This window comes from Paenarthrobacter nicotinovorans (assembly GCF_007670255.1).
GTDB lineage: Bacteria > Actinomycetota > Actinomycetes > Actinomycetales > Micrococcaceae > Arthrobacter > Arthrobacter nicotinovorans_B.
Genome location: NZ_SZVS01000010.1, coordinates 56,944 through 112,442, shown reverse-complemented (window position 1 = coordinate 112,442; position 55,499 = coordinate 56,944). Strand labels below are relative to the sequence as shown.

General features: G+C 63.5%; 56 protein-coding genes and 1 riboswitch (2 of these 57 only partly in view). Of the genes, 22 read left to right on the top strand and 34 right to left on the bottom strand.

All coding sequences use genetic code 11. The features are described from left to right. From FDP28_RS20590 to FDP28_RS15360, 10 genes are all read right to left on the bottom strand, one after another. Nucleotides 1–375, bottom strand: the 5' portion of a protein-coding gene (locus tag FDP28_RS20590; RefSeq protein WP_186313652.1) for an ABC transporter ATP-binding protein. Its footprint begins 273 nt before the window's first position; 375 of the gene's 648 nt are visible here — the first part of the coding sequence; the start codon lies at nt 373–375; its stop codon lies off the left edge, out of view. Further along, nucleotides 327–1,676: a hypothetical protein gene (locus FDP28_RS20585; protein ID WP_186313651.1), complete on the bottom strand. Its 1,350-nt coding sequence runs from the start codon at nt 1,674–1,676 to the stop codon at nt 327–329. The genes FDP28_RS20590 and FDP28_RS20585 overlap by 49 nt, the downstream gene beginning before the upstream one ends. Before the next feature lie 114 nt (nt 1,677–1,790). Continuing rightward, nucleotides 1,791–2,198 (bottom strand): hypothetical protein, encoded by a 408-nt coding sequence (locus FDP28_RS15395; protein WP_144662418.1) that lies wholly within the window; start codon nt 2,196–2,198, stop codon nt 1,791–1,793. A gap of 30 nt (nt 2,199–2,228) precedes the next feature. Continuing rightward, entirely contained in the window at nt 2,229–2,837 is a 609-nt protein-coding gene (locus FDP28_RS15390) for a hypothetical protein (RefSeq protein ID WP_144662417.1), read from the bottom strand. Between the two features lie 7 nt (nt 2,838–2,844). Beyond that, entirely contained in the window at nt 2,845–3,402 is a 558-nt protein-coding gene (locus FDP28_RS15385) for a hypothetical protein (protein ID WP_144662416.1), read from the bottom strand. 3 nt (nt 3,403–3,405) lie between these two features. After that, nucleotides 3,406–3,684, bottom strand: a complete 279-nt coding sequence (locus tag FDP28_RS15380; RefSeq protein ID WP_186313650.1) for an uberolysin/carnocyclin family circular bacteriocin — start codon at nt 3,682–3,684, stop codon at nt 3,406–3,408. Nucleotides 3,685–3,869: 185 nt separating this feature from the next. Further along, entirely contained in the window at nt 3,870–4,283 is a 414-nt protein-coding gene (locus FDP28_RS15375; RefSeq protein ID WP_144662414.1) for a hypothetical protein, read from the bottom strand. 132 nt (nt 4,284–4,415) lie between these two features. After that, on the bottom strand, nt 4,416–5,798 hold the full coding sequence (locus FDP28_RS15370) for a UDP-glucose dehydrogenase family protein (protein WP_144662413.1): 1,383 nt from the start codon (nt 5,796–5,798) through the stop codon (nt 4,416–4,418). Then, a complete protein-coding gene (locus FDP28_RS15365; protein WP_144662412.1) occupies nt 5,795–6,964 on the bottom strand; it encodes a glycosyltransferase family 4 protein in 1,170 nt (389 codons plus the stop codon). Before FDP28_RS15365 ends, FDP28_RS15370 begins: the two co-directional genes overlap by 4 nt. A 204-nt stretch (nt 6,965–7,168) precedes the next feature. After that, nucleotides 7,169–8,089 carry a LysR family transcriptional regulator gene (locus FDP28_RS15360; protein WP_144662411.1) on the bottom strand — a complete coding sequence of 307 codons (921 nt, stop codon included), beginning with the start codon at nt 8,087–8,089 and terminating at the stop codon, nt 7,169–7,171. Between the two features lie 109 nt (nt 8,090–8,198). Between FDP28_RS15360 and FDP28_RS15355 the strand changes: the two genes are divergently transcribed. Further along, nucleotides 8,199–9,062: an oxidoreductase gene (locus tag FDP28_RS15355; RefSeq protein ID WP_144662410.1), complete on the top strand. Its 864-nt coding sequence runs from the start codon at nt 8,199–8,201 to the stop codon at nt 9,060–9,062. Next, the gene (locus FDP28_RS15350; protein ID WP_144662409.1) at nt 9,059–9,658 is read left to right on the top strand and encodes a TMEM175 family protein; all 600 of its coding nucleotides are present in this window, start codon (nt 9,059–9,061) and stop codon (nt 9,656–9,658) included. The genes FDP28_RS15355 and FDP28_RS15350 overlap by 4 nt, the downstream gene beginning before the upstream one ends. Nucleotides 9,659–9,808: 150 nt before the next feature. Here FDP28_RS15350 and FDP28_RS15345 read toward each other — a convergent pair whose 3' ends face one another. Continuing rightward, nucleotides 9,809–10,231 (bottom strand): MerR family transcriptional regulator, encoded by a 423-nt coding sequence (locus FDP28_RS15345; RefSeq protein WP_222120646.1) that lies wholly within the window; start codon nt 10,229–10,231, stop codon nt 9,809–9,811. 143 nt (nt 10,232–10,374) lie between these two features. On the opposite strand from FDP28_RS15345, the gene FDP28_RS15340 reads away from it, so the two are divergent. From FDP28_RS15340 to FDP28_RS15325, 4 genes are all read left to right on the top strand, one after another. Continuing rightward, nucleotides 10,375–10,797 (top strand): Hsp20/alpha crystallin family protein, encoded by a 423-nt coding sequence (locus FDP28_RS15340; protein ID WP_144662408.1) that lies wholly within the window; start codon nt 10,375–10,377, stop codon nt 10,795–10,797. Nucleotides 10,798–11,023: 226 nt separating this feature from the next. Beyond that, nucleotides 11,024–11,419 carry a J domain-containing protein gene (locus tag FDP28_RS15335; RefSeq protein WP_144662407.1) on the top strand — a complete coding sequence of 132 codons (396 nt, stop codon included), beginning with the start codon at nt 11,024–11,026 and terminating at the stop codon, nt 11,417–11,419. Beyond that, nucleotides 11,416–11,793: a hypothetical protein gene (locus tag FDP28_RS15330; protein WP_144662406.1), complete on the top strand. Its 378-nt coding sequence runs from the start codon at nt 11,416–11,418 to the stop codon at nt 11,791–11,793. The genes FDP28_RS15335 and FDP28_RS15330 overlap by 4 nt, the downstream gene beginning before the upstream one ends. 299 nt (nt 11,794–12,092) lie before the next feature. Further along, a complete protein-coding gene (locus FDP28_RS15325) occupies nt 12,093–13,424 on the top strand; it encodes a cell division protein PerM (RefSeq protein WP_144662489.1) in 1,332 nt (443 codons plus the stop codon). A gap of 24 nt (nt 13,425–13,448) precedes the next feature. Here the strand turns inward: FDP28_RS15325 and FDP28_RS15320 are convergent, their stop codons facing one another. Then, entirely contained in the window at nt 13,449–13,898 is a 450-nt protein-coding gene (locus tag FDP28_RS15320) for a hypothetical protein (protein WP_144662405.1), read from the bottom strand. Between the two features lie 11 nt (nt 13,899–13,909). On the opposite strand from FDP28_RS15320, the gene purN reads away from it, so the two are divergent. After that, nucleotides 13,910–14,482 carry a phosphoribosylglycinamide formyltransferase gene (gene purN, locus FDP28_RS15315; protein ID WP_144662404.1) on the top strand — a complete coding sequence of 191 codons (573 nt, stop codon included), beginning with the start codon at nt 13,910–13,912 and terminating at the stop codon, nt 14,480–14,482. A 57-nt stretch (nt 14,483–14,539) separates the two neighbouring features. Here purN and FDP28_RS15310 read toward each other — a convergent pair whose 3' ends face one another. From FDP28_RS15310 to FDP28_RS15300, 3 genes are read right to left on the bottom strand one after another with little or no spacing between them, the layout of a single operon-like run. After that, entirely contained in the window at nt 14,540–15,892 is a 1,353-nt protein-coding gene (locus FDP28_RS15310) for an MFS transporter (RefSeq protein WP_144662403.1), read from the bottom strand. Nucleotides 15,893–15,932: 40 nt separating this feature from the next. Then, nucleotides 15,933–16,883, bottom strand: a complete 951-nt coding sequence (gene murQ, locus FDP28_RS15305; RefSeq protein WP_144662402.1) for an N-acetylmuramic acid 6-phosphate etherase — start codon at nt 16,881–16,883, stop codon at nt 15,933–15,935. Further along, nucleotides 16,858–17,805 (bottom strand): N-acetylglucosamine kinase, encoded by a 948-nt coding sequence (locus tag FDP28_RS15300; RefSeq protein WP_144662401.1) that lies wholly within the window; start codon nt 17,803–17,805, stop codon nt 16,858–16,860. Before FDP28_RS15300 ends, murQ begins: the two co-directional genes overlap by 26 nt. 236 nt (nt 17,806–18,041) lie before the next feature. On the opposite strand from FDP28_RS15300, the gene FDP28_RS15295 reads away from it, so the two are divergent. Both FDP28_RS15295 and purH read left to right on the top strand, forming a co-directional pair. After that, the gene (locus FDP28_RS15295; RefSeq protein WP_186313649.1) at nt 18,042–18,971 is read left to right on the top strand and encodes an endonuclease domain-containing protein; all 930 of its coding nucleotides are present in this window, start codon (nt 18,042–18,044) and stop codon (nt 18,969–18,971) included. Nucleotides 18,972–19,263: 292 nt separating this feature from the next. Then, nucleotides 19,264–20,934 (top strand): bifunctional phosphoribosylaminoimidazolecarboxamide formyltransferase/IMP cyclohydrolase, encoded by a 1,671-nt coding sequence (purH, locus tag FDP28_RS15290; protein ID WP_144662399.1) that lies wholly within the window; start codon nt 19,264–19,266, stop codon nt 20,932–20,934. Between the two features lie 100 nt (nt 20,935–21,034). Here the strand turns inward: purH and FDP28_RS15285 are convergent, their stop codons facing one another. Continuing rightward, nucleotides 21,035–22,036, bottom strand: a complete 1,002-nt coding sequence (locus FDP28_RS15285; protein ID WP_144662398.1) for a trypsin-like serine peptidase — start codon at nt 22,034–22,036, stop codon at nt 21,035–21,037. Nucleotides 22,037–22,355: 319 nt separating this feature from the next. On the opposite strand from FDP28_RS15285, the gene FDP28_RS15280 reads away from it, so the two are divergent. After that, nucleotides 22,356–24,575, top strand: coding sequence for an NADP-dependent isocitrate dehydrogenase (locus tag FDP28_RS15280; protein WP_144662397.1), 2,220 nt, complete (start codon nt 22,356–22,358; stop codon nt 24,573–24,575). A 70-nt stretch (nt 24,576–24,645) separates the two neighbouring features. On the opposite strand, the gene FDP28_RS15275 is transcribed toward FDP28_RS15280, so the two are convergent. From FDP28_RS15275 to FDP28_RS15255, 5 genes are all read right to left on the bottom strand, one after another. Next, nucleotides 24,646–25,755, bottom strand: a complete 1,110-nt coding sequence (locus FDP28_RS15275) for an FAD-dependent oxidoreductase (protein WP_144662488.1) — start codon at nt 25,753–25,755, stop codon at nt 24,646–24,648. Nucleotides 25,756–25,895: 140 nt separating this feature from the next. Continuing rightward, nucleotides 25,896–26,690: a phosphonate ABC transporter, permease protein PhnE gene (gene phnE / locus FDP28_RS15270; RefSeq protein ID WP_260842491.1), complete on the bottom strand. Its 795-nt coding sequence runs from the start codon at nt 26,688–26,690 to the stop codon at nt 25,896–25,898. A 55-nt stretch (nt 26,691–26,745) separates the two neighbouring features. Continuing rightward, the gene (locus tag FDP28_RS15265; protein WP_144662396.1) at nt 26,746–27,501 is read right to left on the bottom strand and encodes a phosphonate ABC transporter ATP-binding protein; all 756 of its coding nucleotides are present in this window, start codon (nt 27,499–27,501) and stop codon (nt 26,746–26,748) included. Then, nucleotides 27,501–28,418 (bottom strand): phosphate/phosphite/phosphonate ABC transporter substrate-binding protein, encoded by a 918-nt coding sequence (locus tag FDP28_RS15260; RefSeq protein WP_144662395.1) that lies wholly within the window; start codon nt 28,416–28,418, stop codon nt 27,501–27,503. The genes FDP28_RS15265 and FDP28_RS15260 overlap by 1 nt, the downstream gene beginning before the upstream one ends. 24 nt (nt 28,419–28,442) lie before the next feature. Continuing rightward, on the bottom strand, nt 28,443–29,648 hold the full coding sequence (locus tag FDP28_RS15255; RefSeq protein ID WP_144662394.1) for a TIGR03364 family FAD-dependent oxidoreductase: 1,206 nt from the start codon (nt 29,646–29,648) through the stop codon (nt 28,443–28,445). A 164-nt stretch (nt 29,649–29,812) separates the two neighbouring features. Here FDP28_RS15255 and FDP28_RS15250 point away from each other — a divergent pair, with 164 nt between their 5' ends. From FDP28_RS15250 to FDP28_RS15240, 3 genes are read left to right on the top strand one after another with little or no spacing between them, the layout of a single operon-like run. Continuing rightward, nucleotides 29,813–30,580: a GntR family transcriptional regulator gene (locus FDP28_RS15250; RefSeq protein WP_144662393.1), complete on the top strand. Its 768-nt coding sequence runs from the start codon at nt 29,813–29,815 to the stop codon at nt 30,578–30,580. Next, the gene (locus tag FDP28_RS15245) at nt 30,577–31,317 is read left to right on the top strand and encodes a phosphonatase-like hydrolase (protein WP_144662392.1); all 741 of its coding nucleotides are present in this window, start codon (nt 30,577–30,579) and stop codon (nt 31,315–31,317) included. Before FDP28_RS15250 ends, FDP28_RS15245 begins: the two co-directional genes overlap by 4 nt. A 48-nt stretch (nt 31,318–31,365) precedes the next feature. After that, complete coding sequence (locus FDP28_RS15240) at nt 31,366–31,800, top strand: DoxX family protein (protein ID WP_144662391.1); 435 nt, start codon at nt 31,366–31,368, stop codon at nt 31,798–31,800. A 21-nt stretch (nt 31,801–31,821) separates the two neighbouring features. On the opposite strand, the gene FDP28_RS15235 is transcribed toward FDP28_RS15240, so the two are convergent. Continuing rightward, complete coding sequence (locus FDP28_RS15235; protein ID WP_144662390.1) at nt 31,822–32,892, bottom strand: Gfo/Idh/MocA family protein; 1,071 nt, start codon at nt 32,890–32,892, stop codon at nt 31,822–31,824. On the opposite strand from FDP28_RS15235, the gene FDP28_RS20580 reads away from it, so the two are divergent. After that, nucleotides 32,891–33,043, top strand: coding sequence for a hypothetical protein (locus FDP28_RS20580; protein ID WP_186313648.1), 153 nt, complete (start codon nt 32,891–32,893; stop codon nt 33,041–33,043). The two genes, FDP28_RS15235 and FDP28_RS20580, sit on opposite strands and share 2 nt — an antisense overlap. A 155-nt stretch (nt 33,044–33,198) precedes the next feature. On the opposite strand, the gene FDP28_RS15230 is transcribed toward FDP28_RS20580, so the two are convergent. Further along, nucleotides 33,199–33,411: a hypothetical protein gene (locus FDP28_RS15230; protein ID WP_144662389.1), complete on the bottom strand. Its 213-nt coding sequence runs from the start codon at nt 33,409–33,411 to the stop codon at nt 33,199–33,201. A 412-nt stretch (nt 33,412–33,823) separates the two neighbouring features. On the opposite strand from FDP28_RS15230, the gene FDP28_RS20925 reads away from it, so the two are divergent. The 3 genes from FDP28_RS20925 to FDP28_RS15215 are packed head-to-tail and all read left to right on the top strand — an operon-like array spanning nt 33,824 to nt 36,881. Then, the gene (locus FDP28_RS20925) at nt 33,824–34,924 is read left to right on the top strand and encodes an efflux RND transporter periplasmic adaptor subunit (protein ID WP_144662388.1); all 1,101 of its coding nucleotides are present in this window, start codon (nt 33,824–33,826) and stop codon (nt 34,922–34,924) included. A gap of 2 nt (nt 34,925–34,926) precedes the next feature. Beyond that, entirely contained in the window at nt 34,927–35,703 is a 777-nt protein-coding gene (locus tag FDP28_RS15220) for an ABC transporter ATP-binding protein (protein ID WP_144662387.1), read from the top strand. Next, nucleotides 35,700–36,881 carry an ABC transporter permease gene (locus FDP28_RS15215; protein ID WP_144662386.1) on the top strand — a complete coding sequence of 394 codons (1,182 nt, stop codon included), beginning with the start codon at nt 35,700–35,702 and terminating at the stop codon, nt 36,879–36,881. The genes FDP28_RS15220 and FDP28_RS15215 overlap by 4 nt, the downstream gene beginning before the upstream one ends. Here the strand turns inward: FDP28_RS15215 and FDP28_RS15210 are convergent. From FDP28_RS15210 to FDP28_RS15185, 6 genes are all read right to left on the bottom strand, one after another. Next, nucleotides 36,859–37,551, bottom strand: coding sequence for an ABC transporter ATP-binding protein (locus tag FDP28_RS15210; RefSeq protein WP_144662385.1), 693 nt, complete (start codon nt 37,549–37,551; stop codon nt 36,859–36,861). The two genes, FDP28_RS15215 and FDP28_RS15210, sit on opposite strands and share 23 nt — an antisense overlap. A 2-nt stretch (nt 37,552–37,553) precedes the next feature. After that, a complete protein-coding gene (locus FDP28_RS15205; RefSeq protein WP_144662384.1) occupies nt 37,554–38,993 on the bottom strand; it encodes an ABC transporter permease in 1,440 nt (479 codons plus the stop codon). Nucleotides 38,994–39,174: 181 nt separating this feature from the next. Next, on the bottom strand, nt 39,175–40,275 hold the full coding sequence (locus tag FDP28_RS15200; RefSeq protein ID WP_144662383.1) for a substrate-binding domain-containing protein: 1,101 nt from the start codon (nt 40,273–40,275) through the stop codon (nt 39,175–39,177). A 70-nt stretch (nt 40,276–40,345) separates the two neighbouring features. Then, nucleotides 40,346–41,617 carry a multiple monosaccharide ABC transporter permease gene (gene mmsB, locus FDP28_RS15195; RefSeq protein WP_144662382.1) on the bottom strand — a complete coding sequence of 424 codons (1,272 nt, stop codon included), beginning with the start codon at nt 41,615–41,617 and terminating at the stop codon, nt 40,346–40,348. A 45-nt stretch (nt 41,618–41,662) separates the two neighbouring features. Further along, a complete protein-coding gene (gene mmsA / locus FDP28_RS15190; RefSeq protein WP_144662381.1) occupies nt 41,663–43,219 on the bottom strand; it encodes a multiple monosaccharide ABC transporter ATP-binding protein in 1,557 nt (518 codons plus the stop codon). A 130-nt stretch (nt 43,220–43,349) separates the two neighbouring features. After that, nucleotides 43,350–44,540 carry an ROK family transcriptional regulator gene (locus FDP28_RS15185; RefSeq protein ID WP_144662380.1) on the bottom strand — a complete coding sequence of 397 codons (1,191 nt, stop codon included), beginning with the start codon at nt 44,538–44,540 and terminating at the stop codon, nt 43,350–43,352. A 304-nt stretch (nt 44,541–44,844) separates the two neighbouring features. Between FDP28_RS15185 and FDP28_RS15180 the strand changes: the two genes are divergently transcribed. Further along, complete coding sequence (locus FDP28_RS15180; protein WP_144662379.1) at nt 44,845–45,690, top strand: carbon-nitrogen hydrolase family protein; 846 nt, start codon at nt 44,845–44,847, stop codon at nt 45,688–45,690. Here FDP28_RS15180 and FDP28_RS15175 read toward each other — a convergent pair. From FDP28_RS15175 to alr, 3 genes are all read right to left on the bottom strand, one after another. Continuing rightward, nucleotides 45,687–45,965, bottom strand: coding sequence for a hypothetical protein (locus FDP28_RS15175; RefSeq protein WP_144662378.1), 279 nt, complete (start codon nt 45,963–45,965; stop codon nt 45,687–45,689). The two genes, FDP28_RS15180 and FDP28_RS15175, sit on opposite strands and share 4 nt — an antisense overlap. A gap of 149 nt (nt 45,966–46,114) precedes the next feature. Then, the gene (locus FDP28_RS15170) at nt 46,115–47,722 is read right to left on the bottom strand and encodes a PucR family transcriptional regulator (RefSeq protein WP_144662377.1); all 1,608 of its coding nucleotides are present in this window, start codon (nt 47,720–47,722) and stop codon (nt 46,115–46,117) included. Then, nucleotides 47,712–48,944, bottom strand: a complete 1,233-nt coding sequence (gene alr / locus FDP28_RS15165; protein ID WP_144662376.1) for an alanine racemase — start codon at nt 48,942–48,944, stop codon at nt 47,712–47,714. The genes FDP28_RS15170 and alr overlap by 11 nt, the downstream gene beginning before the upstream one ends. A 110-nt stretch (nt 48,945–49,054) precedes the next feature. On the opposite strand from alr, the gene FDP28_RS15160 reads away from it, so the two are divergent. Then, nucleotides 49,055–50,569: an amino acid permease gene (locus FDP28_RS15160; protein ID WP_144662375.1), complete on the top strand. Its 1,515-nt coding sequence runs from the start codon at nt 49,055–49,057 to the stop codon at nt 50,567–50,569. After that, a complete protein-coding gene (locus FDP28_RS15155; protein ID WP_186313646.1) occupies nt 50,566–52,275 on the top strand; it encodes a flavin monoamine oxidase family protein in 1,710 nt (569 codons plus the stop codon). Before FDP28_RS15160 ends, FDP28_RS15155 begins: the two co-directional genes overlap by 4 nt. Before the next feature lie 77 nt (nt 52,276–52,352). Here FDP28_RS15155 and FDP28_RS15150 read toward each other — a convergent pair whose 3' ends face one another. Together FDP28_RS15150 and purU are read right to left on the bottom strand one after the other, a co-directional pair. Continuing rightward, nucleotides 52,353–52,874, bottom strand: coding sequence for a gamma carbonic anhydrase family protein (locus FDP28_RS15150; protein WP_144662374.1), 522 nt, complete (start codon nt 52,872–52,874; stop codon nt 52,353–52,355). A gap of 93 nt (nt 52,875–52,967) precedes the next feature. Then, nucleotides 52,968–53,819, bottom strand: coding sequence for a formyltetrahydrofolate deformylase (gene purU, locus FDP28_RS15145; protein WP_144662373.1), 852 nt, complete (start codon nt 53,817–53,819; stop codon nt 52,968–52,970). A gap of 35 nt (nt 53,820–53,854) precedes the next feature. Next, nucleotides 53,855–53,940, top strand: a riboswitch (ZMP/ZTP riboswitch). 116 nt (nt 53,941–54,056) lie between these two features. On the opposite strand from purU, the gene glyA reads away from it, so the two are divergent. Together glyA and FDP28_RS15135 are read left to right on the top strand one after the other, a co-directional pair. Then, entirely contained in the window at nt 54,057–55,352 is a 1,296-nt protein-coding gene (gene glyA / locus FDP28_RS15140; RefSeq protein WP_144662372.1) for a serine hydroxymethyltransferase, read from the top strand. A 134-nt stretch (nt 55,353–55,486) separates the two neighbouring features. Continuing rightward, nucleotides 55,487–55,499, top strand: partial view of a bifunctional methylenetetrahydrofolate dehydrogenase/methenyltetrahydrofolate cyclohydrolase gene (locus FDP28_RS15135; protein ID WP_144662371.1) — the 5' portion only. Its footprint extends 881 nt past the window's final position; only the first 13 of its 894 coding nucleotides appear in the window; it begins with the start codon at nt 55,487–55,489; its stop codon lies off the right edge, out of view.

Below are 55,499 nucleotides of genomic sequence, written 5' to 3'. Positions count from 1 at the left end.
CCCGTAGTCCATTGCCCGCTGAACAGCGGCGTCAGTGGCTAAGCCTCGCGCGCGGGCAGCGAATGACAAATGGTCCCGAACAGTCATTGAGGGGTAGACAGCCGGGGCAGTACGGCACACACTGCGGAGGTTCCTTGCGCTGAAGCTACTTGCATCCTTGCCGCAGAGATGAACGGAACCCGACCATGGTTCCAAGAAGCCACTAATCAGTTCAAGAAGGGTGGACTTGCCGCTGCCGTTGCCGCCTGCGACTTGGTACAGGCCAGGCTCCGTGATCTCAAGACTTAGTGCGTCCAGGACCGGCATGGCCTTTTGATAACCGGCTGTCACAGCGCGGAAGGACAACGAAACTTCAGCAGGCTGGTTCGCAAGCATAGGGCAACTCCTACAGTCAGGACGAGCGCGTATCCAAGCAACAACAAGGTGCTGTGCGAGGGCTCCAGGGCTAGAACGGTTGAGCAAGGGGAAACGAGGACCAGGGTGTAGAGGGCATCCATGATGTCTGCTGATTTTGTCCCATCCGTGCTGACAGCTGGCCTGGCGACAAACTCCGAGATGATCCCTGCTGCCATGACGATGATGCTGACCAATATGACGCCCGGGACGGGAGTTCGGAACAGCAGACCGGCAGCACAAAAGACAAAGCAGCCAACTGAAGCGGCCAAGACGTAGTAGAGAGTCATCAAACTTTTCAGGATCGTCCGAACCGATAGGCCGATTTCCCAAGCGAAACGCAGGGCGTCCATTCGTGTAGTGGGTCCGATGCTGTGAAGTACAGGTTCGGTGGTGCCGAGGCTCAGGATGATGGTGACACCTATCAGGGCACGATGCAGGTACACGATGGAACCAGCAGTAACAGGAAGAATCATCCATGCACCGATCAGGCACCCCGACACTGCAATCCATGACAGCGTGGTGACACCTACAAGTGAACCTTGTCTGCTGCTGAGGAGCTCCCTGAGGAGTACGGCCCACAGGCTGGGAAGCCGTTTTGAGGCCACCTGTGCCCGTTGAAGCCCAACGATCTGCCGGTAGGCCAGGCGCCGCCACAGGCGGATACTCCAACAGCCAAAGATGACCCCGAATAGCAGGAGGTTCGCGTTGATCCAGGGGAGTAGGCCCATCAAGACGGGAGTATGCAGCTTTGGTCCGGTGCTCAGGAACAGGGACGTTGCTGCACCCATCAACAATCCCGTGAAAAGTGCCGCCACACAGGAGGAAGCCCGTAGAACATGGCGTTGAGCAGGTGCCGAGGCCAGCTTGAGAACACAGTAAAGTGCCGCCGTCGAGGACAGGACCAGCAACGAACCAGCGGTGGACACGGCTGCCAGGTACAGCGGAGAACTTTCGAAAAAGACCACGAAGAAGACGGCCGCAGGGGACCAAAGCAGAGCCAACCGACCGGCCAACGGCAGAATGCCATAGCGCAAGACCACGCTCTGGAGTGTCAGCTCCAGGGCTCTGAATAAGTCAAGGTGTTGGCTTCCTGTCACAGCAAGTCGTCGGTTGGAGACCACCTCGCTGAGCACGAGCACTGTTGCGGAGTAGGAGATAAACAGAATCCCGAGCCAAAGGGTGCTCGCAGTCTCTGCCTCAGAGAGGCGACTGCGCACAGCTGTGAGTACACTTCCCAGGACCACCGTGCCCAGCAGCACTACCGCAACGGTCCCAACCACGGTCACCACTCTGAACGAATCCAGTGAGATGGACCACCGTAACGCGTTCAAAAGTTGAAAGGCGCGGAAGTCGCGGAGAGCGGAGTAACCGGATCGGGCGCTCGCAGGCACGACCTAGAACTTACTCTGCGGCTTTTGCTGCTGGACAGCGTCCATGTACACCAGCAGGCTAAGCACAGCCAGGGCGATGGCACACACTGTCGCGAACAGGCCCATTGTGTCTTGAAGGGGGACAGACAACAACGGACTCAGGGTCATGGCATTCGCGAACCCAGCTGCCGCGAAAATCACCGCCTTCAGGAGGGGCCGCTTAGCCGAAGGACCGATGACCATGATCACAGGCAGAATAGCCCCGAAAACGCCGAGCGCGATGACGGCGGCGCTGCGCAGCGTTTGTGGATCGATTTTTTGCAGGCCTTGGGGTGGCGGCGCGGCCAGCAAGAGTATGCCGGAGAGGACAGACAGGACAACCACAGAGCAACCGAGAAAGCGCAAAGCGAACGGGTAGTACTGCTTCAACATGTGACTCCTTGAGAAAAGTGGGGAGGCGAATCAGCCAAGGGCGACCATTACCGCAAGGCCCATTCCTGCACCGACGACCAGGACTTGTCGCGTTGCACGAAAGCTCCTCCAATGCCGGCGGAACAGCATGAGGACACCCAGCGCCATGAGTGGAAAGTAAAACCAGTACCCCGGCAAATCGCGGGGTTGGAGCGTGCTGATCAACAAACCCGTCAACTGCACCGGAATTGTCGAAAGCACGGCGATGACGAAGAAGACACCCACCTGCCAGCGGTGACCGAGCCCTGCTTTTCCGGGGACCAGCCGCTTGTCCAGAACCGAAGCCAGGGACAGGAAGAGACACATGATGACTGAGTAGGCAACAAAGAACAAAACAGTGCCAACCATCATGGAAAGGCCAACCAAGCGGTCATCACCGAGTTCCGCACGCACCTCAGTAGGCACCTGCCGGCTTAGATTCTGGTTGATGGACGGTAATCGAAGTGAGACCAGCCCCATCACCGCAACGTAGGTGGCGATCCAGAGCACCCTGGAAGTGCTGGCCGGCTGAACAGGAGCCTCATCACTTGCCTTGGCCAGCGGAAAAGTTGGTACTTGGATGATCGTTCGGGGCTCGGCGCCGTTGTCCGGGAGGTTCATGGGTTTCCTAAATCCGAAGTTGAATAACGATTGCTTCGATGGCTGCCCCGACGACGATGAGCAGAAGGGCGAGCGCCATTGTGCCAAGCGAACGGGCCACGTTGATGACGAACGTGGACAAACTGACCGGACTGTGTCGAATGAAGCCTGCCGCCATCCCCGCTACGGGCTGGAGTCCAGCGGTGGCCGCGAGAATAAGACCTAAGAACTCAAACGGCACGTACCAGATCACATCGGTCAGCAACTGGCCCTGACCGACGGAATGTGTACCCAGCGAAACTGTGGCGCCCACGTACAACGCCAGAACCGCGGAGCCGATCAGAGTGGTTGCGCCAAGAGTTACGACCCCCGAAAAGAGGAATAGTGCAGCTCCCACGTTTCGTGCCAGGATCTGCACGAAGTCGATACCATAAAGCGCATTGCCGCCCATATTCCGGGAGTCCTGAATCCACGAAACGTCCACGGCGCTGTACCCGAAGAGCGCTATGGCGATCATCACCAAGACCGTGCCCGGGAGCAACCCTCTTGGGATGCCCCCAAGCACGTGCGTAATTCGTTTGATCATTGATTAGGCGACAGCCTGTGCCCGGCCAATCCGGAACAGGATGCTCCGGGCTGTGGCAATAAGAGCACCTGTAATGCCAGCCCCGAAGACTGCGACAATCGCGACGAGTGCCCAGCCGCCAAGTTCGATTGCCCGGACGATCTGGGAGGCTGCCGCGGCTGAAATGCCCAGAGAGCCTGCTATCCATGAAACTGCAAGACTCGCCCCGAAGACCCCTGCGATGGCCAGCGTGGCCGCCGTAGTTGCCAAGATTCCAGTGCGCTTTGTGATAGCGGATTCCATTCGTAACTCCATTTCTGCTTTCCGACCCCCACAAGGGGCCGTAAGTTGGTGAGGCGTCGTCGCCTCACCCTCGAATGGTTACGAAAAGAACAGCCATCTAAGTGCTGGACGGGGGGGTTCCCTAGATGATAGCGACCAAAATTAGGTGCTCATTTCGGTCAAAATGAGTGGTGAGTCCGCCCCGTCTAGGTGTTGGCCCGCCGTCGAGCGTTTCTCCGCTCAACGGATTCCATGTACGTGACGATGCTCGCGAGCGTGACAGCGACTGAGCAGGTTACCGCTATTGCGGTCGGTGTTTCTTGAAAGGGCACCACCAGCAGAGGGCTCAGCATCATGGCATTCCCAAATGCCGACGCCGCAAAGACGCAGGCTTTCAGCAGCAGGCACTTGAGCGGATCCATGATCATCATGGCCACCGGTGCCACGACGCCCAACGCCATGGTGAGTACCACCGCCGTCGTCCGTAAGTCTGCAGGATCGAGCACCTTCAGGCCCTCCGGAGGGGGCGCTGTACCCAGCAGCGTGGCCGCCACCGCCGAACAAACCGCCACAACGCAGGTCAGGATGCGCAGGGCGGCTGGGTAGAAGTGCGTGATCACAGGAAGTCCTCATCGTTCGTTGGCACTACCCCCGGACATAGGGGTAGTGCCACGAACGGCGGACGTATGACGCGAAATCGGGAGGCTACTTTTCGCAGCCGATCCCGTCGTGCTCGTTGTGTGTCACCATGGCTACGCCCGCGCGTGCTTCTTCCTGTCGGCAGGCTTCATCGGGCCACTCGCCTCAGCCACTGAAGCGCCCGTGCCCAAGCCGCGCACCGTCCATCCGGCGCTCCGCCAAGCATCCGCGTTCAGCACGTTTCGAGCGTCCAGCACCATCCGGCGTCGTACCAACGATCCCGCTACGGAAGGCGACAGCGAAACGTATTCGTCCCACTCGGTCAGCAGCAGCACCAGCTCCGCGCCCTCCAGCGCGCGCTTGGTTGATGCCTCGAAGCGGATCTGCGGGTAGCGGATCCAGGCGTTGTTGATGGCCTTGGGGTCGGTGACGGTCACGTGCGCGCCGGCGTCGGCGAGTTGCTGGGCGACGTCCAGGGCGGGGGAGTCGCGGATGTCGTCGGTGTCCGGCTTGAAAGCCGCGCCCAGGATGGTGACAGTGCGACCGGACAGGAAGCCGCGGCACATGTCACGTGCGATCTCCACAGTCCGCAATCGCTGATCCAGGTTCACTGAATCCACCAACGCCATCCACTCATCGACGGACGGCACGTCCAGTTCACGCGCCTGCGCCCGGAACGACCGGATGTCCTTGGGCAGGCAGCCGCCGCCGAAGCCGAGCCCGGCGTGCAGGTACCGGTTGCCGATGCGCGGGTCGAGTCCCATCGCCTCACCGAGCTCGCTGACGTCAGCACCCGACGCATCGCACAACTCCGCCATCGCGTTGATGAAGCTGACCTTCGTGGCCAGGAACGCGTTCGACGCCGATTTGATCAGTTCCGCCGTCGCAAAGTTGCAGACCAGCCGCGGGATTCCGGCCGCAATCAGGGGCTCGTACACAGCATCCAGCACGGCAGTAACAGGTGCACCTGCAGCAGCGCCCTTGCCACCCGGCACCCCGTACACCAGCCGGTCGGGCACCAGCGAGTCCTTCACGGCGGTGCCCTGGCGCAGGAACTCCGGGTTCCAACCGAGCAACACGTCCGAGCGTCGGGCCAGCACCGCGCGGAGCGTCTCCACTGTGCCTACCGGCACCGTTGATTTACCGACGACGGCGGCCCCCTTCGCCAGATGCGGCAGGAGGCTCTTCGTAGCGCCCATCAGGTAGGAAAGGTCCGCGGTGTCGGAAGTTTTGGACTGCGGGGTGCCCACGCAAAGGAAGTGCACCTGGGCATCCGTTGCCTCGGCGAAGTCCGTGGTGAACGACAGGCGGCCCGTGGTGCGGCCGTCCTTGAGGAGCTCGTCGAGACCAGGTTCGTGGAAGGGGGCCAGCGCCTTGTTGAGCTGCTCCACCTTGGAGGAATCGACGTCGATCCCCACCACGGTGTGGCCCATGGAGGCGAGCGTGGCTGCGTGGACTGCGCCGAGGTAGCCGCAGCCGATCACGGAAATCTTCATGAGGACGGTCCTTTGCTGGAGGTGAGTTCTGAAGGGCCGGCTTCGCGTGTGGGAGTGCCGGAGATGACTTCGTTGTAGTGGCGGACCAACTCCGCGCTGAGCACCGGCCACGTCCGGCCCTGAACCGAAGCGGTGGCTGCCGTTGCGAACGCGCGGCGCTTGGCGTCGTCGCCCATCAGGTCCTGGACGTAGTCACGCAGTTGCGTGAGGTTGCCGGGCTCGTACAGCCAGCCTGTGCGGGAGTTTTCCACCAGATCCAAGGGGCCGCCACGACCAGTGGCCACCACCGGAACGCCCGATGCCATGGCCTCTTGGATGGTTTGGCAGAAGGTCTCGAACTCGCCGGGATGGACGAAAAGATCGAAGCCCGCGACCGCTTCCGCGAGGGCATCGCCGCCCAGGAAACCGGCGAAATGGGCGTGGGGCAGTGCGGACTGGAGTGCTTCGCGCTGCGGGCCATCACCAACGATCACCAGCCTGGTGTTCGGCACATCCGCCAATACAGCGAGGTCCTCGACCTGCTTCTCGACGGCGAGCCGGCCGACGTAGCCGATGATGCGTTGCCCGTCGGGCGCGACCGAGCTGCGCCACGCCGTCGAACGTTTCGCGGGATTGAAGCGCGCGGTATCCACACCGCGCCGCCACATGTCCACGCGCAGGATGCCGCGTCCGCGCAACTGGTTCAGCGCGAAGGTGGACGGCACCAGGGTGCGGGTGGCCAAGAGGTGGATGTTGTCCACGCGGTTCCAGGCCCAGTTCTCCAGGAACGGCACTCCGTAACGGCCCGCGTAGCCGGGAACCTCGGTTTGGTAGATCGCGACGGTCGGGATGCCGAGCTGGTGGGCGGCTTGCACGGCGCGCCAGCCGAGGACGAACGGCGAGGCGAGATGAACGACGTCGGGGGCGAAATCGGCAAGGATTCGCTTGACCCGATTCACACCTCCCAACGCAACCCGCACATTCGTGTATCCGGCCAGCGGCACCGAGGGAAGCCGGTGCACGTACGCACCCTTCTCGACGCTCGAAACATCAGTGTCCGACGTCGACGGCGCGATCACCATCACCTCGTCACCGCGCTCTTGCAGATGCTCCAGCACCCGCAGTATCGAGTGGGTTACCCCATTCATCAGTGGCAGGAATGATTCGGCGACGATTGCGATCCTCACGCCTTCAACGGTGGTCGCGGCGGTTGGCTTGCTGGGTGCGCGGGGGTGGCCGGTGGGGGAAGAGTGGGTTAACAGGTGGGTTGGGAGCGACGCGCAAGCATCACTGGTGGGAGCTTCCTGCCCCCGCCGCAGGCTCGATTCCTCGAGTCAAAGGCGACAGGGACTGGTTGTCGGGCTGGAAAGTGTCTTCGGGTTGACGACCCTTCACGACTCCGTGATGCCTGCGGACCTAACCCTCGCGCCAATGACTTGCCTACAAGCGCGCGCGTAATGTGCGACCGTTGGGCGCGCGTCATCTTTTCGCCAAGCCAATGCCAGTTCGCCGCGCGGGCCGTCCTTCAGCGGACGCATCGTGACGCCGTCCCGAGCGAGCAGAGGTTGATTCCCGTGTGCCAGGACGACGACACCGCAGCCATCGACCAGTGCCTCATACGTTTCTTCCGCGGTGCTGACTTCGGCGCCGATGAGGGCAGGGCTGCTGCGGAAGTCCGTGAGCAGCCAGTGGTCTCGGAGCGGGCCCGCTGCGCCGGGCAGGGCCAGGAGCGGCTCGTGTTCGAGGTCAGCGACCCGGAGGGTTGTCCGCGTGGCAAGGGGATGGGTGACGGGCATCGCCACAACACAAGGCTCGCTGGCGACGGTGACTGATCGATACCGGTCAGGGCCAGGTAACGGAAGCCAGACGAAAGCGACATCGCTTGTTTTGTCGGCCAGACCGGCGGTTGGGTCGTCCCAGCCGACCTGGCGCACTGTGAGGCGGACATTCGGTAGCTCTGAACGGAAACGGGACCTGATCGCCGGGAGCAACCCACCCCGACCGGGACTGGTACTCATCCCGATTGACAGGTTCTGTGCTTCATCCGTGATGACCTGCTGTACGTCCGCCCAAACGTTATCCCACTCGGCAAGGAGACGACGAGCGACGGGCAAGAGCACAGCGCCGGCCGGCGTTAGCTGGACTTCACGGCGATTGCGGACGAACAGCTCGGTGCCGAGCTGCCTTTCCAGAAGCCGGATCTGCTTGCTCAGCGCCGGCTGGGACACGAAAATGCGCTCTGCAGCGCGGCTGAAATGGAGATCTTCAGCCACAGCCACGAAGTAGCGAAGGTGCCTCCCATGAACGTCCATAACCAACAGTTATCACAACAGGTCTTGGACGAAGCGGCTCTTTAGGCCTCAAGGTCATAAATAGCGCGATGGAGATGCGCGCAGAACACTCAATGGAGGCTGATGGGACATGTCCAAGGTCTGGTTGATTACGGGAGCCAACAGCGGCTTCGGTCTGGCGCTCACTCGTGGGGCTGTCTTAGCTGGCGATGTCGTAGTTGCAGCAGCACGGCGCCCGGCGACTCTCGATGCCCTGGTGGCGTCGAATCCGGATCAGGTGGAAGCGATCAAACTCGACGTGACGGATCCGGTCCGTATCGAGGAGGTCGTTGCGGATGTCATCGCCCGCTATGGACACATCGACGTGCTAGTGAACAACGCGGGCCGGACCCATGTTGGCGCCGTCGAGGAAACCAGCGACGAGGAGCTGCGGTCACTGTTCGATGTCCATCTTTTCGGGCCGGCCGCCCTGATCCGTGCGGTTCTGCCGCACATGCGGGAGCGGCGTTCTGGCGCGATTGTCCAGATGAGTAGCATGGGCGGGCAGATGTCGTTTGCTGGCTTCGCGGCCTACAGCGCGACCAAGTTCGCCCTTGAAGGCCTGTCCGAGGCGCTGACTGCCGAAGTGGCGCCGTTCGGAGTGCGTGTGCTCATCGTCGAACCCGGGTCGTTCCGCACGGGACTGTTCCAGGCGGCCAGCGACAGCTCGGGGAACCCGCATTACTCCGCCACCGTGGGGGCAACCCGACAAATGATCCACCGCAACGACGGCCAACAACCGGGTGATCCTGCCAAAGCCGCCCAGGCGATCATCTCCGTGCTCGCGGCCGATGACGTCCCCCTGCGACTGCTGCTCGGCGCGGACGCCGTTGATGCCGTCGTCGGTCATCTGGAAGCCGTCCGAACCGACATTACGGCCTGGGAACAACTCTCAAGGTCCACCGACCTCAACGACACCGCCCCGATGGAAGAGCCAGTTGGACGGACATCATGACCACCAGCCGTCTCGAAGCATTCAGCGATGGAGTTTTCGGGATCGCCATCACGCTGCTGGTGCTCGAAATCCGAGTCCCGGAAAGCACCCGCAACCTCCTGCACGAACTCGCGGTGCTATGGCCCTCCTATCTCGGATACGCGATCAGCTTCCTGGTCATCGGACTGATCTGGGCCAACCATCACGCCATGTTCGTCCACATCGGCACTGTGAACCGGACACTGATGTTCGCAAACACTCTGCTATTGATGAGCGTCGCACTCATACCGTTCACAGCTGCCGTGCTGGCATCCGCGTTCCGAAGTGGGAACGGGCAGCGAACCGCCGTCGTGCTCTACGGGGGAACGCTCGTCGTGGGCGGACTCCTATTCAACTGGATCTGGGCGCACGCCCGGCGCGATCACCATCTACTCGATTCGAACATAAGCGCCGTGCAGGCGCGAAGCATGGGTCAGCGCTTCATGCTTGGGCCCGCACTGTACCTCGTTGGAACCCTCCTCGGCGCAATCCAGCCGATCGTTGGAACCGGTGTCTTCGCACTCCTGATCCTCTTCTACTGGCTACCCATCACTGCCGGTTCACGGAAGGCAGTGTAGTGCCACTGGGCACGGGAGGAACGAGAAGGTTGCGATGCGCGCATTGATGTCAGTGGGGGCGGGCGAAAGAGGTGCTCCTGCCGGTCTGCGGTTGACCAAGAGCGGCGTTCCCCCATCTTTGGCTTAGTCGGATGTCGGAAACACCCCGAGCTAGGTACCCCGACCCCGCGCCGCCTTCAAATCCTTCCGCAGCCCCCGGTTGTCCGCCCGTAGCTCCTCGTTGTGCTCACTCAGCCCGCGGTTATCCTCGGTGAGCCCACGGTTCGCCTCCTCCAGCTCCAGCACACGTTTCACTCCGGCCAGGTTCAGCCCTTCATCAAGCAACACTCCGATCCGACGCAGCGTCGCGAGGTCGTTTTCGCTGTAGCGGCGCGTGCCGCCGTCGGTCCTTTCGGGAGTGAGCAGGCCCTTGCGCTCGTACTGCCGGATGTTCTGCTGGCCTGTGCCCACCAGCTCTGCGGCAACCGAGATCGCGTAAACGCCCCGTCCTTCATCGGAACCCGCGCCCGAAGCGGGGGCGACCAAACCGCCGTCGTGCTCCGCGGCGGCCGCCGAGCGATCCGAACCTGCCATCAAAAACCTCCGAAAAATCTTCCAAAAACCTACTTGCACCACTCTCTCACCAGTGCTATAAAAAATCTATACCAACCACCATAGATCTGGAGGCTGGTAGCAACAACAGAATCAGCATCAAGATCCAAAGGAGTGAGAACCAAATGCTGATGCGCACTGACCCGTTCCGCGAATTCGACAGGCTCGCCCAACAGGTTTTTGGCACAACAGCACGCCCGGCCGGAATGCCGATGGATGCATGGCAGGAGGACGGACAATTCGTTGTTGCCTTCGATCTGCCAGGTGTAAGCCCTGATTCAGTGGAGTTGGACGTCGAACGCAACGTCCTCACCGTAAAGGCCGAACGCAAGTCGCCCGCGGGCGAGAACACCGAGATGATCGCCGCCGAACGCCCACAGGGCGTCTTCAGCCGGCAGCTGATCCTGGGTGACACCCTTGATACCGAAAACGTCCAGGCCAACTACGACGCCGGTGTGCTCACACTCCACATCCCGGTCGCCGAGAAGGCCAAGCCGCGGCGCATCGAGATCACATCCAGCGGGCAAAAGCAGGAGATCAACGCCTGACCCACTCCGTCCTGCCGGAAGCTCACCCGGGGGTGGCCGACCGGCAGGGCAGTGACCGGGAACAACGGAGGCGGCCGCATCGGAATAGTTGGGCGCAGGCTTCGTGCCACGTCACAGCGTTTTTTAGCGCACATGAAAGCGGTCCCCGCCCGTCGTCTCCCGACGGATGGCCCCCGGCTCAGGCCGGGGGCCATCTCCTGATCAGCAGCATGAACCGGACACAGCAGTGAACACGCAATTTGACCACTACGCCACCCTCCGCGTCGCGCCCGACGCGACGGCCCGTGAGATCGCCCGCGCCTATCGCACGCTGCTTCGGACCCACCATCCGGACACCCGCCCAAAGGTCGACGACGGCGACACCACCTCCGCGGCCGACCTCCAGGAACTTCACGCCATCATGCAGGCGTACGTCGTTTTGTCGGACCCAGGAAAGCGGGCGGCATACGACCGTGCACGGCGGAACGGTTTCGGTACCGGCGGGACGCCGGTGAACGTCCGCGTGCACAAGCGTGCGCAGCAGCCGGCAAGGAACGACGGCGGGCAGTCACCGTTGTCCTTCGGGCCACCCCGTTGGGAACCTTCGTCCAGAAACCTGAGAACACCAAGGAGCAATCCATGAGTGCTTGGCGTCCCTATGACGACCACATCATTCCCGCGTTCTACGAACGGTTCGAACAACGCTGGGGGAGAGGGACAGCGCCGTTCCTGGACCCTGAAGTCCACGAACAACCCCTGCCGCGGGCCCAGTGGATCAACCCGGACACAGGGGCCGCGATCGCCGTCGTCCCCATCTGGACCGATGACCCCGAACACCGCTCCTTCGGGGTGTTCTACCTGCCGCCAGCGGGTGACATCTGGATGCTGCGCCCCGGCCCAACCACGTTCGTGGAACCGCGAGGGGGAGCCAACCAGGAGCAGGTGACACTCCGCAACGACGCGTTCAAGAAGGCCGTCAACCATGCGAAGGAATTCATCTACGGGCCGCAGCTGTAAGTGGGGGTACGGTACTCAGCCTGTGCATAAGAAGGCTGGTGCAGCCTGGGAAAAATCCTAAGGCGGCTGCACCAGCTGCTAGTACGACTTTCTGTTAGAAGTTGTGACACCTATTCATTGGCCGCTCCTAGTTCCCGGCTTCGATTTTTCCGGGCCTTCAATATCAACCGGGGGCGCTCGCCTGCCCCGCGAGAACACCTCCCATCTTACGGCGGCCTACAGGAAAAAGCGCTGGAATTCGCGGTATTTCAGGGGCGCCTGACGGGCTTGGAGAGCTGGCCGTGGCACGATGGATCACGATGAAACTGCGCGCTGATCAGACCGGAAACCGTGGCCTCCCTATGCCCCTTTGGCTACAGGGTGGTTTGGAAGCGGCCCAAGCTGCGTTCATTTCCGCCATCGTGGTGGTGCTTCCGCTGGTCGGGGTCTGGGCAACCGACGGTTTCCAGGACCGCAATGTCGATTCCCTGGCACGGCTCGGCGGCCAGGCATGGTTGCTGATCCATGGAGTTCCCTTGGAGCTCGCTCATGTGAACATCGGCACCGCCGCACAGCCGGGATCAGGGCTGCTTTCCCTGATTCCCCTGGGCCTGACGCTCATTCCGTTCCTGCTGGCATGGCGGGCGGGCCGTCGGCTGGCCCGCGCCTCCTACACCGACCAGCTGTGGCAGGCGTTCTTCGGCGCCTTCCTTGTCTACGCGGCCTTCGGCGCCGCCACGGGATTCGTGTGCCGCACTACTGAAGTCGTCATCAACCTGTGGTTGGCCATGGCCCTCCCGCTCATCTCCTTTGGCTTGGGCATGATCGTTGGCGCCCGACGCGAGGCAGGCTCGTGGAGCCGGCTGATCGGCGTCGACGCCGTCGCCTGGCTCGCCAAGACCAGCCAGCACTCGCGGTGGGCCGGCTCGTACGTCGGCTCTGCGCTGAAGGCCGGTTTCGTGGCAGCCATGGCCGCCGTGTGCCTGTCGGCTGTGCTGCTGGCCGTCACCATCGTGTGGCACTGGACCGACATCATCGCCGTGTATGAAGGCCTGAAAGCCGGAGCCCTGGGCGGTGCCGTGCTCACCATCGCACAGCTTGGCTTCCTGCCAAACCTGGTGATCTTCGCCTTGGCGTGGTCCTCGGGGGCGGGTTTCTCGCTCGGCATCGGCTCCACGGCCGGTCCGTTGGGCACCGCCGTGGGACCCCTTCCCGCCGTTCCCATCCTTGGCAGCCTGCCCGCCGGCCAGCTCGATTTTGGGGCCATGGCACTGGCGTTGCCTGTTGTGGCAGGAGTCCTTGCCGGCTGGTGGTTCCTGCGGGAGGGCGAAAACCATTTTGATGAGTGGCTCTCCATCAAGATCAAGGCCCGCTGGTTCACGGCCACTGTTTCGACTCTCTTCCTCGGAGCCTTCGTCGGCGCCGTCGCGGGCCTGCTCGGCGGGGCTCTGGCCTGGATCGCGCGTGGTTCCGCCGGCATTGGGAGGCTCACGGAGATCGGACCCCACCCGTTGTGGACGGCAGTCTGGCTGGCCGCGGAAGTGGGGATCGGCGTCGTAATTGGCTACGCAGTGGGGCCGTGGCTGGAACGCAGCCAGAAGCTGCGCGAGGCGAACCTGGAAGAAAACGCGTACGACGACGAGCACGCCTGAGCGGTCAGCTGCAGTAGCGTCGGGCTACCTGAGCGACCCCGGCATGGACTTCTCGAGCTGCATCAGGCACTGTGTCTTGGCCGACTCGGTCAACGCTGAGCGGGCGCAATCCTGGTAGGTGCTGACCTGCCGGAAGAAGAGGGCTGACGTCAGAACCAGCAGGCACATGATGGCCGTCACCACCAACCCCGAGATCGTGCCGAACAGAATCAGGCGGGGGTGCTTGTACTTGATGGTCCGCACCAGCACCACGATGCCCAGCACCAACGCCGCGACCGTCAGGATCCCGCTCAACCACACGTAGTTCACGTTCAGGGAGAACACGAAGAACGCTCCCACCGCCGAAAAAAGGAAGGCGCGGAACAGGATCTGGGTCACACCGAGGGCGGACTTTTCAGCCTCGGAGCGAGGTTGCTGGTTCGGCGCGGAACCGACGTCGGGATTCATGTTTTCCAGCCTACGCGAGCCGCCCATAAGCTAGTGCAATGCGCATTGTTGTCCTCGTCTCCGGTACCGGTTCCAATCTTCAGGCAGTCATCGACGCCGTGAAGTCGGGTGAGCTGGATGTCGAGATTGCCGCGGTGGGCGCCGATCGTCCCGACACCTATGGTGTGGAACGCTCTGACGAGGCCGGCATCGAGACGTTCGTGGTCAACTTCAACTCCTTCGAAACCCGCGCCGAGTGGGATGCTGCCTTGCGCGACAAAGTTCTTTCCTACGAGCCCGATGTTGTGGTTTCCTCCGGCTTCATGCGGATCGTGAGCGCCGACTTCATCGATGCCTTCGACGGCAAGTACGTCAATACCCACCCGGCCCTGCTGCCCTCGTTCCCCGGTGCACACGGAGTCCGCGACGCCATGGCCTACGGAGTAAAGGTCACCGGCTGCACGGTTCACTGGGCCGACGCAGGCGTGGACACGGGACCCATCATTGCCCAGGAAGCTGTCACTGTGCTTCCCGAGGACACCGAGGAAACTCTGCACGAGCGCATCAAGGTAGTGGAGCGCCGTCTGTTGGTCCAGACCCTCGCCGACCTCGCCGCCGCCCTACCCAAGTAGGGGGCAGCAAACGCTCCACTGACGCTTCATTGGGCCCGGATCTGTCCCCTGGTTGGACTACGAGAGCTCGCGCTGCTTGGTCTCCGGGGCGAAGAAGGCCATCCACAGCACGGACAACAGCACGAGCCCACCTGCCAGGGCAAAGGACGTCGCCAGTCCGAACTCCGGCCAGAAGAACGAGGCAAACACCAGCGGTCCAAAGCCTGCGCCAATGCGGGAGAACGTCGACGCCCACCCGAATCCCGAGCCGCGCAGCTCGGTCGGATAGAGCTCGGACACGTAGGCGTACAGGACGGGAATTGCCACCTGCACCACGAAGCCGAACGTGAGCAGCCAGAACACCGCGGCGGAAGGCACATCGACTACCAACGCCACGATCACCAGCGTCAGCGCGGACAGCGGGCCGGTGATGGCCAGGATCCACTTGCGTCCCACGCGCTCCACCAGGACCGCCGCGACCACCACGCCCAAAAGGCCGACGGCGGCCATGCCCGCCGTCGTGACGAACGCCTTGTACTCTTCGAACCCTGCACCAATGAGAATGCGCGGCATCCACGTGAGGGACAGGTAGTAGACCAGGAGCACGGAGAAGAAGAGGGCCCACGCCGCCGTGGTGATTTTCCAGTTGAACGCCCAGATGTTGCGGAGCTGGGCCCAGGCGCTGCCAGGGGACAGGCGGGGAGCAGCTTGCGGATCGGGGAGGCTGTAGGCGCGCGGAGAGGCCCCGGTTGCTTCAACCAGTCCGTCAATCACGGCGGCAGCCTCGGCCCTGCGACCGGCCCGTATCAGGAACAACGGGGACTCGGGCACTGAACGTCGGACCCAGAAAACCAGGAGCGCCGGGATCACCATGACCAGCATGGTGAGCCGCCAATCCCCGTACAGAGCCACGAGCCCGGCCGAAACAAAGCCGCACAAAGCCGCGCCGACGGGCCACCAGCCATCCATGGCCGTCAGGACTTTGCCGCGTTGCTTACGCGGCGTGAACTCACCCACCAGGGCGTAGTCCACGGGGATGCAGCCACCCAAACCGAAGCCGGCCATGAAGCGGAAGATGCAGAACCACACGATGTCCGGCGAGAACGCACCAAGGACCGTGAAAATGCTGAAAATCAGGAGGGTGGCGGTGAAGGCCTTCTTGCGCCCGATGGTGTCCGCGATGGTGCCCCACGCGAACGCACCCACAGCCATGCCAATGAGGTTTGCCGTGCCGATCCACGCTGCGTCAGCCGGCTGCAGCGACCAGTGCTTGGACAGCAGCGGGATGAGGATGCCGTTCAGCGTGACATCCCAGGCATCGAACATGAACCCGAGCCCGCCGATCAGGAAAATCCTTCCCTGGACCTTCCACCGCCACGGCAGTTCCTGCACTACTTGCTCGCCGCTGGGTACGGCAGTGTATGTATTCATTGGGCCTCCTGCATGCAACTTTATGCGCTGCGGGGCAACGTTACTTCTGGTTCTCGATGGCCCGCCGCAGGAAACCGCCGGCTTCTTCGAGGGCACCCTTTGCCTGGGCGGCGTCGATACCCGTGAGAACCACCAAAATAGCTGCCTTCACCGATCCGCCCACCGAGTCCAGCGCCGCAGCGGCTTCCTCGGCGGAGACACCAGTCGCATGCTGCACGGTGCGCTGGGAGCGGGCCAACAGTTTCTCGTTGGTTGCCCGCAGATCCACCATGAGGTTGCCGTAGGTCTTGCCCAGTTTCACCATCACCAGCGTGCTGATCATGTTGAGGACAAGTTTCTGCGCAGTCCCCGAATTGAGCCTGGTTGAACCCGCGATGAACTCCGGGCCCACAACCACCTCGATCGCCACATCCGCCAGATGGCTCACGGCCGAGCCCTTGTTGCACGCCAGAGACGCCGTGAACGCACCCTTCTTCCGTGCCTCCTCCAGCGCGCCGATCACGTATGGCGTCCTCCCCGAGGCGGTAATACCCACGACGGCGTCCGCTTCCGTCACGTTGATATCGTGCAGGTCCCGCGCGCCGGCCGTTGCGTTGTCCTCGGCATACTCAACGGGCTTCTGGATCGCCTGGGTGCCGCCCGCGATAAGTCCGACGACGAGTCCCGGTGGGGTGCCGAAGGTCGGCGGGCACTCGCTCGCGTCGAGCACACCCAGCCGCCCGGCCGTCCCGGCTCCGACGTACAAGAGGCGACCCCCGCGCTGGAGTCGCTCCGCAACGGCGTCGACCGTTTTCACGATGGCGTCGCTGGCCGCTTCAACGGCCGCGTGTACTCCTGCACTGTGGGCAAGCATGGCGGAAACAAGTTCCTCGGTGCCCAGGATGTCCAGGTCCTTGAGGTTCTCGGCCGCGGCTTCGGTCTGCAGCCCGGCAAGCTCCGTACGGAGGTCCGCGAGTTTGTCCGCGTCAGTCGGGCCAGTTTGTTCCGTCACGGTGGATGTACCTTTCCTGGATGAGCCCGCGGCGCGTCGCAGCGAGGGCAGCGCCGTCCAAGCCATCGCCGAGCGGGGCCACCACCTCAATCCCAGCCGAAGCCAGGGACTTCCGCAAGAGCTCGGCGAAGAACTCTGAACTGACCACGCCTCCCAGCAGCGCAACGCGCGGTGAGGCGTCTTCGCCGCCGGACGCGAGCTGGACGGTGCGGGTCAGGATGCGGCATGCCTGCCCGATGATTTCATGCGCGACGGCGTCACCCGCCTCCGCTGCGTGCAGAACCAACGGGGCGAACCGGGCCATCGCCCTGTACGGGTTTTCCTGTTCCGCCAGCCATCCCGGCAGCTGCTCCGGCGACTCCACCAGAGCCCCGGCCGCAGCCGACAACGACGTGGAGGGGCCGCCGTCGTGCGCTTCAAGAACTGCCTGCAAACCACGTTGGCCGATCCAGCGCCCGCTGCCTTGATCGCCAAGGTAGGGTCCCCAACCGTCGGCACGGTGCAGGATGCCGGCCTGGTCAAAACGGAACGCGACGGCGCCTGTTCCCACTATCAACGTAGTTCCGGGCGCGCCCTGGAGAGCACCGAGCTGTGCGGCCGTGGCATCGGAGAGGACAGCCGCCGGGACACCGAACCTCTGCGAGAGCATGGTGGCCAGCTCGCGGGACTTTTCGGCTGATGCTTCCACGCCCGCCACGGCCGCACCGATTCCCGTCAGGGTGCTGACCGGGAGCCCGGGCGGGAGCAGGCTGACTGTCTCTAGGAGGAGATCGAACGCTTGGGTGGGCCCGTTGTCCACGTGTACCCCGGGGAAGCCGTGTTGATCGGCGGCGCCCAGCAGCTCGTCACCTCTGCGCAGTTCCACGCGGCAGCGGCTCTTCCCTACATCGGCGACAAGAATGACCTCATTGGGGGATTCCATGGCTCAACCCTATGTTGCGGGGCCTGCTCTGCGTGCTTAGGCGTGGGTTTGCCGCGCAAAGCTGGCCTCGCAACGCGCGGCTCTCTCGTTGTGAGGCCTGCTCTGCGTGCTTAGGCGTGGGTTTGCCGCGCAAAGCGGGCCTCGCAACGTCTGTGGAGGAGAAGTGTCACCCCCTTATGGGCGCGACTTCTGTGGATAACTGAATGCGGACCATCGTTTCCGGCGAGCATTGTTCAATGCGGAAACCCAAGCCTTTGCCGGTAAACGTTGACCCCCGTGGCTTCCTGGTCGCTGAGGCCTATGCCGCTGGTGTGCCTCGTTGGCGGCTCCAAGCCAGTGGGCTCGTAACCCCCAGTCGTGGCATTCGACTGGCCAAGGCAGACGAGCGCGATCTTGCCATGGTGGCTCGGCTGCACACGGCTGTCACTCCGAGATGCGCAGTCAGCCACATCACGGCAGCTCTGTTGTGGTCAATCCCGCTACCGATGTACCTGGAAGACGAGGGGGCAACAGGGCCGATCCACGTCACTCGCAGGCACGAGATCGGTCGGGTGAAGCGCCGCGGCGTCGTCGGACATCGGGCGCCGCTCCTGGCCAGGGATGTCCGGTTGGTCAATGGAGTCCAACTCACCTCGCCCGAATGGACTTGGGTGGACCTGGCGCGACATCTTGGGAGGTCATCTCTCGTAGCGGCCGGGGATGCGCTGCTTAAGCGTAAGGAACCGCTCACCTCGATTGAAGCCATTCAAGAAGTCATTGATCGCCGTCCAAAGGTCAAGGGCATCCGGATGGCGCGGGCTATCCTTCCTCTGCTACGAGCCGGTGTCGACTCGCCCCGGGAGTCACGTTTGCGCCTAAAGATTCTCGACGCCGGTTTCCCGGAGCCTGCCGTAACGCGGCCCGTCTTCGATGATCACGGAAACTACATTTCGACTCCTGACCTGCAATACAAGGAGTACAAGATCGCCCTCGAATACGAAGGCGATCACCACCGATCAGACCCGGTCCAATGGGGCAAGGACATTGAGCGTGACGACCGGCTGCGGGCGTTGGGCTGGACCGTGCTCCGATTCTCAGACGTCCAGATGAAGGGCGGCTGGGGCCATGCCGAAAAGAAGATCCAGGACGCTTTGCTGTCCCGCGGGTGGCGGCGCCTGCCTTCGTAAGTCGGGTTGCTTGCGCAGAGCGGGCCTCGCAAGGGTGGGGGTGGATTTGTGGGGCCTGGTTTGCGTGGTTCGTTGGGGCTATGGCACGCAGAGTGGGCCTCGCAAGGGTGGGGGTGGATTTGTGGGGCCTGGTTTACGTGGCAAGCGCAAGGAATGAAACGCAAAGCGGGCCTCGCAACGCAGGGTGCAAAGACGCAAAACCAGCCCCGCAGCGAAACACGATAAACTCTCCGTATCCCCATCAAACGCGACACCACCCGCGACATCTACGCGAACTAAGACGGAGACTTTTGTGAGCTTGACGCAGCTTGACCGTGTTCCCATCCGCCGTGCACTGATCTCGGTTTACGACAAGACGGGACTGGAGGAGCTCGCGAAGGGCCTGCACGCAGCCGGCGTCGCCATTGTGTCCACCGGCTCCACCGCCAAGAAGATCGCCGCCGCAGGCATCCCGGTCAAGGAAGTCGAAGAAGTCACCGGCTCCCCGGAAATGCTCGACGGCCGCGTCAAGACCCTGCACCCGCGCGTCCACGGCGGAATCCTGGCCGACCGTCGCGTCCCGGCCCACATGGAAACCCTGGCCGGCATGGAGATCGAAACCTTCGACCTCGTGGTGGTCAACCTCTACCCGTTCGTGGAGACCGTGAAGTCCGGCGCGGCACAGGACGACGTCGTCGAGCAGATCGACATCGGAGGCCCCGCCATGGTGCGCTCGGCTGCGAAGAACCACGCCGCCGTCGCCATTGTCACGGACCCCAACTTCTACGGCGCTGTCGTCGACGCCGCGGCCCACGGCGGCTTTGACCTGAACACCCGTCGTCGCCTGGCTGCGAAGGCCTTCGCCCACACCGCCAGCTACGACAATGCGGTTGCTTCCTGGACCGCCAGCCAGTTCCTGGACGAAGACGGCGACGGCGTCATCGACTGGCCCGCCTATGCAGGCCTGGCCCTGGAGCGCTCCGAGGTCCTCCGCTACGGCGAAAACCCGCACCAGCAGGCCGCGCTCTACGTTGACAAGGCCGCTCCGGCCGGCATCGCCCAGGCTGACCAGCTTCACGGCAAGGCCATGAGCTACAACAACTTCGTCGACGCTGATGCCGCCCTCCGCGCGGCCTTCGACTTCGCTGAGCCCGCCGTCGCCATCATCAAGCACGCCAACCCGTGCGGTGTTGCTGTCGGTTCGGCCGACGCTGCCGACCCGATCGCCGACGCCCACGCCAAGGCACACGCCTGCGACCCCGTCTCCGCGTTCGGTGGCGTCATCGCAGCCAACCGCACCGTCACCGCAGGCATGGCCCGCACGGTGGCCGACATCTTCACCGAGGTTGTCATCGCGCCGGACTTCGAGCCGGAAGCCGTCGAGATCCTCTCCAAGAAGAAGAACATCCGCCTCCTCGCCCTGCCCGAAGGCTACGGCCGCTACCCCTCCGAGATGCGCCAGGTTTCAGGTGGCGTCCTGGTCCAGATGAGCGACAAGGTGGACGCCGACGGCGACAACCCCGCCAACTGGACCCTCGCCGCCGGGGAAGCCGCTGACGAAAAGACCCTCGCGGACCTCGCCTTCGCCTGGACCGCTTGCCGCGCAGCGAAGTCCAACGCCATCCTCCTGGCCGACAACGGCGCAGCAGTGGGCATCGGCATGGGCCAGGTCAACCGCCTCGACTCCTGCAAGCTGGCCGTCGAGCGCGCCAATACGCTGGGCGTCCAGGTGGAGTCCGACGTCGATGGCGCCGGCGGTGCCTCCAACGCCAGCGGCGCCAACGCGCCTGAGCGTGCACGCGGTGCCGTGGCAGCCTCGGATGCGTTCTTCCCGTTCGCTGACGGCCTGCAGATCCTGATCGACGCCGGTGTCCGCGCCGTGGTCCAGCCCGGTGGCTCGGTCCGCGACGAGGAAGTCATTGCCGCAGCGAACGCTGCCGGCATCACGATGTACTTCACCGGCGCACGCCACTTCTTCCACTAACAATCGGCGCGCCTATAGCGCAAAAGCAGCCCAACGCAACGGCGGCCGCCCCCACAAGGGGACGGCCGCCGTCGTAATTAACAGGGACTTGCCAAAAAAGTTACGAAGCCGCCGCGGTGTTGTAGGTGGACTGGATCACGGTGCCCCAGTAAGGGCCGTACATGGTGGTGGAGTTGCTGCCGTAGCCGTAGGAGTTGACCGAGTTCTGGTAGCCCGTGGAGCTGTTTCCGATGAACCACGGACCGCCCGAGGAACCACCGGTCATGTTGCACGGGATGCCCTGGGAGTTGAACTGCGGGTTGTAGGGATCGTTGGTGGCGGTGCCGGAGCAGCTCTTGAGGGATTCGCCGTTGAAGGGAGCAGCTGCCGGGTAGCCGAAGGACTTGTAGCTCAGGCCGCGGGCGGCGTTGAACTGGACGCCGGAGGAGCCGACGACGTCGGCGAGCTTCTGGCCGTTGAGGGTGTTCATGACGGCGAAAGCGGTGTCGTACTGCATGTTGCCGTTGGAGGCCCACTGGCTGGGGGAGTACAGCGCCTTTGCCGTCCACTTGCCGTAGGGTGCTGAACCGTTGAGGTAGGCGGGCACGAAGACGAAGTTCGTTGCGTAGGCGCCCGGACCTTCATTGACGCAGTGGCCGGCGGTGGACACTGTGCTCTTGTTGGCCGCTGTCACGGAGTTGCCGGAGCAGACGTAGTTGGAGCCGCCCAGGGTGAAGAAGATCTTGCCGATGTGCTTGACCGGGGTTTCGCTCTGGTTGACCTTGCGGTCGATGGTGGTGGAGTCGGTGGCCGCGGACTGGCCGGGGATGCTGCTGATGGCGCCCGGGGCTTCAGTGACCGGGGCTTTGCCGGGGTTGAGCAACCGGCCGCGTTCCAGGGCTTTGGCGCCGAGGATGTCGCCGGACTTGGCGTTCTTCATGCGTTCCGGCGTCCAGTAATCTGCAGCGCCGGCGTCGGACACTGCATGGCTGCTGACCGCCGCGCCGGACGTGTCCGCGTCTTTCGACGGTGCTGCGTTGGCGCTGGTCGTTCCAACCAGGGCCAGGATTGCGGCAGCGGACAGACTCAGCAGGCTTGTGGCCAGGGTCTTGGTTTTTGTCACGTTGTTCCTACCTAATCGAGGGAGTGAGGCGGCCAGTGATGGCGACCGCCGACTGACGGAATCGAAGCTACCGGTCGTGTGACAAGTTTGTAAAGAGATGTTTCAGACTTTGTGATAATTTACTGTCACTTGGTTGTCACGTCGGCGGGAGGGGAGTACGACGCCGGCAGTCGGCGGCGGTGCGCGGGTCGCCGTCGGGCGTAAACCACCGGAACCGGGTAACGAACACGTGATCCCGGACACGAAGAGCCGCCAAAACGGTCTACTCGGGTAAGTTAGGAGTGTTGAAATATGCAGACTTTCAGGGAGAACCCCGCCAATGGCCAAGATTATCTATACCCACACAGACGAAGCGCCGATGCTGGCAACCTACTCATTCCTGCCGATCGTGGAAGCGTACGCCTCCACCGCGGGAGTAGAGGTTGAGACCCGTGATATCTCATTGGCAGGCCGCATCATCGCGGTCTTCGGCGACTTCCTGACTGAAGAGCAGCGCACGGGCAACGCCCTTGCCGAGCTTGGCGAACTGGCAAAGCGGCCGGAAGCCAACATCATCAAGCTGCCCAACATCAGCGCCTCCGTTCCGCAGCTCAAGGCCGCCATCGCCGAGCTCCAGGCCCAGGGCTACGCCTTGCCGGACTACCCGGACAACCCCTCCTCGGACACCGAGACGGACATCCGCTCGCGCTACGACAAGATCAAGGGCTCCGCAGTGAACCCGGTCCTGCGCGAAGGCAACTCCGACCGCCGCGCCCCGCTGTCGGTCAAGAACTACGCCCGCCAGAACCCGCACTCCATGGGTGCCTGGTCCGCGGACTCCAAGACCAACGTGGCCACCATGGGCCAGAACGACTTCCGCTCCAACGAGAAGTCCGTTGTCGTCGAAGCTGATGACGCCCTGAGCATCCAGCTGGTCCGTGAAGACGGCACCACCAAGGTCCTCAAGAAGGACTTCCCTGTCCTTGCCGGCGAAGTTGTTGACGCAACCGTCCTTCGCGCCGACGCCCTGGACGAGTTCCTCAAGGCCCAGGTTGCACGCGCCAAGGAAGCAGGCATCCTCTTCTCCGCGCACCTGAAGGCCACAATGATGAAGGTCTCCGACCCCATCATCTTCGGCCACGTCGTCAAGGCGTACTTCTCCGAGCTGTTCGACACCTACGGCAAGCAGCTCGCAGCCGCCGGCATCAGCCCGAACAACGGCCTCGCAGCCATCCTCAGCGGCCTGGAAGACCTCCCGGAGGACGTCCGCGAAGGCGTCAAGGCGGCCATCTCCAAGGGCCTCGAAGACGGTCCGGCGCTGGCCATGGTTGATTCCGACAAGGGCATCACCAGCCTCCACGTTCCCTCGGACATCATCGTTGACGCCTCCATGCCTGCAATGATCCGTTCCTCCGGCCACATGTGGGGTCCGGATGGCAAGGAAGCCGACACCCTGGCAGTCATCCCGGACAGCTCCTACGCCGGCGTGTACCAGGTTGTGCTGGACGACTGCCGTGCAAACGGTGCGTTCGATCCCACCACCATGGGCACCGTCCCCAACGTGGGCCTTATGGCACAGGCAGCCGAGGAATACGGCAGCCACGACAAGACCTTCGAAATCCAGGCAGCCGGCACGGTTCAGCTCGTGGACAGCAAGGGCAACGTCCTCACCGAACACCAGGTCTTCCCGGGTGACATCTGGCGCGCCTGCCAGACCAAGGACATCCCGGTCCGCGACTGGGTGAAGCTGGCCGTGACCCGTGCACGCGCTTCGCAGACCCCGGCTGTCTTCTGGCTGGATGAGGGCCGCGCACACGACGCCAACCTCATCGCCAAGGTCAACGAGTACCTCAAAGACCACGACACCGAGGGCCTCGAGATCAAGATCCTCTCCCCGGTCGAGGCCACGGCCTTCACCTTGGAGCGCATCCGCAAGGGCCAGGACACCATCTCGGTTACGGGCAACGTCCTCCGCGACTACCTCACGGACCTGTTCCCGATCCTCGAGCTCGGCACCAGTGCCAAGATGCTCTCCATCGTTCCGCTGATCAACGGTGGCGGCCTGTTCGAGACCGGTGCCGGTGGATCCGCTCCCAAGCACGTCCAGCAGCTGGTCAAGGAAAACCACCTCCGCTGGGACAGCCTGGGTGAGTTCCTGGCTCTGGCAGTAAGCTTCGAACACCTGGCCACCACCACGGGCAACGCCCGCGCACAGGTTCTTGCCGACACGTTGGACCGCGCCACGGGCACGTTCCTGCTGGAGAACAAGTCCCCGCGCCGCAGTGTTGGCGAGCTGGACAACCGTGGAAGCCACTTCTACCTGGCCATGTACTGGGCCCAGGAACTGGCCAAGCAGTCCTCCGACGCCGAGCTGGCAGCAGCCTTCGCTTCGGTCGCGGACGCCTTGACCTCCAACGAAGAGGCAATCGTCGGCGAGCTTGCCGCGGTCCAGGGCTCCGGCGTCGAACTGGGTGGTTACTACCGTCCGGATGCCGCCAAGGCCGCCGAGATCATGCGCCCGTCGGCTACGTTCAACAAGGTGCTCTCCACCCTGAAGTAGTCCGTCCAACTGACCCGCAGTTGTGGTGTTTTGAGAGCTCAGAACAACCACAACTGCGGGTCAGTTGCGTTTAACGGTTGGCGCGGAACCGCTCTGGTGCCACCCCGCCGTCGACGATGTCCTTCAGAACCCGTCCAATGGCCGGGGTGAACTTGAACCCGTGCCCCGAGAAACCGGCGCCCACCACCAAAGGACCGAAACGGTCCAGTACGAAGTCCTCGTTGGGCGTAGTGGTGTAGGTGCAGCTGATGGGAACGGCAGTGGAAGGGTCGACGCCGGGAAGCCACTCCTCTGCGTACCGCACCAGGGCCTCGAGCTGCTGGGGGATGGGCTCGAACGTGCGCTCGTCAGGGTCCATGACAGGCCCGACGCCATGCCAGCCGGCCTTGACGCCCTCGCCGGGAGTGAGCATTCCGTAAACGGGGCTGTACCAGTATTCGTAGAGTTCGTTGTTCGGGTCCGGATCGGGATTGTGGTTGAAGCTGGGCCACACCAGTGTGTTGTCAGTGGGGGTGAAGTGGGCCGGCTGCTCCTGCGTCACCACCATGGCTGGGAGCTTGACCAAGCCATCGAGAACCTTCGGCGTCCACGCCCCAGCAGTGACCACTACCCGGTGTGCCTTGTATTCGGTTTCCTCCGTCACGACCACCACGGCCTCGGCGCCGTCGACGCGGATGTCGCGGACCGGCGTCGAGTACTTGAAAATGGCGCCGTGGGCTTCGGCCGATGTACGGAGTGCCACCAACGCGTCCGCCGAGCGGACGCGTCCCGAGCCCGGCACGAAGAGGACATCCGTGGCGAAGCTCATGCCCTGCCAGCGGTCGGCGGCCTCGGAAGCGGAGATGAAGTAGCTTTCGATGCCGCGTTCCTGGTGCGCTTCCCGGACCAGTTCCAGCTTGGGGACGTTGCCGTGGTTCGCGAGCCCCACCAGGTCCAGCAGGGGTGCGCCGTGTTCTGCAGCGAGTTCGTCCCACAGGATTTTGGACTCGGCCAGAAGGTCCAGGTAGTCGGCCTCGGCGTAGGCGGTGTTGAAGTTGCGGGTGGCGCCGTGGGAAGCGCCGATGTGGTGGCCTGCTTCGAACTGTTCCAGCAGAACCACGGATTTGCCGGCGCGGGACAACTGCCATGCGGCCGCTGATCCCATCGCTCCGCCACCTACAACAACAACGTCCACCTGCATGCCCGCTCCATCCACAAAGTCCGCAGCTCCGACCAGAGCCACCTCTTATTCTGCCCCCACTCACCCAACCAGGGGACAGCACCTGCTCCAATGTGGGCTCAGTGCGACGTTTGCTGTCCCCTGGTTGGGTACACAGGGGGTCAGGCGGCCAGGCGGCGGCGCACCCATGCGGAGAACTGGTCCACCACGATGATCAGGACCAGCACGATCAAAATGTGCGTGAGCATGGAATCGAAGCGGAACGACTTGATGGACTGGTTGATCAGGAGCCCGATGCCGCCGGCGCCCACCAAGCCAAGGACCAGTGACGAGCGCACGTTGACGTCGAACCTGTACAGCAGCAGGCCCACGAATTGGGGGATCACCATCGGCAGCGTGGCGTTGAATACCTGCTGGATCCGGTTGGCGCCCGCAGTCCGGAGCGCTTCCTGCGGCCCGGCGTCGATCTCCTCCATGGACTCAGCCCACAACTTCCCCATGGCACCGGTGTTGTGGCAGATCAGGGCGAGGACACCGGCGAACGGGCCAAGCCCCACGGCAGTGACGAAGATCAGCGCGAACACGATGTCCGGCACGGCCCTGAAAAAGGACAGCACCGACCGCGCGGCTTGGTACACCATCGGATGCGGGCTGGTGTTGCGGGCGGCCAACGCGGCCAGCAGTAACGCGGACGGCACCGACAACGTGGTACCCAGCAGGCCAATCCACAGGGTCACCAGCGTCGCGTCGAGCCCGGGTTTCAGTGTCCGTTCCCAGCTCAGGTCCGGCGGAAACGCGTCTCCGATGAACGCCGCCATGCCTTTCCAGCCATCCACCAGCAGCTCAGGTTTGAAGCCCGTCCCCTGGATGGCCACAGCGTGAAGTCCGACGACGGCGGCAGCTACTGCCGCCGTCGTCAACCACCGCAGCGGCTTCTTCGGGCGGATCAGTGCCACGCGGTCCTGCCATTGGGGTGCTTTTGCGCAACAGCGGGGGTCAATGCCTGGGGCGTCATGCTGCAATGCTCCTGTCCGGGGCGTACAACGCGTTGAGGTGCGCGGCGGTGACCTCTGTGGAGGGAAGGTCAAAGCTCATGGATCCGTGAAGCAGCCCGATGGACCGGTCCGCGTAACGAAGGGCAAGATCCGGCTGATGCAGGACAGCCGCGACGGCCAAACCCTCGGAGTGGGCGAGTTCGCGCAGCAGGCCCATGACCTGTTCAGCCGCGTGCGGATCCAGTGCGGACACGGGCTCGTCGGCGAGTACGACGTCGGCCCGCTGGCAGAGTGCCCTGGCTACGGCAACGCGCTGCTGCTGTCCACCGGAAAGCCGGCCGACGCGGTCGAAGGCGCGGTCGGCGAGGCCCACGCGGTCCAGGCAGTCCAAGGCTTCCTGTTGGACATCGGCAGGAAAGAGCAGCGGCGTCAGCGATCTGGTGGTGGGGATCCGGGCCAGGGCGCCTGCACACACGTTATCCAGGGCAGTGCGGCGGGGGACCAGGTGGATCTTCTGGGAGATCATGGCCATGCGCTGCCGCGCCTGCTGAAGGTCGCGTCCTTGGAGCCGGTCCAGGGACGAGTCGCCGATGCTGATGGTTCCGACGTCGGCAGCGGCGATGCCCATGACGCACCGCAAGGTGGTGGACTTTCCCGAACCGTTCGCACCAAGGAAGGCGACGAGTTCCCCTGCAGCCACAGAGAAATCAAGGCCACGGAGGACGGTCTTGCCGCTGAAGGACTTACTCAGGCCACGGACGGAAAGTGTCATCACAGGTCCTTTTCCGTGAGGTTCATGGTTTTGGCGAGCTGGAACAGTGGCGTGTAGTTATCCTTGGTGACCTCGAGAAGCGGCCCAGGAGGGGTGACGTCCAGGAACTCGCCAACCTTGGCAACGTCCTCCGGTGAGAGCGAAATGAAGGCATCCTTGACGGCTTTCTTGAAGGCCGGATCCGCGTCGCCCCGGACGGTGATCGGATCGTTCGGAATGGGGTCGGAAGTCCACACCTTGCGGTAGTCCTCTTGTTTGAAGGTGCCGGCTGCGATGGCCGTGGCAAGGGTCTGGGAGTTGATCTCGGCGGCGTCCACCTTGCCGTTGGTCAATGCCAGCAGGGCTTCGGGATGGCCGCCGGTGTAATCCATCCCGAGGTCTGCATCTGCGATACCGGCCTCGCGAAGGCCGAAGCGGGGCAGGACGTCGCGGGAGGTGGAACCCACGCTGCCCAGGGCGAGGGACTTGCCCTTGAGATCGCCGATGGACTGGATCGGGCTGTCCTTGGGGACCCAGATTCCCGCCGTGTAGCTGCTGAGTTCCTTTTCTGCCGTGCCAAAAGACACCAGTGGCTCGGCACCGGCCTTCGTGTCGGCGAACACGTAGCCGAGGGGACCGAACTGGCCCAGGTCCAGCTTGCCGTTGCGCATGGCCAGTACTTCGGCCGCGTAGTCCTCCACCACCTGGACCGTGACGGGACAGTCAAGCTTCTTGGACAGTGCATTGGCCAGTGCGTCATAGGCGGGCTTGAGTTTGGCAGGGTCCTCGTACGGCTCGATGCCGAACGTAATGGCGCCGTTGGGGCAGGACACGGACGCGGGTGCGGAGGAGGCGGACTCGGCAGGGCCACCGCATGCCGTCAATGCCAAAGCTGACGCGAGGGCAAGCGCGGAACCGGTCAAGAGCGTGCTTTTCATGGGAATCCTTTTAAGTTGGGGGAGTCAGTACAGCCGTGAAATGTTGCGATGTGCCAAGCCGAAGGAGAGAGTCATGCCAACCCCTGAGGTCACGGACACCACTGTGACGCCGGGTTGGACGTCCCGGACCAAGAGGGGCGCGACGTCGGAGGATGCGTAGACGCCCTGCCATCTTTGGATGATTTCCAAGGGCGCACCCATCCGGGAGGAGATGTCGGAGTTGAGTGCGGTGGTCACGGACTCGTCCAGGAACGGATCCGCTGTGGGGTGGTAGTGGTGCGAATCGCCCAGGATGATGGTTCCGTCCGGGCGCTGGGTGAACATGACGTTGGCGCCGATGTCCAGCAGCTCGGGTTGGTTCCGCTGCACCTCGTCGCGCAGCGCTGCGGCAGCCGGCATGTCGGTAAAAGCGGGGTACCGGAGCATGGATGTCGCAGTCAGCGCAGCCGGTGCAAACTCGACGCCGGAAGGTTTTGCCGCCAAGGACATCTGCAGGGCACAGCGCTGGATTCTGTGCTCGGCGGCGAGCTCAGGAAACAGATGGTCCACGTCGTGCCCGACGCAGACGAACACCTGCTTGGCGTACAGCTCCCCACGGGAAGTCCGGACGCTGGTCACCTCGCCTTCGCGGCTGAAACCGAGCGCCGCGGTGTTCCAGTGAAGTTCGACGCCGGGCTGGCGGCCAAGCCACTCGGCCAACCTGGCGACGGTGGTGCGGGGATCGACGCGCAGATCGTCCCGGAGGAAAGCACCGCCGACCAAGCCGGGCCATGCGCCCTGGTGAGCGCCGCCGTCGTGCCTTGCTTCTGTCCCGGAACCCAGATGCCCGCGCGTTTCCGCTGGCGTGAGCAGCTGGACCTGGCCCGGTTCCCGGACAGTGGACAGTTCGCGCAGGACGGCGAGCTCGGCGTCCGTCCGAGCCAGGACTACGGCGCCAGCCTCAGCGGCCCAGAAGCCCGCCCGCCCGGCGAACTCCAGCCAGTATTTCCGCGAGGTTTGCGCGAGTTCGTACAGTTCACCGGACTGCGCGGTGATGCAGCAGTGGCCGAAGTTGCGCACCGAGGCGCCAATGGCGTGATGGTCGCGCTCGACGATGGTGACGGTCAGGCCATTGGCGACCGCGTGGGCGGCATGGGCAAGGCCGATGATGCCGGCGCCAATAATGACGACGTCGGTGGTTCGCCTTGCGCTGGCGGAGGTGGCCGTGGTGGGGGTGCTTGGGTTGTTCACACCATTGACCTTGGCGGGACCGGGAAGTGGAATCAAGCCAGAATGGGACTTGTATAGACAAGTTAATTCAAATTTAACCTCTGTTCACCTGATTTCGCCTGCTGTTCACCATTCTCTCCTGATTTTCCGACGAATGCTCCGGTGCCAACTTGTATGATCAACTCGTGAGCAACCAGCAAAATATGCCCCTCCACCTCCAACTCAGCGAAGAATTCATGCGTCGAATCGCCGACGGCGAGTGGCCCCCCGGCTTCCAGTTGCCCAGCGAAGCCGAGCTGTGCCGGGAGTTCGGAACATCGCGGGGGCCGATCCGCCAGGCGCTCGCCTTCCTTCGTTCGGAAGGTGCGGTGACAGGTGGGCGGGGACGGCCCCCTATGGTGCGCTCATCCGTGCCGTCGCAGTCGTTCTCAACGTTCAATTCGTTCACGGAGTGGGCCGTCGGTATCGGGCGAAAGCCGGGGCAGCGGACGCTGGAGGTAGCCCGCAGGGAGGCAAGTCCCGAAGCGGCCGAAGCCCTCGGCCTGACTCCCGGCACCGTGGTGGTGGAACTGCTGAGGGTTCGTTACTTGGACGAATCGCCGGCCATGATTGAACGCACCACCTTCATCCTGGAGGTGGGCCGGAAGCTGTTCGATTTCGATACGGATTCCGGTTCCATCTTCGCGTTCCTCAAGGGACAGGGCGTGGACCTGCACAGCGCGCGACACACCATCGACGCCGTTGCGGCCAGCGAGGAAGACGCCGAGCTTTTGGAACAACCCGAAGGTATCCCGCTGCTGCGCGAACGCCGGGTCACCCGTTCCGCCGACGGGCAACCCTTGGAATATTCCGAGGACCGCTACCTGCCCTCCCTCACCAACTTCACCATCGACAACACCGCGGAGCGCCGGGCAGCCCTGGTTCGCACCCCCACCGAAGGAGCCACACCATGATCAAGCTAGTTGCCTGCGATATGGCCGGAACAACCATCGATGAACACGGCGACGTTTATGTTGCCCTGGCCCGCTGCGTGGAGGAAACCGGTGCGTCCACAACTGAAGAGGCTGTGCAGGAGTGGATGGGAGCGGACAAAGTCGAGGCCATCACTGCCCTCATCCAAGCTGGGGGCGGAACGGTCGACCCCGCTACTGTCGGCGCTGCGTTCACACGCTTCAAGGAACTGCTCGCCGGGTTCTACGACGCAAATCCTCCCGTCGCGCTGGAGGGTGTGGAGGAGGCGTTTCGCGAACTCCGCCGCCGGGGCGTCAAAGTAGCGTTGACCACCGGCTTCTCGCGCGACGTCGCAGAGCCCCTCCTTGAGCGGCTGGGGTGGGGAGTCGGGCCCGAAGAGCTGCTTGACGCCGTCGTGTGTTCGGACGAAGTAGCCGCCGGCCGTCCGGCACCCTTCATGATTCATCGCGCCATGGAACTGACAGGGGTACAGGATGTCAGTGCGGTCATTGCAGCGGGGGACACCGTGAATGACCTTGCGGCTGCCAACAACGCCGGGGTCTCCGCCGTCGGAGTTCTGACCGGGAAGCTCGGCCGCGAAGCGCTGGCGGCGTATCCGCACCACCGCATCCTCGCCGGCGTGAGGGACATCCCCGCGCTGCTCCACTCACCCAACCAGGGGACAGCACGTGCTCCACTGGAGGCTCAGTGCGACGTTTGCTGTCCCTCAGTTGGGTAGCTGGGGTTGGGTTGGCGCGGCGACCGCGGGCATGGAAGATTGGAACCCGTGAAATTCCTTCACCCCTCACCCCAGTCCTCTGCCCGCGGCATCACGATCCTGCGGGTGGTGTTCGGTGCGCTCGTCCTGGTCCACGGAATCCAGAAGCTCATGGCCGGCCATGCCGCATTCGCAGCGTCCGTTGCTGCCATGGGTGTGCAGAAGCCGGAGATCGTGGCCTGGCTGGTCATCGCAGGGGAGGTTGGCCTGGGACTCCTCCTGGTCCTCGGGGCCTTGACCCGTGTCGCCGGATTCCTTGCCGCGATCATGTTCGCCGGGATCTGGTTCGTGACCGAAGCCGGAAAACCCCTGCTCACGGACAAAGCGGGCGTGACGGCGGAGCTGCTCATCATCTACTTCGCGGTGTCTGTGGCTTTCGTCTTCCTGGGATCCGGTGCCTTCTCGCTGGACCGCAAGCTCGCCAGGCAGCCTGCCCGTCGGTGAACTTAACCTGCGAGGGTTAAATCAGCGGGCATCGTTGGGGTAGCGGACGCCCAGTTGCGAACGAACGCCGTCGAAGAGGCGCATCACGTTGATGGAGTCCTCCAACGGCATCACGGGACTCTCAAGAAGCCCTTGCTGGACACAGCGGGTCACCTCGCGCAGCTCGTAGGTGTAGCCGATTCCCACGACGTCGAAACGCTCGGTCCGCGGCTCGTCCCACCCGACGCGGACGAGCAGCTCGCGGGGATTGTTCACGGATCCCACTGTCTGGAGGAAGCCAAGGCCGCCCGCTACCGTGGCGGTCCTGGGCCCATGCGCCATCAGGGAGGACGTCAGCTGCGCCTGTGCTCCCGTGTCGTAGCCCAGGGTCAGGGCGTTTTGGGTATCCACTCCGTCCTCGTTCAACGAACCGATTGCGGTGACCGACTGCGGAAAACCGAGCGTCCCCAAAGCCCAGAGCAGGGGATACACGGTGATATCCAAGAGTGCCCCACCGCCGTCGTTCAGTGCCCAGATACGGGCCGACGGATCGTACGGTGCCGGGAAGCCGAGGTCCGCGCTGACCCACTGGAGCTCACCAAGTTCCCCTGAAGCCGCGATCCCGAAAGCCCGCTGCATGCTGGGAAGGAACCGGCTCCACACGGCTTCCATGAAAAACACGTTCTGCTCGCGCGCAATCGCCGTCAGCTCCATGGCTTCACGGGCGTTGATGGTCAGGGCCTTTTCACACAGGACGTGCTTCCCGGCGCGCAATGCGGCTGAAGCAATCTGGAAGTGCTGGGCATGGGGCGTCGCCACATAGACCACGTCCACGGCAGGATCGTCGAACAGACGCTGGTAGCCGGGAACACCGGCGTCGTCCCCGTACGCCTTAGTGAAGCCCAGCGCGTGGGCGAAGGCGTCGGCGGCCGCCTGGGTGCGGGAGCTGACGGCGTAGAGCTCGGCATCCTCGAGCAGCGACAGGTCCTTGGAAACACTGTTGGCGATATTGCCCGTGGACACCACGCCCCATCGCAACCGCCGGCCTGTGGCTGCCCGGGGATCCTGGTTGGTCTGGGAGGAAAGCCACGGCACGGCGATGGGGAGAGTCATGAGTATCATCCTCTCAGAAGCTGTTGAGCCCGTGCACGATCGCGTCTTGTTTACGGTCAAGCACGGCGGTGACTCGGCTGCATCCATCCAGGATTGCCGCGGCGTCTGCATGGACATAGCCGGCGATGCGAAAGATATCAGTCCGGATTGATTCCAGAGGCATTTTAAAGATTGGCTCGTGATGAGCGATCCGATTGCGCATCTCGCGAATCTGTGTGAGGTCCGCAAAGAGCACTTTTCGTTTGAGATTGACGCCTTCAGGAAAAGCCTTTATTAGTCGAGGCTGCCAAAAAGCTGTTTCGTAGCTCAGTAGCGGGTCTCGCGGAATGCCTTTGTCCAGGAGGCGGGTCCAGAAGCCAAAGGGAGGGCTGCGACTATTTGACCGGGTGTCGGCGAGGCGAACTTACGGCCGAGCTTTTTGATGGTGTCCTCGAGGATCGCCCTGTGGCTATCCAAGAGGCGGGTACTCGGGAGTTCCCACCACGCTTCCACACGACCCTTCGCGAGTGCGTCGTGCATTGCGTTCCTAGCGCTACTTCCAAGATGCTAAGAGGCCCCCAAAGGCTGCGGAAACCTCAATGTTCCAGGCATACAACCGGGATGCCAGATGGTGATTGCCACGATAGTGACCCAGGTACGTCTCGAAGCGCGGGGCGCTGACGAGGTGCTCCAAAGTGCTGATTGCGCCAACGTCCACAGTCCCTCGATGCTCTTAAAAAAGAATTGCCCCAGGAGTCCGGCATTGCTGCCGAATAGTCACTGGGGCGTGTACGTGTTCAGTCTGCCATCTTCGCGTGGGTAGTTCAAACAGGCGACACAGTAAGTACTCTGTCCGTCCCGGGAATGCCCGCCACCGGTAACAACCTCGTCTAGGCTGAGGGCAATCATCCCTCGCAGAGGTTCTGTGGGGAGTTACCGAAATGGAGCAGGGATGGGTATTTTTCGGCGCGTCATTTTGCCGGTTGCCTGGTTGTTGGTTTTCGCGATAATCGCCGTGGCTTTGGTCAAGATCGCCTTTGTGGATGGTTTGAAATCGGCGGCTTCGGAGCCCGCACCGCTGGCCCAGGTGGATATTCCCACGGTCCCGGCAACCAGGGCCACCGTCACCAACACCGTCCAGATCAAGGGCACCGTCCAAAGTGACCCGGCCGAAGCCGTCCGCAGCACATCGGCGGGGAAAGTGGTGCAGGTTTTCGTTGACCAAGGCGCTACGGTCGCCAAGGGAGACGCGCTCTTCCAGGTCAAGGCGGAGCGCGCCGTCGCCGCCGCCCAGCCGCCATCCCAGGAGGGTCCAGCAACTGCCGCCAAACCCGTGTACGACTACTTCAACATCCTCGCCCCGCGTGCCGGCACGCTGCAGCAGCTCACCACGCTCGTGGACCAGCAGGTCAGCGTGGGGGAGTCCGTAGGAAAGATCGATCCCGGTACGTACACAGTGGCCGGCCCGGTTTCCGCCGCCCAACAGTATCGTCTCCTGGGCAAGCCCGGTCCCGCCGAGATCGCGCTGGTGGGTGGACCGGCTCCGTTCCAGTGCGCCCAGGTGGCCCTCAAGAACAACGCATCCGACGACGGCGGGGCCTCCTCGGGCGGTTTGGCCTCCGCTGGCGGGGGAGCCGGAATGGCAGTAGGCGGAGCCATTGCCGGACCCGGTGGAGGTTCCGGAACCCAACCGGACGGGGGCGGCAACCCGACGGGGACCATCAGCTGTGCGGTCCCGGCCAACCAGCAGGTCTTCGCCGGCCTGGGTGCCACCATGACGGTGAGCGCCGGTGTCGCGCCTGATGTGGTGACGGTTCCCCTCACCTCCGTCAAGGGCAGCGTCAAGGACGGCATTGTGTGGGTTGCCAGTAAGGCAGGCGCCGGTGCTCCGGAGCAGCGAACCGTGCAGCTCGGCTTGAACGATGGCAACGTGGTTGAAGTGAGGTCGGGGCTTACCGAGGGCGAACAAGTCCTCGAGTTCGTTCCCGGCGCCCCCGCTGCCCCGGAGCCCATGATGGGGCCCGGACAAGGCACCTACATTCCGGCGGGCTAAGCATGGACGCTACTGCTAGCAAAGAAACCCTGGTCAGCCTGCGATCTGTCACACGGTCGGTCACGCTGCCGGATGAGCAACAGCTGCACATTCTCCGCGGCATCGATCTCGAGGTACTCAGCGGGGACCATACCGCGATCGTAGGGCGCTCCGGCTGCGGCAAATCAACGCTGCTCAACCTCCTCGGCCTGTTGGATGTCCCGACTTCCGGGGAACTGGACTTCATGGACCAGCCAGCCCAACGGCTGAGCAGCAACGCCCGGGCCCGGCTCCGGGGCTCCACGGTAGGTTTCGTCTTCCAGCAGTTCAACCTGTTGCCGGGCCGAAGCGCCGTGGACAACGTTATTACTCCACTCTTCTATGCCCAAGGCAGGGAATTCCGGCGCCGCCGCGAACTCGCCATGGACATGCTGGACAGGGTCGGCCTGTCCGCCCGGGCGAACACGATGCCCAACATGCTCTCAGGCGGTGAACAGCAGCGCGTTGCCATCGCACGTGCGCTGGTTCGCCGGCCGAGGCTCATCCTGGCCGATGAGCCAACCGGTGCGCTGGACGTCGAGACCGGCCAGGCGGTCATGGCCTTGCTGGACACTGTCGCCACAGAAACCTCTGCGGCCCTGGTGACCATCACCCACGACACCAACGTCGCCGCACTTGCCCGTGCTTGCTACAGGCTCGACTCCGGGGTGCTGACTCCGCTGGCGCTCGCAGGACCGCTCGCAGAACCGCCCGCAGAAATGCCCGCAGAACCGCTCGCAGAGTCAGGAGCCCACGCATGACAGGCTTCATATCAACGCTGGTGGAAGCGTGGCAGGAACTTCGCATCAACAAAGTCCGCATCCTCTTGGCGCTGCTGGGGGTGGCCCTGTCCGTGGCGGCGCTGACGTCCGTGGTGGGCCTCGGAAACCTCGCCCGCGAAGGCATGAAGGTGCAATCCGAGCGCGACGGCGGCCGGGTGGCTACCTTGACATTGAGCGTCAACGGTCCATCCTCTCCTGATGCGCAGGAACTGGACAAGGTCTACGAAGGTATCCAGCAGCGCTACGGAATCACCACCTCCACCCACGTGGGCCGCACCCAGGCAGGCTTCCAATTTCCCCGCGGCGTGACGGCCGTGAACATGACCATCGTTGACTCGGGCTACGGCATCATCCACCGCGTGCCGCTCACGCAAGGTAAATGGTTCGAAGCCGACGACGACCAAAGGCTGGCCCCCGCCATCGTGGTCTCGGAAGCCTTTTACAACCGGGCCGGCAGGCCAAACCTCACTACCAATCCCACAGTTCGCATCCCTGGTGACCTTCCGGCGACGGCGGTGATCATCGGCGTCGTACCTGACACCTGGCCTGACACCCCACCCGCGGCCTTCATCCTCACGAAGGGCGCCGTCATGACCGGGATGAAACCGGACATGTCCGAGTTCAAACTTTGGGTGGGGGAGGAACAGGCAGGCGCCCTGCAGTCCGCGATCACTGCAGACCTGCAGGGCCAATTCCCCGGATACTACGCCCAGGCCCAACGCGTCGACTACGCCGCCTATGGTGATCCGCTGGGGCCTGCACAGTGGATCGTCGGCGGCGTAGCCGGACTGGTGCTTCTTCTTGGAGCCGTGGGAATGCTCAACATTTCCATGGTCACAGTGCGTTACCGGGTCCGCGAGATCGGCATCCGCCGCAGCTTTGGCGCCACTTCGGGCCGAATTTTCGTGGGGGTCATGATGGAGTCCGTGGTGGCCACCGCGGTAGCTGGGCTCGTGGGCGTCATGGCGGCGATCGCCGTGGTGAAGAACCCGTGGATTCAATCGAAGGTGGCCCCAGGCCTGACGGAGTACCCGCCGTTCCCCATCGATGCCGCGCTACTGGGCTTTGGAGCGGCGGTCCTTGTGGGCGCGCTCGCCGGAGCCATTCCCGCGCTCGTGGCGGTGCGCGTCAAGGTCATCGACGCGATCCGCTTCTGACCTCCTCGGTCAGCCTGCCCTGTTGGAGACGGAAGCAGCGTTCCGTTTTCTGCGCGAGGCTGCGGTCGTGCGTGACCACCAGGATGGTGGTGTTGTGGTCGCGGCTCAGAGAGCTCAGGATTTCGATGATGTGCTCGCCGGTCTGCTCATCGAGGTTGCCGGTGGGCTCGTCGGCCAGGATCAGTTTGGGTTCGTTCGCCAGCGCCCGCGCGATCGCCACACGCTGCTGCTCTCCGCCGGACAGGCGGTTGGTACGGCGCGAGTGCTTCTCCGGATCCAGCTGTACCTGCTCAAGCAACTCCTTGGCGCGCTTCAGCCTGGACGCCTTGCGCACCCCGGCGAACTCCATGGGGAGCATGACGTTGTCCACGGCGCTGAGGTTGGGGATCAGGTTGAACTGCTGGAACACGAACCCGATGTCCCGACGCCGGTACTCCGTCAGTTTGCTGTCCGGCAGCCCTGCAAGGCTGACGCCATCGACGACGACGTCCCCTGAGGTGGGTTTGTCCAGCGCGCCCAGGAGGGACAACAGTGTGCTCTTGCCGCTGCCGCTCTTGCCCACGATCGATGACAGTGAGCCCCTTTCCAACTCGAAGCTCACACCGTTGACGGGCTTGATGGTCCGGTCACCGGACTTGAACTGACGGACCAGGTCCTTGACTTCAATCACGGCTATTCTCCTCGGAGTACTTCGATGGGGCGGATACGGGCGGTCAGCAGTGCCGGAACGAGGGCACCGATGATTGCGACGGCGAACACGGCTGCGATGCCCGCCGCAAGGACGCCGGGGGAGACACTGGCGGTAACGGAGGTGAGCAGTTGGGAAGCGCCGCCGAACGCGCCGCCCCGGCCACCAAAGCCCCCGCCCCCTGGGACTGCGCCATTTGGCACGGCACCGGCGAGGCCGCCCGCACGTTGGGTGGGTGCCGCCGTCGTGCTGGTATTCGAACTGATCAACGCCGAAGCGATGCCGCCGCTGGCGAACGATGCGATGACTGCACCCACCACGCTGCCCATAGCGACAAGAACCAGGGATTCCAGGACAAACTGCACGCCGATGGTGCGGTTGGGGGCGCCGATGGCTTTCAACACGCCGATTTCACGACGGCGCTCGCGGACCAGCATGACCATGATGAGCAGGATGATGATTCCGGCGGTCGCGAGAGCTGCGATGAAGGCGACCAGCGAGATGTTCTTGACGCTGTCCAGGGAGCTGACAGCGGTTTCCAGGTTCCGCTGGCCCTGCGTGACATCTGCCTTGTCCGCGCCGAGGGCATTTTGGACCGCCGTCTTGGTGCTGTCCACGTTCTCCATACTGTTGACCGTGACAATCATGGTGGAGAGCTCATCGGGTGTGGCTGCCAGCGTCTGGGCTTCAGGAAGTGTCACGTAGACGGCGTTGTTGTCGAAAGTGGTTCCGGCGTCGAAAATTCCTGCCACGGTGAAGGTCTTGTCCTGGATAGTGAAGGTGGATCCAACGGCCAGGCCGTTCTTTTCGGCCAATGACGTGCCCACCAGTGCCTTGTCCGACGCCGTGGTGTAGTCGCCCAGGCCGCTGCCGCTGGTGATGTTCAAGGCCTTGCCGGTGCTGTCCACCTCTGCGCCGATGCCGGTGGCCGTGATCGGAAGGGCGCGTGCCGGCTGTGTTCCCGTTGCACCGGTGGATCCGCTGGCGTTGTTCCGGTTACCCAAGGTGCCGGCGTCGATGGCAGCAGTGAGGCTGGTGCTGACCGATGCCTGCTGTCCGCCGGGACCGAAGCCACCAGCTTGCCCGGACTGCTGGGTGGTGGCCGTGGATCCGCTTGTGGTGCTTTGCAGGCGCAGGGCCTTCGTGCCAACCACCGACGTAACGTTGGTGACCGACGCAGCTGTCTGGGCTTGCGCCGTCGTCAACGGTTCGCCGCCGCCTTCGAAACCTTGCCCGCCAGCGGGGTTCACCGTCAAGGTGGTGCCCACCGAAGCGTTGAGCTCCTGCACCTTGGCGCCGACGGCCTGGTTGGCCACGAGCATGGCCAAGGCCAGGCCGATCGCTACGGCGAGGACGGCGACCACCGCCGCTGTTCTGATTTTGTTGCGGAAGGCGTTGCCTACGCTTCGGGCAAGGACGCTCACGTTTCTCCTTTGACCTGCAGGTTTGTGGGCCCACTGGTCGCGGGCTTGCAGGTCCAACATTGCTCAGCGCTGCTGTGCGGCACACCAGCCAAAGCTATGCGTGGGCTGTGAAAGACCACGCTGACACAGCAAAAAGCCCCGGCCCGCCTGCTGGCGGACCGGGGCTTCCCGTACAGAGGTGTTACTTGGTGATCGGGCCAAGTACCGGATCGTCGACGTAAGCCGTCTTGACGTTCTCCTTGGTCACGATCTGCGGCGGGAGAAGGAAGGCCGGAACGGTCTTCACGCCGTTGTTGTAGGAGTCCTTGTCGTTGATCTCCAGCTGCTTGCCAGCCTGCAGGTCCTTCACCATGGTGATGGCGTGCTCAACGAGCTTGCGGGTGTCCTTGTTGATGGTGGAGTACTGCTCGCCAGCCATGATCGACTTGACGGACTCAACCTCGGAGTCCTGGCCGGTGACGACCGGAAGCGGCTTGCCTGCAGCCTTGACGGACGTCAGCACTGCACGTGCCAGCGTGTCGTTCGGGGACAGCACGCCGTCCAGCGAAGCGCTGCCGTAGCTGCCGGTGAGCAGCGTGTCAGCACGGCGCTGGGCGTTTTCAGCCTTCCAGCCTTGGGTAACAGCCTGTTCGAACGCGGTCTGGCCGGACAGGACCTTGAGGGTACCGTCGTCGATCTTCGGCTTCAGGACGCTCATGGCGCCGTCGAAGAAGACCTTGGCGTTGGCGTCATCCGGGGAACCTGCAAACAGCTCGATGTTGTACGGGCCGTTCGGCTTCTTGGCCTTCAGGCCGTCCAGCAGGGCCTGGCCCTGGAGTTCACCGACTTTGAAGTTGTCGTAGGCCACGTAGTAGTCAACGTTGTCCGTGTTCAGGAGAAGACGGTCGTAGGCGATGACGGTGGCGCCGGAGTCCTTGGCCTGCTGGAGCTGCGTACCAAGCTGGGCGCCGTCGATGGCTCCCACGATGATGACCTTGGCACCCTTGGTGACCATCGCGCTGATCTGGTTCTGCTGCTCGGACACGCCGCCGTTGGCGAACTGGACGTCGGCCTTGAAGCCGGCGCCGGTGAGGCCATCGTTGAACAGCTTCTCCGCGAGGACCCAGTTTTCACTGGTCTTCTGCGGAAGGGCGACGCCGATCAGCGAGTCCTTGGGGAACGCTTCCCCGCCTCCTGTGCTGCTGCTGCTTGAGCCGCTGTCCGTGCGGCCGCAGGCCGTCAGCGCCAGTGCCGCGATGGCAGCGACTGCTGCTGCCTTTCCTGCTTTACCAAACATTCGCATATCTTGGTTCACTTTCTGTGTGGGTGGGGTGGAGCGAGTCTTCTGGGTGGAGAAGTTTGTGGCGGAAAGCTCAGGCTTCCTTGGAGATGACCTCTTTGGTGGAGGTGACTTCGTCCGGCTTGAGCTCGTTGTTGTTGCGCTGGAAGTTCTTCAGCAACAGGCCAGTGATGGAACGCTTGCCCTGGGACTTGTTGTAGACATCGAAGGCAACGGCTGCCAGGAGCACCAGGCCCTTGATGATCTGGGTGAGGTCCGCACCGACGCCCAGGAGCTGGAGGCCGTTGTTGAGAACTGCCATGACCAGGCCACCGACGATTGAGCCGATCACGGTACCAACACCACCGGTAACGGCGGCGCCACCGATGAAGACGGCTGCGATGGCGTCAAGCTCCCAGCCGACACCGTCGAACGGGCCCGATGCCGTGGATCGGCCAACGAAGATCATGCCTGCCAGGCCTGCCAGCACGGACATGTTCATCATGACCATGAAGTTGACCTTCTTGGACTGGACACCGGACAGCTCAGCTGCGTGGCGGTTGCCACCCACGGCGTAGACGTGGCGGCCCAGAACGGTCCTGTCTGCGATGAAGCCGTAGATGAGTACCAAGACGGCCAGGATCAGGCCCGGGATGGGGAAGGACGTTCCGGGGCGGCCGGTGGCGAACAGGTACGTGGCGTAAAGGATGGCGCCGCAGATCAGGACCAGCTTGGTGACCTCGACCCAGAGCTCGGGAACGTCGGCACCGAGGGCTTTGTTGGCAGCGCGGGCACGGAGGGACATGATGACGACGAACGCGGCGGCAACGATACCGAGGAGCAACGTGAGGTTGTTGAATCCGGTGTTCGGTCCGATTTCAGGCAGGTAGCCTGAGCCAAGGAACTGGAAGTCCTTGGAAACGGGGATGGTGTTGGACTTGCCGACGAACTGGTTGAAGCCACGGAACAGAAGCATGCCCGCCAGTGTCACGATGAAGGCGGGTATGCCCACGTAGGCCACCCAGAACCCTTGCCAGGCGCCGATCACGGCACCGAGGAGGAGGCCGAAGAGCACGCCGGCCCACCAGGGGAGACCCCAATCGCGCATTGCAAGGGCCACGAACACACCCACGAATGCTGCGACGGAACCCACGGACAGGTCGATGTGCCCGGCGATGATCACCAGCACCATGCCGATGGCGAGGATAAGGATGTAGGAGTTGCCGTTGAACAGGTTGATCACGTTGCCGGGGGTCAACGTGCGTCCGTCAGTGAAGATCTGGAAGAAGACGATAAGTGCCACCAGGGCGAAGATCATGCCGAACTGGCGGGTATTGCCACCAAATAGCTTCTTGAGCGCGTTCATTGTTTTGGTCCTTGTGTCAGGAAGGGGCGGGGCTGGGCCAAAGGGTCAAGCTGCTTTGCGGGAGGAAGTCATCAGCTTCATGAGGCTTTCCTGGCTTGCTTCGTTCTTGTCGAGGACGCCTGTGATGGCGCCTTCGAAGATGGTGTAGATACGGTCGGACAGGCCCAGGAGTTCTGGAAGCTCCGAGGAAATGACAATCACTCCCTTGCCCTGGTTCGCCAGCCTCTGGATGATGCCGTAGATCTCGTACTTGGCGCCGACGTCGATGCCACGTGTAGGTTCATCCAGGATCAGCAGGTCCGGATCAGTGAACATCCACTTGGCCAGCACTACTTTTTGCTGGTTGCCACCGGAGAGTTTGGCTACGCCTTCCTCAACCGAGGGGGTCTTGGTCCGGAGCGACTTGCGGTACTCCTCGGCAACCTGGAACTCCTTGCGGTCGTCCACCACCGAGTAGTTGCTGATCTTGTCCAGTGCAGCAGCGACCGTGGTGGTTTTGATGTCATCCAGCAGATTCAAGCCCAGGGACTTGCGGTCTTCGGTCACGTAGCCGAGTCCGGCGTCGATGGCCTGGCGGACCGTGCGGATCTGGATCGGCTTGCCGTCCTTGTAGATCTGGCCCTTGATGAAACGGCCGTAGGAGTGGCCGAACACCGAGCGTGCCAGTTCCGTGCGGCCGGCGCCCATGAGGCCCGCGAAGCCGACGATTTCGCCTCGACGCACAAAGAAGTTCGAGCCCTTGCAGATGAGGCGGTCCTGGATCTGGGGGTGGCCCACGGTCCAGTCCTTGACCTCGAAGAACACCTCGCCGATCTTCGGTTCGTGGTCCGGGAAGCGTGACTCGAGCGTCCGGCCGACCATGCCCTTGATAATGCGGTCCTCGTCCACGCCGTCGCGCTTGACGTTCAGGGTTTCAATCGACTTGCCGTCACGGATGATGGTGATCTCGTCCGCGATCTGCTCGATCTCGTTGAGCTTGTGGGAAATGATGATCGAGGTGATGCCGCGGCCCTTGAGGCCAAGGATCAGGTCCAGCAGGTGCTGGGAGTCCGATTCGTTCAGGGCTGCCGTGGGCTCGTCCAGGATCAGCAGCTTCACGGACTTGTTCAGCGCCTTGGCGATTTCCACCAGTTGCTGCTTGCCGACGCCGATCTCCTTGATGGGGGTGTCCGGGTCCTCCCGGAGGCCCACACGGGCCAGGAGTTCGAGGGAACGCTTACGGGCCTCGGCCCAGTCAATGACGCCCCACTTGGTGGGTTCGTTACCCAGGAAGATGTTTTCCATGATGGACAGTTCCGGGATCAGCGCCAGCTCCTGGTGGATGATCACGATGCCCGCTGCTTCACTGGCCCGGATGTCCTTGAACTGCTGCGTCTCGGCCTGATACACGATGTCGCCGGTGTAGCTGCCGTAGGGGTAGACCCCGGACAGGACCTTCATCAGCGTGGATTTTCCTGCACCGTTCTCGCCACAAATTGCGTGGATCTCACCGGCCATAACGCGCAGGCTTACGTTCGACAAGGCTTTCACTCCAGGGAATTCCTTGGTGATGGAGCGCATCTCCAACAGGATGGGCTCGCCTTGCGTGTCGAGGGATGTCATCAGCCCTTACGCCTCCAATGCATGACTTCGTTGTCGGCTCCGCAAGCGGCGGAGCTGTCTGATGAAAAAGTAAACTGGATCACCTATCTTGTCGTCAAGACTTGAACGCATGATCCAGCTAACGATTTCGTTACCTACCGGTAATACCTGCGTGCTGGAACACCAACGCGGCCGCTCCAAGGGCCTCGGCGCGGGCTCCCAGCGAAGACATGGCGAGGTGTGTCGTCTCGCCAACGACGGGCACGGCGTGGCGCACCAAGCCCCTTCGGATGGGGTCCAGCAGAAGGTCTCCAAGCCCCGCCAAAGGGCCGCCAACGACGATCACTTCGGGGTTGATCAGGTTGGAGACGTTGCCCAGTGCCCGCCCGACCGCCAGGCCGGCGTCGTCAACTACGCGTTGGGTCGCCGAGTCTCCGGCGAGGCAATTGCGGACGATGTCCAGCGGCGTCAACAGAGTGTCCTGGCCGCGCCCCAGCAACTCGATCATGGTGGTGGTGGACGCTATCGTTTCGAGGCAACCCCTGTTGCCGCAGCGGCAGACCAGGCCATGCTCATGGATGGTCGCGTGGCCGATTTCCCCAGTGATGCCCACGTTGCCGTAGTACGGGAATCCGTTGAGGATCAGCCCGGCGCCGATACCCGAACCGATCTTGAGGAACATCAAGTTGGAGACGCCGCTATGGGGTCCCCACGTCACTTCGGACAACGCGCCGAGGTTCGCGTCGTTGTCAACAAAGACGGGGCAATTGAGGGCCTCTTCCAGGCGGTGGAGGATGTCGATGCCCACCCACTCCGGGAGGATGGCCCCCTGTGCCACCGTGCCCGATCTGCGGTCGATCGGACCAGGAATGCCCGCGCCGGCACCTACGACGGCGGTGCGGTCAATGCCATTTTCGCGGAGCAGTTTTTCGAGCAGCCGGACTGCGGCGGCTATGCCTTCTTCTGCCTGGTGACCCAGCGGCAATTCGATGTAATCCTCGGCAATGACGTGATACCCCAAGGAAGCCAGGACCACGCGGAGGTGGCGGCGGCCAAAGTCGATTCCGACGGCGACAGCACCGTTGCTGTTCAGCCTCACGTTGGTTGCCCGGCGGCCGGAGCTGGTGGTCGGCTCGGTGGAGACCAATCCGGCGTCCTGCATGATCTTGACGATGTTGGAGATCGTGGCCGTGGAGAGCCCGGTTTGCCGCGAAAGCTCTGCTTGCGTGGATGGCCCGCTCAGCAAGCACTCGATGATGCGCTGCTGGTTAAGGTGGCGGAGCGCCGACTGCGAGCCGGGTTTTCTTGGATGGCTCTTCGTTGAGCGCTGCGTTGCGGGCATGACAAGAAGATTGCCCCAGAAGGCATGTTGTAGTCAAGAAGTGAACGCAGCGAGTCCTGCTTCACTGACATACTCCAACGCAAAGCTGACTGCTAAGTACCCCTTGCGTGGCCCGATATGCGCCCTAACTCCAACTTTTTAGGCGCAAAGCAGGCCTGGCAACAAGGGGTCGCGTGCAATGAGCCCCGCGTTCGGGGGCTCCAGGTCCAATTGCCCCGGAGCGCGCAGCGGAGCCGGGCCTAGGCTTGAAGCAAGAAGATGTTCCTGCCTGCGATCGGCAGGGATCAGGCGAAACAAGGTGGTAATGATGCTGCTAGCACTCCTGCAGGCGAACGCTTCCGTTTTGGACGTGGACGCCAACCTGCGCACTATCGACGACGCAGCCCAGCGCGCCGCCAACGCGGGGGCCGGCCTGCTTCTCACTCCGGAGCTCTTCCCTGTCGGTTATGCGCCATTGCGCCTGCACGCGGAGTTGGACCCCGCAACGCTCCCGGAGATCCGCGAACGCCTGGCCGCGATTGCCCGCACGCACGGGATTGGCTTGGTCTACAGCCTCCCTGCGCTGGCGCAGGCGCGGATTCAAGAGCAGCACGACGACGCCGCGCAGCCGCCTCACGCCGACGGCGCATGGCACATCACGGCTACTTTGCTGGATGCCGAGGGCAACGAGGTCCTCAACTACGCCAAGGTCCACCTCTTCGGTCCGGAAGAGCACAAGGCGTTCGTCGGCGCTGAAGAACCTCCCGCCGTCGTGGATTTCAACGGAATCCGCGCGTCGATGCTGATCTGCTACGACGTCGAGTTCCCTGAAGCGGTGCGCGCCGCAGCCACCCGCGGCGCCGAACTCCTGCTGGTTCCGACAGCGCTGTCGGCAGGGTTCGACAACGTTCCGCAGGTGCTGATTCGCGCCCGGGCCCTGGAGAGCCAGCTGAATGTGGCCTACGCCAACCACTCAGGGCATGAGGACGTGTACAACTTCCTGGGGGGCAGCGTGGTGGCAGGTCCCGACGGCTCGTTGTTGGCTGCTGCGGGGGAGGGAGCGGCACTGCTGTTCGCCGAGGTCGGCACGGAAACGGTCAAAGCCGCCCGTGACGAAGTCCCGTACCTGCGTGAGCGCAGGCCGGAACTGTACAAGGAATGGGACCGCTAGGACCCGGTCTGGATTCGCTTGCGGTGGACGCGGATGAGGTTGACCAAGGAAACGATAAACCCGACGGCCAGCATCATGCCTAAGATGGCACCGTTTGCGATGTCGAGTCCAAACCGGAAACCTCCGTCCGCGGTGTTGTGCAGGTCAAGATGAGCTGCTTCGACGTTTCCATGGCCCGGGAGCGAGCCCGTCGCCAACCAAACGAGAAGGGCCACTCCAAACGCGACGACGATCGACACCCGCAGTTTGGGGGTGATTGTGGGCAGCTTGGTCACTGTGTTGCTCCTTGTGGATCGAACGCGGGTGGTGTTCCTGAAGCGTACGATTCACGACGCTTCCCCTAGACGCCATGCAGCCAAATTAGGTGGTGAAAACGGCATAAATGAGTGGTGGAAGCGGCTTGCACAGACGGATCCGGCTTCGTCTAGGCGGTGCCCACAGGATCAGCCCCGACCAACTCGTCCACATACTGCAGCGCGAACCACAGCTCGGCCCTGACCTGCGCTTGGTTGAGGTCCATGTCCAGGAGTTCGCCCAGGACGCCGATCTGCCGCCGCACGCTGTTACGGTGCAGGCCAAGGAGCTTCGCGGAGCCGTCCCAGCTGCCGTTTTCGCTCAGCCATCCCCGCAGGACGCACAAGAGCGGATCCCTCCGGTCCGGTTCCAGGGCCAGCAACGGTGTCAGCAGACGCTCTGCGAGCATGGTCCCTGCCTCGCGGCCCAACAACCCGGTGACGGACCAGGTCACTTCATCCACCCGGGCACTCACACCACTGGAGGCCACACGGCTTCGCAGTGAGCTCGCACGCTGGTAGGCCGCTGATAGGCCATGCAGTTCGGTGGGTTCGCCGATCACCAGGCGCCAGCCGAGCTTTTCGACGTCGGCCAGCAGGGAATCGTCCACCTTAAGGCGGGTGATGGCCGCGAAGCCGTACTCGGTGATCTCCACAAGCTTGGTATCGAACAGCCGGCGCCACTGAAGGACCTCGCGCACGGGGCCATCGTCCGCCGCCCCCTCCACGCGGATCCCCTGAATTACCCGCATCTGGGCGGACCGGGTGGACGACAGGCTCTGGGCCAGCAGATCCTTCAGGCCGTTGACGTGTTTCGTTCCGCCGGACACCAGCGACTCCGGATGCAGCAACATCGCGGTGGCCAGTTGACTGGGTGCAAGGGAGCCGCTTGTTCGCTGCCGCACGAGTAACTCCAGCAGTCCCACGGCGGCCTGGACCACGTTGTTCTGCGCGGGAGACAGGGGAGCATCCGAACCCAGGATCAACGCGCCGAGGTTGGCGTCCTTGGTACTGCGGAGCGGGTGCCCGAACACCAGTGCTGAACCCGGCTGCTCGAACCCGTCCATCTCCACTCGGGGGCCGCTTCCGGACAGCAGCCGCTCGAGCATCGGTGCCAGCAATGAATGTTCGACGCCGGTGCTGCCGCCGGCGTTGTGCCCACGGGCCCGGACCCGCCCATCAGCCCCCACCAGCAACGCCCACACCGGCACGCGCTGGACAAGGGCGGCCAGCAGTTCGTGTTCGGGCCTGGGGGAGAGGACCGCGCGCATGAGTTGGCGGTTGGTCTCAGCGAGCTGCCGGAAAACGCGGGCGTTGTCCGACTCCAACAACTGCGAGAATTCCAGGCCGATGGCTGCGAAAGGCACCGATTCCGGGACCTCGAACAAGGTGAGGTTGTGCGTGCGGCATGCCTCAATCAGCGCGGCGGGAACGGCGTCGAAATAGGGCCTGATCCCGAAGCCGAGCGCGGCCACCTTGGCATCCACCAGGCGCCGGACGTAGGCGTCCACCTTCGCCGCCGAGCCGCCCTTCCCAAGGAAGGGCAGCCCGGCGGTGAGGAGGAACTCGCCCTCCGGCAGGTAGGGCGTGGGGTCTTCCAGCTCACTGGGTTCCACCCACCTCAGCAACGAGGCGCCGCTGCCGCCGTCGTGAAGCATGGTCAACTCCGGCGGCAGCTGCTCAACGAACTGTTCGAGCGTGACGAAACTGAGGCGGGCGGTGGCGGGCTCAGGCGACATTGCCCTGCCCGGCGGGAGCCGGCTCCTGGTAGTCGGGGCATTCGTAAGCACTGGTGGAGTAGGCGCGGGGGAGGCGTGGCGCTATCCGGTTGATGATTTCGTCGCCGTGGCTGCCGATGGCGGCGCCCCAGTCGTCGGCGCTCGCGGCCCCTGTGGAGGGATCGCCGAAAAGCACAGCGGTGTCACCGACGGCAATGCCGGAGGCGTCCGGTCCGAGATCCACCATGAACTGGTCCATGCAGACTTTGCCGATCACGGGGACACTGCGGCCTGCGATGTTCACTACGGAACGGCCGCTGATGCCCTTGGGAATGCCGTCGGCGTAGCCCAACGGGATGAGTCCGAGGTACCGGGGTTCGTAGGTGATGGCTTGGTGTTCGTAGCTCACGCCTGTGCCCGCGGGGACTTTTTTGACCATCACCAGCGGCGCCGTGACGCTCAGTGCGGGGCGCAGCCCGAAATCGGCCGGGTCCAGATGGTCGGCCGGAGCCAGGCCGTAAATTGCGAGTCCGGCCCGAACCATGTCGAAGTGGAATTCGGGCCGGTCCAGGATGTTCGCGGAGCTCGAAACGTGCCTGAGCTCCGGGGTCAGCCCGGCCTCACGGGCCTCACGGACGGCGTCCTCGAACTCAGCCACAGCAGCGGCGTTGCCCGGGTGGGCGGGGACGTCGGCCCAGGCCAAGTGGGTCCAAAGGCCCCGGACGCGCAGTGTGCCGTCAAGCTCCGCTTGCCGTGCTTGCGCTACGAGTTCGGGCCAGTCTTCCTTGCGTGCGCCGCCGCGGCTCAGGCCGCTGTCCAGTTCGAGATGCACGACGGCGGGACGGCCCAGGCGGGACGCGATGCCTGCCAGCACCTCCAGTTGGCCGACGCTGCCGAGGGAGACATCGATGTCGTTTTCCAGTGCTTCAAGAATGGTGGCGCTTGTCTGGGATGCCAGATAGAGCCAGGAAAGTATGGGCAAGGTGACCCCTGCCTTACGGAGGGCGATGGCTTCCGTGAGCTGGGCGGTCCCCAGCCAGTCGGCCCCGGCTTCTGCTGCCGTACGGGCAACTTCCACCAAGCCATGCCCGTAGGCGTTGCCCTTGACGACGGCCATGAAAAACGGCGCTTCAGTGCGCTTTTTCAGGGCCTTGACATTGTCTGAAATAGCAGACAGATCAACGGTGACCTGCCCGGAGAGGACCGCCGTGGCGGACTCTTGATACTGTGCATTACGTCTCATGGTTGAACACTATAGGTCATTTTGCACCGTGGTGAGAGGTGGCTCACATGCCAGTCTTGTGGAGGGGAAATCGAAACTACTTGGAAGGGACGTCAAGGGTGACTGTGCCTGTGAACACCGAAAACACCGCGGCGGTGAGTGCTGCCAAGCTGGGCCTGGGAGCCCAGCTGTTGCGTCGTAAGCCCATTGGGCAAATGGTCAGCGAGTCCGGCAGCGGCGAAGGCGGCACGCCGCTGGTCCGCAGCTTCGGCGTGCTGCAACTGACCATGATCAGCGTCGGCGCCACCCTGGGCACCGGCATCCTCGTCATCCTCGGCGAATCCGTTCCACTGGCGGGTCCGGCGATCTGGATCTCCTTTGTCATTGCCGGGCTGGCGGCGCTCCTGTCCGCTGTCTCCTACGCCGAAATGGCCGGGCTTGTCCCCGTAGCCGGCTCCAGTTACTCCTACTCCTACGCCACCATGGGCGAAGGAATGGCGTGGATCTGTGGATGGTGCCTCGTCCTCGAATACGCGGTCTCCGTAGCAGCCGTTGCTGTCGGGGCCGGACAATACGTCAACGAGACCCTGGCTGCGTTCGGGCAATTCCTTCCCGACGCGTTGTCACAGCCGCCGGGTGACGGGGGCCTGGTCAACGTACCTGCTGTGGTGATCGTGGTCTTCGCCATGATCCTCCTGGTCCGGGGAGCCCGTGAGAGCGCATGGATCAATACCGCGATCGTCATCATCAAGGTTGGCATCCTGGTCTTCTTCTGCGCAGTGGCCTTCACGGCGTTCAACGCAGGCAACTTCGAGCCTCTCCTGCCCATGGGGGCCGCCGGTGTTTCGGCCGCCGCCTCAAGCGTGTTCTTCTCCTACATCGGATTCGACGCCGCCTCCACCGCCGGTGAAGAGGCCAAGAACCCCAAGCGCGACCTGCCCCGGGCCATCATGCTCTCCATGGTGATCGTCACCAGCATCTACGTCCTGGTCTCAGTGGCGGCAATCGGTGCCCGTCCTTGGGGATGGTTCGACGGTACCGAAGCGGCCCTGGTGCAGATCCTGCATGAGATCACGGGCCAGCCCTGGATCGCCCTGGTCTTTTCCGTCGGCGCAGTGCTGGCGATCGCCAGCATTGTCTTGACGGTTCTCTACGGGCAAACCCGCATCGTGATGTCCATGTCCCGCGATGGCATGGTGCCCAAAATCTTCGGCCGCGTCTCCCACCGAACCGGCACCCCGGTGGCCGGAACGCTCATCATTGGTACCGCCGTCGCCCTCACCGCCGGCTTGGTCCCGCTGGGTGCGCTCGCGGACGCCACGAGCATCGGCACCCTCTTTGCCTTCGCGTTGGTAAACATCGCGGTGATCTATCTTCGGCGGAACCGCCCGGACCTTGAGCGCAGCTTCCGCGTCCCGCTGTATCCGATCACGCCGATCCTGGGCGCCCTCATGTGTGCCTACCTGATGCTCAACCTTGGTGCCGACACCTGGATCACCTTCGGTGTCTGGATGGTGGTGGGCATCGCCATCTACTTCGGCTATGGACGCCGGAACTCCAAGGTAGCCGCGCTCAGCGAGCAGGACTACCGTGAACTGACAACCAGGGCCATGGGCCCGGAACCTGTGAAAGCAGCAAAGCCATGACCATCGCTACCGAACTCCCACTCGCAGACGCCGCCGCCGAGGCAGGTGACCGCGGCGCCGGGGCTCCGATCACCATGCTGAACCCGGACTTCCCCTTCAGCTACGACCACTACCTGGCCAACCCGGCCGGACTCGGGGCAGTACCGGAAGAAAAGTACGGAACCGAGGTGGCCGTCATCGGTGCCGGGCTCTCCGGACTCGTGACTGCCTACGAACTCATGAAGCTCGGCCTCAAGCCGGTGATCTACGAGGCCGACCAGATCGGCGGCCGCCTCCGCACCGCCAGTTTCCCTTCTGCTCCCGGCGTCGTGGCCGATCTCGGCGGCATGCGCTTCCCGGTGTCCGGAAAGGCTTTCTACCACTACGTGGACCTGCTGGGCCTGGACACCAACGATTTCCCCAACCCCATGGCGCCGGCAACGTCCAGCACCGTAATCGAACTGGCGGGCAAGAAGCACTACGCCACCACCGCGGATGAACTGCCAGAGTTCTTCCGCGAGGTCGCCGACGCCTGGAAAGCCGCAATCAACGACGGTGCCGCCTTCGCGCAGATGCAGGAAGCCATCAAAGCCCGCGACACCAAGCGCATCAAGGAACTGTGGAACGCGCTCCTTCCCGAGCTGGACGAGCAGACCTTCTATGGCTTCATCGCCGCCAGCAAGTCCTTCAAGGAAGCCGGGTTCGCCCACCGCGAGGCTTTCGGTCAGGTAGGTTTCGGCACGGGTGGCTGGGACACGGACTTCCCCAACTCCATCCTCGAGATCCTGCGCGTCGTGTACACCGACGCCGACGACCAGCATCGCTCCATCGTCGGTGGAGCGCAAAGGCTCCCTGAGGCACTGTGGAACCACGCGCCGTCGGGCATTAAGCACTGGCCGGAAGGCACCTCACTGGCGTCGTTGCACTCAGGTTCGCCGCGCGGGGCAGTGGACAACATACGCCGTGCTGACAACGGCGACCTCGTGGTACGGGAGAACTGGGGGCGCGAAGCCAGCTACCAGGCCGTGGTGACCACCTGCCAGTCTTGGCTGCTGTCCACCCGCATCCACACTGAAGAAGCGCTCTTCCCGGCTGAGATGTGGACCGCCATTGAACGCTCGCACTACATGCAGTCGTCCAAGACCTTCGTGATGGTTGACCGCCCGTTCTGGAAGGACATCGACCCGGAGACCGGCCGCGAAGTGTTGTCCATGACCCTCACCGACCGCCTCAACCGGGCAACGTACCTGCTCGACGACGGCCCGGACAAGCCCGCTGTCATCCTCCTGTCCTACACCTGGAACGACGATGCCCTGAAGTGGCTCGCGCTCACCGCGGAGGAGCGTGTGAAGCTGATGCTGCACTCGCTGGAGCAGATTTACCCGGGCGTGGATATTGCCAGCCACATTGTGGGCCAGCCCATTACGGTGTCCTGGGAAGCCGATCCGAACTTCATGGGTGCTTTCAAGGCGAACCTGCCCGGGCACTACCGTTACCAGCAGCGCCTGTTCACGCACTTCAAGCAGGACAAGCTGCCCCAGGACCAGCGCGGCATCTTCCTGGCCGGCGACGACGTGTCCTTCACGGCAGGATGGGCAGAAGGCGCCGTGACCACGGGCCTGAACGCCGTCTGGGGCGTCGTGAACCACCTGGGTGGATCCTCCGCTGCCGGGAACCCCGGTCCGGGTGACCTGCTGGACGAGCTCGGCCCGATCAGCTTGGACTAATACCCTCCAGCCTTGCGAGGCCCGCTTTGCGCACTAAATCCCTTGGATAGTGCGAGGAGCGGGCCTCGCATTCGGCGTTAAGAGGCGTGCATGTCCCGGTGCGCGGCGGCCAGTTCCTTGTAGTGGGCGGCGTTGTGCTTCACGCCCTCGAATTCCTGGTCCGTGAGCTCACGCCGGACCTTCGCCGGTACACCGGCTACAAGTGATCGCGGCGGGATGACCGTGCCCTCCAGGACCACGGCGCCGGCCGCGATGAGCGAACCCGTCCCGATCACTGCCCCGTTGAGAATGGTGGCACTCATGCCGATCAGGCAGTCGTCCTCCACAGTGCAACCATGGACTACTGCGCTGTGCCCCACAGAGACGCGATCACCAAGGGTGCAGGGGAAGCCGGGATCTGCGTGCAGGACAACGTTGTCCTGGAGATTGGATCCCGCGCCAACCTTGATGGCCGCGGTGTCGGCCCGGACGGAGACGCCGTAAAAGGCGCTGGAGTCCTGGGCCAGCGTGGCTTTTCCGATGATCGATGCCGTAGGCGCCACGAAGGCGGTTTCATGGATGGCCGGGGTGTCCCCGGCGAACGTGTAAGAGGGAGCCATGTGCCCCAGCATATTCCCAACCAGGGGACAGCAAACGTCGCTATGAGGGGTCAGTGGAGCGTTTGCTGTCCCCTGGTTGGGTGCAGGGGTTAGTTAGTTGAACACCACGGTGCGGGTGCCATCCAGGAGCACCCGGTGTTCGGCGTGCCACTGGACAGCCTGTGCCAGGGTGCGGCCCTCGACATCGCGGCCCATTTGGACGAACTGCGCTGCCGTGCGGGCGTGGTCCACCCGGATGACTTCCTGCTCGATGATCGGACCCTCGTCCAGATCCGCGGTCACATAGTGTGCCGTGGCGCCAATGATCTTTACGCCGCGGGCGTGCGCCTGGTGGTACGGCTTGGCCCCCTTGAAGGAGGGGAGGAACGAGTGGTGGATGTTGATGGCCTTGCCGTTCAGCTCCGTGCAGAGTTCGTTGGAGAGGACCTGCATGTAGCGGGCCAGGACGGTGAGCTCAACGTCGTGCTCGTCAATGAGTTTCAGGAGCTCGGCCTCGGCCTGCGGCTTGGTGTCGGCAGTGACGGGGATGTGGTGGAACGGGATGCCGTAGAACTCGGCCAAGGGCTCAAGGTCGCGGTGGTTGGACACAATGGCCGGAACCTCGATCGGCAGGGTTCCGGCCCGCTGCTGGAACAACAGGTCATTCAGGCAGTGGGCATCCTTGGAACACAGAATGATGGTGCGCACCTTTTCGCCGACGGGGTTGATCTGCCACGTCATGCCGAAGGTTTCGGCGACAGGCTGCAGGGCCGCCGTCAGTTCCGCCTGGGTGCTCGACGTCGTTGCCTCCACGCGCATGAAGAAGTTGCCTGTAGTGGGGCTTCCGTATTGTTGCGAATCGGCGATGTTGCACCCCGCACCAAGGAGGGCGCCGGCAACAGCGTGGACGATGCCGGGACGGTCAGGGCAGGAAAGGGTCACAACAAAAGCGGTGGAGTCAGTCACACGAACAAGCCTACCGGTGCTGCCTTGTTGTACTGTTAACGGGTCGCAACTGGCGTTGGGTGGACTACCACCAGGGAGCGGCAATCACGAAGACCACGGATCGTACGCCTGGGCCGAGGGTCATGTCTTACCGTCGCACGCACGTGACCGATGCCTCCCGTCATCAACGGGACGCGGGAATGCTGCTGCCGGTAGCCTGACCTGTAGCACCACCCGTTGCCTAGCCAGGAGATCTCCGTGACTAACACCACTACTTCAGCGTCTGTCAGCAACCAGTCGCTCGCCGAACTCGACCCCGAGATCGCAGCAGTCCTTGATCAGGAGCTTGGCCGCCAGCGCGGCACCCTGGAAATGATTGCCTCTGAAAACTTCGCCCCCCGTGCCGTGATGGAAGCCCAGGGCTCTGTCCTGACCAACAAGTACGCCGAGGGTTACCCGGGCAAGCGCTACTACGGCGGCTGTGAATACGTCGACGTCGCTGAGCAGCTTGCCATCGACCGCGTCAAGGCACTGTTCGGCGCCGAGTACGCCAACGTCCAGCCGCACTCCGGTGCCCAGGCAAATGCCGCAGCACTGTCCGCCATGATCACCCCGGGCGACAAGATCCTTGGCCTGTCCCTGGCACACGGTGGGCACCTGACCCACGGCATGAAGCTGAACTTCTCCGGCAAGCTCTACAACGTAGCTGCCTACCAGGTGGAAGAAGACAACTTCCGCATCGACATGGACAAGCTCCGCGAGCAGGCCATCGCCGAGAAGCCGCAGGTCATCATCGCCGGCTGGTCCGCGTACCCCCGCCACCTCGACTTCGCTGCCTTCCGCTCCATCGCGGACGAGGTTGGCGCCCTGCTCTGGACGGACATGGCCCACTTCGCCGGTCTGGTGGCAGCAGGCCTGCACCCGAGCCCGGTGCCGCACTCCGACGTCGTCACCTCCACCGTGCACAAGACCCTCGCAGGCCCGCGTTCCGGCGTCATCCTGGCGAAGGAGCAGTACGGCAAGAAGATCAACTCCAACGTCTTCCCGGGCCAGCAGGGCGGCCCGCTCATGCACGTCATCGCGGCCAAGGCTGTTGCCTTCAAGATCGCCGGCGGCGAAGAGTTCAAGGAGCGCCAGGAGCGCGTCCTTGAGGGTGCCAAGATCATCGCCGACCGCCTGAACCAGTCCGACGTCGCAGACGCCGGCGTCTCGGTCCTCACCGGTGGCACCGACGTCCACCTGGTCCTGGTTGACCTGCGCAACTCGCAGCTGGACGGCCAGCAGGCCGAAGACCTCCTGCACTCCGTGGGAATCACCGTGAACCGCAACGCTGTTCCGTTCGACCCCCGCCCGCCGATGGTCACCTCGGGCCTGCGCATCGGTACGCCGGCCCTGGCTACCCGCGGGTTCGGTGCCACGGAGTTCACCGAGGTTGCCGAGATCATCGCCACCGCACTGAAGTCCGGCTCCGCCGCCGACGTCGAAAGCCTCCAGGCCCGCGTCGACAAGCTGGCCGCCGACTTCCCGCTGTACCCGCAGCACGAGCAGTGGTAAACGGCCTTCCCAAGGCCGAAACAGCACTACCCGGGCATTGAACCGGAGCCGACGGGATCCGCCGCCACACCTGAGGCGGCGGATCCCGTTGGCATGAGCCTCCCACAGTTCACCCACCAGAAAGAGCAGCTGGAATGACACAGTCCA

Excerpts from the sequence above, each read along its gene's own strand:
- FDP28_RS15150 (WP_144662374.1), bottom strand. The coding sequence starts at position 52,874 with ATGGCTCCCTCTTACACGTTCGCCGGGGACACCCCGGCCATCCATGAA.
- FDP28_RS20580 (WP_186313648.1), top strand. The coding sequence starts at position 32,891 with ATGAGTATCATCCTCTCAGAAGCTGTTGAGCCCGTGCACGATCGCGTC.
- FDP28_RS15355 (WP_144662410.1), top strand. The coding sequence starts at position 8,199 with ATGTCCAAGGTCTGGTTGATTACGGGAGCCAACAGCGGCTTCGGTCTG.
- FDP28_RS15245 (WP_144662392.1), top strand. The coding sequence starts at position 30,577 with ATGATCAAGCTAGTTGCCTGCGATATGGCCGGAACAACCATCGATGAA.
- FDP28_RS15265 (WP_144662396.1), bottom strand. The coding sequence starts at position 27,501 with ATGACACTTTCCGTCCGTGGCCTGAGTAAGTCCTTCAGCGGCAAGACC.
- mmsA (WP_144662381.1), bottom strand. The coding sequence starts at position 43,219 with ATGACATCCCTCGACACGCAAGGCGAGCCCATCCTGTTGGAGATGCGC.
- FDP28_RS15185 (WP_144662380.1), bottom strand. The coding sequence starts at position 44,540 with ATGCCCGCAACGCAGCGCTCAACGAAGAGCCATCCAAGAAAACCCGGC.
- FDP28_RS15360 (WP_144662411.1), bottom strand. The coding sequence starts at position 8,089 with ATGGACGTTCATGGGAGGCACCTTCGCTACTTCGTGGCTGTGGCTGAA.
- FDP28_RS15370 (WP_144662413.1), bottom strand. The coding sequence starts at position 5,798 with ATGAAGATTTCCGTGATCGGCTGCGGCTACCTCGGCGCAGTCCACGCA.
- FDP28_RS15385 (WP_144662416.1), bottom strand. The coding sequence starts at position 3,402 with ATGATCAAACGAATTACGCACGTGCTTGGGGGCATCCCAAGAGGGTTG.
- FDP28_RS15260 (WP_144662395.1), bottom strand. The coding sequence starts at position 28,418 with ATGAAAAGCACGCTCTTGACCGGTTCCGCGCTTGCCCTCGCGTCAGCT.
- FDP28_RS15390 (WP_144662417.1), bottom strand. The coding sequence starts at position 2,837 with ATGAACCTCCCGGACAACGGCGCCGAGCCCCGAACGATCATCCAAGTA.
- FDP28_RS15180 (WP_144662379.1), top strand. The coding sequence starts at position 44,845 with ATGATGCTGCTAGCACTCCTGCAGGCGAACGCTTCCGTTTTGGACGTG.
- FDP28_RS15380 (WP_186313650.1), bottom strand. The coding sequence starts at position 3,684 with ATGGAATCCGCTATCACAAAGCGCACTGGAATCTTGGCAACTACGGCG.
- FDP28_RS15350 (WP_144662409.1), top strand. The coding sequence starts at position 9,059 with ATGACCACCAGCCGTCTCGAAGCATTCAGCGATGGAGTTTTCGGGATC.
- FDP28_RS15200 (WP_144662383.1), bottom strand. The coding sequence starts at position 40,275 with ATGCGAATGTTTGGTAAAGCAGGAAAGGCAGCAGCAGTCGCTGCCATC.
- mmsB (WP_144662382.1), bottom strand. The coding sequence starts at position 41,617 with ATGAACGCGCTCAAGAAGCTATTTGGTGGCAATACCCGCCAGTTCGGC.
- FDP28_RS15275 (WP_144662488.1), bottom strand. The coding sequence starts at position 25,755 with ATGCAGGTGGACGTTGTTGTTGTAGGTGGCGGAGCGATGGGATCAGCG.
- FDP28_RS15170 (WP_144662377.1), bottom strand. The coding sequence starts at position 47,722 with ATGTCGCCTGAGCCCGCCACCGCCCGCCTCAGTTTCGTCACGCTCGAA.
- FDP28_RS15230 (WP_144662389.1), bottom strand. The coding sequence starts at position 33,411 with ATGCACGACGCACTCGCGAAGGGTCGTGTGGAAGCGTGGTGGGAACTC.
- FDP28_RS15320 (WP_144662405.1), bottom strand. The coding sequence starts at position 13,898 with ATGGGCGGCTCGCGTAGGCTGGAAAACATGAATCCCGACGTCGGTTCC.
- FDP28_RS15325 (WP_144662489.1), top strand. The coding sequence starts at position 12,093 with ATGAAACTGCGCGCTGATCAGACCGGAAACCGTGGCCTCCCTATGCCC.
- FDP28_RS15330 (WP_144662406.1), top strand. The coding sequence starts at position 11,416 with ATGAGTGCTTGGCGTCCCTATGACGACCACATCATTCCCGCGTTCTAC.
- FDP28_RS15300 (WP_144662401.1), bottom strand. The coding sequence starts at position 17,805 with ATGGAATCCCCCAATGAGGTCATTCTTGTCGCCGATGTAGGGAAGAGC.
- purN (WP_144662404.1), top strand. The coding sequence starts at position 13,910 with ATGCGCATTGTTGTCCTCGTCTCCGGTACCGGTTCCAATCTTCAGGCA.
- FDP28_RS15215 (WP_144662386.1), top strand. The coding sequence starts at position 35,700 with ATGACAGGCTTCATATCAACGCTGGTGGAAGCGTGGCAGGAACTTCGC.
- FDP28_RS15340 (WP_144662408.1), top strand. The coding sequence starts at position 10,375 with ATGCTGATGCGCACTGACCCGTTCCGCGAATTCGACAGGCTCGCCCAA.
- FDP28_RS15280 (WP_144662397.1), top strand. The coding sequence starts at position 22,356 with ATGGCCAAGATTATCTATACCCACACAGACGAAGCGCCGATGCTGGCA.
- FDP28_RS15395 (WP_144662418.1), bottom strand. The coding sequence starts at position 2,198 with ATGTTGAAGCAGTACTACCCGTTCGCTTTGCGCTTTCTCGGTTGCTCT.
- alr (WP_144662376.1), bottom strand. The coding sequence starts at position 48,944 with ATGAGACGTAATGCACAGTATCAAGAGTCCGCCACGGCGGTCCTCTCC.
- FDP28_RS20925 (WP_144662388.1), top strand. The coding sequence starts at position 33,824 with ATGGGTATTTTTCGGCGCGTCATTTTGCCGGTTGCCTGGTTGTTGGTT.
- FDP28_RS15220 (WP_144662387.1), top strand. The coding sequence starts at position 34,927 with ATGGACGCTACTGCTAGCAAAGAAACCCTGGTCAGCCTGCGATCTGTC.
- FDP28_RS15155 (WP_186313646.1), top strand. The coding sequence starts at position 50,566 with ATGACCATCGCTACCGAACTCCCACTCGCAGACGCCGCCGCCGAGGCA.
- FDP28_RS15345 (WP_222120646.1), bottom strand. The coding sequence starts at position 10,231 with ATGGCAGGTTCGGATCGCTCGGCGGCCGCCGCGGAGCACGACGGCGGT.
- FDP28_RS15310 (WP_144662403.1), bottom strand. The coding sequence starts at position 15,892 with ATGAATACATACACTGCCGTACCCAGCGGCGAGCAAGTAGTGCAGGAA.
- FDP28_RS15235 (WP_144662390.1), bottom strand. The coding sequence starts at position 32,892 with ATGACTCTCCCCATCGCCGTGCCGTGGCTTTCCTCCCAGACCAACCAG.
- FDP28_RS15295 (WP_186313649.1), top strand. The coding sequence starts at position 18,042 with ATGCGGAAACCCAAGCCTTTGCCGGTAAACGTTGACCCCCGTGGCTTC.